This window comes from Pseudomonas sp. GW822-FHT02E03 (assembly GCF_058802325.1).
Genome location: NZ_JBXAOA010000001.1, coordinates 1 through 56,716, shown reverse-complemented (window position 1 = coordinate 56,716; position 56,716 = coordinate 1). Strand labels below are relative to the sequence as shown.

General features: G+C 59.7%; 50 protein-coding genes and 1 pseudogene. 23 read left to right on the top strand and 28 right to left on the bottom strand.

The window, feature by feature from the left end; all coding sequences use genetic code 11:
• Positions 1 to 95: 95 nt before the first annotated feature.
• From AC1RQB_RS00255 to AC1RQB_RS00245, 3 genes are all read right to left on the bottom strand, one after another.
• Positions 96 to 1,091, bottom strand: coding sequence for an MBL fold metallo-hydrolase (locus AC1RQB_RS00255; RefSeq protein WP_063343219.1), 996 nt, complete (start codon positions 1,089 to 1,091; stop codon positions 96 to 98).
• A gap of 115 nt (positions 1,092 to 1,206) precedes the next feature.
• A complete protein-coding gene (locus AC1RQB_RS00250; RefSeq protein WP_063343220.1) occupies positions 1,207 to 1,620 on the bottom strand; it encodes a RidA family protein in 414 nt (137 codons plus the stop codon).
• The gene (locus tag AC1RQB_RS00245; protein WP_063343221.1) at positions 1,610 to 2,746 is read right to left on the bottom strand and encodes a DSD1 family PLP-dependent enzyme; all 1,137 of its coding nucleotides are present in this window, start codon (positions 2,744 to 2,746) and stop codon (positions 1,610 to 1,612) included. Before AC1RQB_RS00245 ends, AC1RQB_RS00250 begins: the two co-directional genes overlap by 11 nt.
• A gap of 95 nt (positions 2,747 to 2,841) precedes the next feature.
• Here AC1RQB_RS00245 and AC1RQB_RS00240 point away from each other — a divergent pair, with 95 nt between their 5' ends.
• Positions 2,842 to 3,756: a LysR family transcriptional regulator gene (locus AC1RQB_RS00240; protein WP_063343222.1), complete on the top strand. Its 915-nt coding sequence runs from the start codon at positions 2,842 to 2,844 to the stop codon at positions 3,754 to 3,756.
• Here AC1RQB_RS00240 and AC1RQB_RS00235 read toward each other — a convergent pair.
• Complete coding sequence (locus tag AC1RQB_RS00235; RefSeq protein ID WP_063343223.1) at positions 3,684 to 4,631, bottom strand: LysR family transcriptional regulator; 948 nt, start codon at positions 4,629 to 4,631, stop codon at positions 3,684 to 3,686. The genes AC1RQB_RS00240 and AC1RQB_RS00235 overlap by 73 nt on opposite strands.
• Before the next feature lie 103 nt (positions 4,632 to 4,734).
• Between AC1RQB_RS00235 and AC1RQB_RS00230 the strand changes: the two genes are divergently transcribed.
• Both AC1RQB_RS00230 and AC1RQB_RS00225 read left to right on the top strand, forming a co-directional pair.
• Positions 4,735 to 5,184: a GFA family protein gene (locus tag AC1RQB_RS00230; protein WP_063343224.1), complete on the top strand. Its 450-nt coding sequence runs from the start codon at positions 4,735 to 4,737 to the stop codon at positions 5,182 to 5,184.
• Between the two features lie 215 nt (positions 5,185 to 5,399).
• Positions 5,400 to 6,098, top strand: coding sequence for an ion channel (locus AC1RQB_RS00225; protein ID WP_063343941.1), 699 nt, complete (start codon positions 5,400 to 5,402; stop codon positions 6,096 to 6,098).
• 106 nt (positions 6,099 to 6,204) lie between these two features.
• Here AC1RQB_RS00225 and arcD read toward each other — a convergent pair whose 3' ends face one another.
• Together arcD and AC1RQB_RS00215 are read right to left on the bottom strand one after the other, a co-directional pair.
• A complete protein-coding gene (gene arcD, locus AC1RQB_RS00220; RefSeq protein ID WP_198537215.1) occupies positions 6,205 to 7,671 on the bottom strand; it encodes an arginine-ornithine antiporter in 1,467 nt (488 codons plus the stop codon).
• Positions 7,672 to 8,127: 456 nt separating this feature from the next.
• The gene (locus tag AC1RQB_RS00215; protein ID WP_063343225.1) at positions 8,128 to 9,717 is read right to left on the bottom strand and encodes a winged helix-turn-helix domain-containing protein; all 1,590 of its coding nucleotides are present in this window, start codon (positions 9,715 to 9,717) and stop codon (positions 8,128 to 8,130) included.
• Positions 9,718 to 9,975: 258 nt separating this feature from the next.
• Between AC1RQB_RS00215 and AC1RQB_RS00210 the strand changes: the two genes are divergently transcribed.
• The 4 genes from AC1RQB_RS00210 (at position 9,976) to AC1RQB_RS00195 (ending at position 13,973) form a co-directional block, all read left to right on the top strand.
• On the top strand, positions 9,976 to 10,728 hold the full coding sequence (locus AC1RQB_RS00210; RefSeq protein WP_063343226.1) for an SDR family oxidoreductase: 753 nt from the start codon (positions 9,976 to 9,978) through the stop codon (positions 10,726 to 10,728).
• Between the two features lie 43 nt (positions 10,729 to 10,771).
• Positions 10,772 to 11,185 (top strand): cupin domain-containing protein, encoded by a 414-nt coding sequence (locus AC1RQB_RS00205; protein WP_063343227.1) that lies wholly within the window; start codon positions 10,772 to 10,774, stop codon positions 11,183 to 11,185.
• 98 nt (positions 11,186 to 11,283) lie between these two features.
• Positions 11,284 to 12,381 (top strand): HlyD family secretion protein, encoded by a 1,098-nt coding sequence (locus AC1RQB_RS00200; protein ID WP_063343228.1) that lies wholly within the window; start codon positions 11,284 to 11,286, stop codon positions 12,379 to 12,381.
• Positions 12,378 to 13,973 (top strand): DHA2 family efflux MFS transporter permease subunit, encoded by a 1,596-nt coding sequence (locus tag AC1RQB_RS00195; RefSeq protein WP_063343229.1) that lies wholly within the window; start codon positions 12,378 to 12,380, stop codon positions 13,971 to 13,973. Before AC1RQB_RS00200 ends, AC1RQB_RS00195 begins: the two co-directional genes overlap by 4 nt.
• A gap of 189 nt (positions 13,974 to 14,162) precedes the next feature.
• Here AC1RQB_RS00195 and AC1RQB_RS00190 read toward each other — a convergent pair whose 3' ends face one another.
• Positions 14,163 to 14,972, bottom strand: coding sequence for an NYN domain-containing protein (locus tag AC1RQB_RS00190; RefSeq protein WP_008070766.1), 810 nt, complete (start codon positions 14,970 to 14,972; stop codon positions 14,163 to 14,165).
• 398 nt (positions 14,973 to 15,370) lie between these two features.
• On the opposite strand from AC1RQB_RS00190, the gene AC1RQB_RS00185 reads away from it, so the two are divergent.
• From AC1RQB_RS00185 to AC1RQB_RS00170, 4 genes and pseudogenes are all read left to right on the top strand, one after another.
• The gene (locus AC1RQB_RS00185) at positions 15,371 to 15,925 is read left to right on the top strand and encodes a YdeI/OmpD-associated family protein (protein WP_008070764.1); all 555 of its coding nucleotides are present in this window, start codon (positions 15,371 to 15,373) and stop codon (positions 15,923 to 15,925) included.
• Between the two features lie 134 nt (positions 15,926 to 16,059).
• Positions 16,060 to 16,200 (top strand): annotated as a pseudogene (locus AC1RQB_RS00180) (transposase domain-containing protein); the annotation flags it as partial.
• 114 nt (positions 16,201 to 16,314) lie between these two features.
• On the top strand, positions 16,315 to 16,779 hold the full coding sequence (locus AC1RQB_RS00175; RefSeq protein WP_063343230.1) for a hypothetical protein: 465 nt from the start codon (positions 16,315 to 16,317) through the stop codon (positions 16,777 to 16,779).
• Positions 16,766 to 17,659 carry a tyrosinase family protein gene (locus AC1RQB_RS00170; RefSeq protein WP_063343231.1) on the top strand — a complete coding sequence of 298 codons (894 nt, stop codon included), beginning with the start codon at positions 16,766 to 16,768 and terminating at the stop codon, positions 17,657 to 17,659. The genes AC1RQB_RS00175 and AC1RQB_RS00170 overlap by 14 nt, the downstream gene beginning before the upstream one ends.
• Before the next feature lie 6 nt (positions 17,660 to 17,665).
• Here AC1RQB_RS00170 and AC1RQB_RS00165 read toward each other — a convergent pair whose 3' ends face one another.
• Positions 17,666 to 18,559 carry a LysR substrate-binding domain-containing protein gene (locus AC1RQB_RS00165; RefSeq protein ID WP_063343232.1) on the bottom strand — a complete coding sequence of 298 codons (894 nt, stop codon included), beginning with the start codon at positions 18,557 to 18,559 and terminating at the stop codon, positions 17,666 to 17,668.
• Positions 18,560 to 18,667: 108 nt separating this feature from the next.
• On the opposite strand from AC1RQB_RS00165, the gene AC1RQB_RS00160 reads away from it, so the two are divergent.
• A complete protein-coding gene (locus AC1RQB_RS00160) occupies positions 18,668 to 19,075 on the top strand; it encodes a tautomerase family protein (protein ID WP_063343233.1) in 408 nt (135 codons plus the stop codon).
• A gap of 149 nt (positions 19,076 to 19,224) precedes the next feature.
• Here AC1RQB_RS00160 and AC1RQB_RS00155 read toward each other — a convergent pair whose 3' ends face one another.
• On the bottom strand, positions 19,225 to 20,187 hold the full coding sequence (locus tag AC1RQB_RS00155; RefSeq protein WP_063343234.1) for an AraC family transcriptional regulator ligand-binding domain-containing protein: 963 nt from the start codon (positions 20,185 to 20,187) through the stop codon (positions 19,225 to 19,227).
• Positions 20,188 to 20,254: 67 nt separating this feature from the next.
• On the opposite strand from AC1RQB_RS00155, the gene AC1RQB_RS00150 reads away from it, so the two are divergent.
• Complete coding sequence (locus AC1RQB_RS00150; protein WP_063343235.1) at positions 20,255 to 21,109, top strand: sterol desaturase family protein; 855 nt, start codon at positions 20,255 to 20,257, stop codon at positions 21,107 to 21,109.
• Positions 21,110 to 21,387: 278 nt separating this feature from the next.
• On the opposite strand, the gene AC1RQB_RS00145 is transcribed toward AC1RQB_RS00150, so the two are convergent.
• Complete coding sequence (locus AC1RQB_RS00145) at positions 21,388 to 22,272, bottom strand: LysR substrate-binding domain-containing protein (protein ID WP_063343236.1); 885 nt, start codon at positions 22,270 to 22,272, stop codon at positions 21,388 to 21,390.
• A 158-nt stretch (positions 22,273 to 22,430) separates the two neighbouring features.
• Here AC1RQB_RS00145 and ydiJ point away from each other — a divergent pair, with 158 nt between their 5' ends.
• The gene (gene ydiJ / locus AC1RQB_RS00140; RefSeq protein ID WP_207267345.1) at positions 22,431 to 25,454 is read left to right on the top strand and encodes a D-2-hydroxyglutarate dehydrogenase YdiJ; all 3,024 of its coding nucleotides are present in this window, start codon (positions 22,431 to 22,433) and stop codon (positions 25,452 to 25,454) included.
• A gap of 148 nt (positions 25,455 to 25,602) precedes the next feature.
• Here the strand turns inward: ydiJ and katG are convergent, their stop codons facing one another.
• Positions 25,603 to 27,891 (bottom strand): catalase/peroxidase HPI, encoded by a 2,289-nt coding sequence (gene katG, locus AC1RQB_RS00135; protein WP_063343237.1) that lies wholly within the window; start codon positions 27,889 to 27,891, stop codon positions 25,603 to 25,605.
• Positions 27,892 to 28,275: 384 nt separating this feature from the next.
• On the opposite strand from katG, the gene AC1RQB_RS00130 reads away from it, so the two are divergent.
• The 3 genes from AC1RQB_RS00130 (at position 28,276) to AC1RQB_RS00120 (ending at position 29,527) form a co-directional block, all read left to right on the top strand.
• The gene (locus AC1RQB_RS00130; RefSeq protein ID WP_063343238.1) at positions 28,276 to 28,767 is read left to right on the top strand and encodes a GNAT family N-acetyltransferase; all 492 of its coding nucleotides are present in this window, start codon (positions 28,276 to 28,278) and stop codon (positions 28,765 to 28,767) included.
• 202 nt (positions 28,768 to 28,969) lie between these two features.
• On the top strand, positions 28,970 to 29,341 hold the full coding sequence (locus tag AC1RQB_RS00125) for a hypothetical protein (RefSeq protein ID WP_063343239.1): 372 nt from the start codon (positions 28,970 to 28,972) through the stop codon (positions 29,339 to 29,341).
• 3 nt (positions 29,342 to 29,344) lie between these two features.
• Complete coding sequence (locus AC1RQB_RS00120; protein WP_081235310.1) at positions 29,345 to 29,527, top strand: DUF1289 domain-containing protein; 183 nt, start codon at positions 29,345 to 29,347, stop codon at positions 29,525 to 29,527.
• A gap of 208 nt (positions 29,528 to 29,735) precedes the next feature.
• Here the strand turns inward: AC1RQB_RS00120 and AC1RQB_RS00115 are convergent, their stop codons facing one another.
• Positions 29,736 to 30,629 (bottom strand): LysR family transcriptional regulator, encoded by an 894-nt coding sequence (locus AC1RQB_RS00115; RefSeq protein ID WP_063343240.1) that lies wholly within the window; start codon positions 30,627 to 30,629, stop codon positions 29,736 to 29,738.
• A gap of 128 nt (positions 30,630 to 30,757) precedes the next feature.
• Between AC1RQB_RS00115 and AC1RQB_RS00110 the strand changes: the two genes are divergently transcribed.
• The 3 genes from AC1RQB_RS00110 to AC1RQB_RS00100 all read left to right on the top strand — a co-directional run bounded on the left by AC1RQB_RS00110 (position 30,758) and on the right by AC1RQB_RS00100 (position 34,196).
• Complete coding sequence (locus tag AC1RQB_RS00110) at positions 30,758 to 32,179, top strand: MFS transporter (protein WP_063343241.1); 1,422 nt, start codon at positions 30,758 to 30,760, stop codon at positions 32,177 to 32,179.
• 83 nt (positions 32,180 to 32,262) lie between these two features.
• The gene (locus AC1RQB_RS00105) at positions 32,263 to 33,237 is read left to right on the top strand and encodes a quinone oxidoreductase family protein (RefSeq protein ID WP_063343242.1); all 975 of its coding nucleotides are present in this window, start codon (positions 32,263 to 32,265) and stop codon (positions 33,235 to 33,237) included.
• 29 nt (positions 33,238 to 33,266) lie between these two features.
• Positions 33,267 to 34,196, top strand: a complete 930-nt coding sequence (locus AC1RQB_RS00100) for a LysR family transcriptional regulator (RefSeq protein ID WP_063343243.1) — start codon at positions 33,267 to 33,269, stop codon at positions 34,194 to 34,196.
• A gap of 149 nt (positions 34,197 to 34,345) precedes the next feature.
• On the opposite strand, the gene AC1RQB_RS00095 is transcribed toward AC1RQB_RS00100, so the two are convergent.
• From AC1RQB_RS00095 to AC1RQB_RS00040, 12 genes are all read right to left on the bottom strand, one after another.
• Positions 34,346 to 35,809, bottom strand: coding sequence for a GDL motif peptide-associated radical SAM/SPASM maturase (locus AC1RQB_RS00095; RefSeq protein WP_063343244.1), 1,464 nt, complete (start codon positions 35,807 to 35,809; stop codon positions 34,346 to 34,348).
• Between the two features lie 260 nt (positions 35,810 to 36,069).
• Positions 36,070 to 36,651, bottom strand: coding sequence for a DUF1842 domain-containing protein (locus tag AC1RQB_RS00090; protein WP_008070738.1), 582 nt, complete (start codon positions 36,649 to 36,651; stop codon positions 36,070 to 36,072).
• A gap of 54 nt (positions 36,652 to 36,705) precedes the next feature.
• Positions 36,706 to 37,353: a DUF1842 domain-containing protein gene (locus tag AC1RQB_RS00085; RefSeq protein WP_063343245.1), complete on the bottom strand. Its 648-nt coding sequence runs from the start codon at positions 37,351 to 37,353 to the stop codon at positions 36,706 to 36,708.
• A 41-nt stretch (positions 37,354 to 37,394) separates the two neighbouring features.
• On the bottom strand, positions 37,395 to 37,583 hold the full coding sequence (locus tag AC1RQB_RS00080; protein WP_008070733.1) for a DUF1843 domain-containing protein: 189 nt from the start codon (positions 37,581 to 37,583) through the stop codon (positions 37,395 to 37,397).
• Between the two features lie 234 nt (positions 37,584 to 37,817).
• Positions 37,818 to 38,705 carry a YghX family hydrolase gene (gene yghX / locus AC1RQB_RS00075; RefSeq protein WP_063343246.1) on the bottom strand — a complete coding sequence of 296 codons (888 nt, stop codon included), beginning with the start codon at positions 38,703 to 38,705 and terminating at the stop codon, positions 37,818 to 37,820.
• A gap of 226 nt (positions 38,706 to 38,931) precedes the next feature.
• Positions 38,932 to 40,497: an amino acid permease gene (locus AC1RQB_RS00070; RefSeq protein WP_063343247.1), complete on the bottom strand. Its 1,566-nt coding sequence runs from the start codon at positions 40,495 to 40,497 to the stop codon at positions 38,932 to 38,934.
• 157 nt (positions 40,498 to 40,654) lie between these two features.
• Positions 40,655 to 41,815 carry an iron-containing alcohol dehydrogenase gene (locus AC1RQB_RS00065; RefSeq protein WP_063343248.1) on the bottom strand — a complete coding sequence of 387 codons (1,161 nt, stop codon included), beginning with the start codon at positions 41,813 to 41,815 and terminating at the stop codon, positions 40,655 to 40,657.
• Positions 41,816 to 41,818: 3 nt separating this feature from the next.
• Positions 41,819 to 43,210 (bottom strand): aldehyde dehydrogenase family protein, encoded by a 1,392-nt coding sequence (locus AC1RQB_RS00060; protein WP_063343249.1) that lies wholly within the window; start codon positions 43,208 to 43,210, stop codon positions 41,819 to 41,821.
• 7 nt (positions 43,211 to 43,217) lie between these two features.
• Positions 43,218 to 44,591: a glutamine synthetase family protein gene (locus tag AC1RQB_RS00055; RefSeq protein ID WP_063343250.1), complete on the bottom strand. Its 1,374-nt coding sequence runs from the start codon at positions 44,589 to 44,591 to the stop codon at positions 43,218 to 43,220.
• 227 nt (positions 44,592 to 44,818) lie between these two features.
• The gene (locus AC1RQB_RS00050; RefSeq protein WP_063343251.1) at positions 44,819 to 46,576 is read right to left on the bottom strand and encodes an L-lactate permease; all 1,758 of its coding nucleotides are present in this window, start codon (positions 46,574 to 46,576) and stop codon (positions 44,819 to 44,821) included.
• Positions 46,577 to 47,098: 522 nt separating this feature from the next.
• Positions 47,099 to 48,220 carry a DmpA family aminopeptidase gene (locus AC1RQB_RS00045; protein ID WP_492571586.1) on the bottom strand — a complete coding sequence of 374 codons (1,122 nt, stop codon included), beginning with the start codon at positions 48,218 to 48,220 and terminating at the stop codon, positions 47,099 to 47,101.
• A gap of 161 nt (positions 48,221 to 48,381) precedes the next feature.
• Positions 48,382 to 49,485, bottom strand: a complete 1,104-nt coding sequence (locus AC1RQB_RS00040) for a polyamine ABC transporter substrate-binding protein (RefSeq protein ID WP_063343253.1) — start codon at positions 49,483 to 49,485, stop codon at positions 48,382 to 48,384.
• 111 nt (positions 49,486 to 49,596) lie between these two features.
• On the opposite strand from AC1RQB_RS00040, the gene AC1RQB_RS00035 reads away from it, so the two are divergent.
• Positions 49,597 to 50,370, top strand: a complete 774-nt coding sequence (locus AC1RQB_RS00035; RefSeq protein WP_063343254.1) for a helix-turn-helix transcriptional regulator — start codon at positions 49,597 to 49,599, stop codon at positions 50,368 to 50,370.
• A gap of 126 nt (positions 50,371 to 50,496) precedes the next feature.
• Here the strand turns inward: AC1RQB_RS00035 and AC1RQB_RS00030 are convergent, their stop codons facing one another.
• The 4 genes from AC1RQB_RS00030 to AC1RQB_RS00015 form a co-directional block, all read right to left on the bottom strand.
• Positions 50,497 to 51,435: a class I SAM-dependent methyltransferase gene (locus tag AC1RQB_RS00030; RefSeq protein ID WP_063343943.1), complete on the bottom strand. Its 939-nt coding sequence runs from the start codon at positions 51,433 to 51,435 to the stop codon at positions 50,497 to 50,499.
• Between the two features lie 74 nt (positions 51,436 to 51,509).
• Entirely contained in the window at positions 51,510 to 53,873 is a 2,364-nt protein-coding gene (locus AC1RQB_RS00025; protein WP_063343255.1) for a TonB-dependent receptor, read from the bottom strand.
• Between the two features lie 138 nt (positions 53,874 to 54,011).
• Positions 54,012 to 54,548 (bottom strand): FecR family protein, encoded by a 537-nt coding sequence (locus tag AC1RQB_RS00020; RefSeq protein WP_008070713.1) that lies wholly within the window; start codon positions 54,546 to 54,548, stop codon positions 54,012 to 54,014.
• Positions 54,541 to 55,074 (bottom strand): sigma-70 family RNA polymerase sigma factor, encoded by a 534-nt coding sequence (locus tag AC1RQB_RS00015; protein WP_008070710.1) that lies wholly within the window; start codon positions 55,072 to 55,074, stop codon positions 54,541 to 54,543. Before AC1RQB_RS00015 ends, AC1RQB_RS00020 begins: the two co-directional genes overlap by 8 nt.
• A gap of 418 nt (positions 55,075 to 55,492) precedes the next feature.
• Here AC1RQB_RS00015 and AC1RQB_RS00010 point away from each other — a divergent pair, with 418 nt between their 5' ends.
• Entirely contained in the window at positions 55,493 to 55,900 is a 408-nt protein-coding gene (locus AC1RQB_RS00010; RefSeq protein ID WP_063343256.1) for a response regulator, read from the top strand.
• Between the two features lie 75 nt (positions 55,901 to 55,975).
• Positions 55,976 to 56,644 carry an HAD-IA family hydrolase gene (locus AC1RQB_RS00005; RefSeq protein ID WP_063343257.1) on the top strand — a complete coding sequence of 223 codons (669 nt, stop codon included), beginning with the start codon at positions 55,976 to 55,978 and terminating at the stop codon, positions 56,642 to 56,644.
• Positions 56,645 to 56,716 lie beyond the last annotated feature (72 nt).

The window sequence follows — 56,716 nt, the reverse complement described above, 5'->3', positions numbered from 1 at the left end:
AAGTACCGAGTTGTATAGCCTCTGGCCCCGCCGTAACCGGGGAGCCATTCGCACTGTATTTCGTCCTGGATCAGTTGCGGCCCAGGCCTGCCGCATTAGTCGCGATTGCGGTATTGGGCGGGTACCCACTCATACCTGCCGGCTTCGCGCCGGATGTGGCCTATCCCCGGAAATGGTAAGTGAGCGACCGCTGACAAACGCTGTTCACTCGCGGCGGTCTCGAATTGTTCTAGCCGCTGGGCGCGAGCAGCGTTCTGGTTGACGTCGAAGGTGATAGTCACCTCTGGGCGCGAGAACTGGATGAGGCCGACATGCATGATGTCGCCCCAGAAATCGATACTCTCGCCTTCGCTTACGACCCGAAAGAAGCTGTGGCCCGGGGTATGTCCCGGCGTGGGAATGGCGGTGATACCCGGAAGGATTTCTGATTGGGTAGCGAAGGGCTTCAGCTTGCGTGCACGCTGGTAGGGGCCAACTGTCTTCAACGCTTCTTCCAGATGCGCCGGTTTCAACCCCTTTTCCAGGTTGGCGCGATCCAGAAAGAAGTCGACATCGGCTTGGCCGACGTGGATGGTCGCATTGGGAAACATCATTTGCCCGCTGCGTGCCAGGCCGCCGGAGTGATCAGTATGGATGTGGGTAATCAGCACATCGCTGATCTGTGCCGGCTGGTAACCCGCGGCAGCCAAGCTTTCGGGTAGCTTTCCGCCAACGCTACCGAACAACTCACCAGCGCCGGTATCGACCAGCACCACGTGTGAGCCCGTATCGACGAGGTAGGCATTGATCGACGTCTCCAGCGGGTTGCGAGCAAACCCGCTTTGCAGCAGTGCGTCGATCTGCTTTGGACTGATGCCTCTAAGCAGCGGATGCAGATCCAGTGGCAGCGTCCCGTCGCTCAGGGCGGTGATGCGGAACTTGCCGAGATTGAAGGCGTAGATTCCTGCGAGTGCGGGTTTATGTGTCGATGCAGCATCTACGGTCGATGTCTGTGGTGCTTGCCCTGCAGTGGAAGACAGCGAATAGGTTGCACCTGTGAACAGGGCGGCTGTCAGTGTGGCCGCGAGATAGAGCCGCGCGTGGTTACGCATGATGAGTACCTATGCTAGTGCGACCATTGGTGATCGCTGGAACAAAGGTAGATAAAGCGCGTTGCGTAATGAACTGTGCTCGCCCTTATACGAGCCATCGCTATGGCTGATGGCTTTAGTTACATGACCCTGGATGTCGAGCAATCGCGTCAACCTCGATCAGGTAGCCATGATGCAGTGCCGGTACCGGCACCACGGCGCGCGCCGGGCGATGCTCGCCCAGGCAGCGGGCATAACGCTTATCCAGTACTGGCCAATGTTCAATGCCGACGATGTACAGGGTCACCTTCAGCAGATCGTCGGGCTGGCAGCCTGCCTGTTTCAGGATCGCCAGTAAATTATCGAGAGCGATTGAGGCCTGAACATCAAAGCTCTGGTCGGCGCTATGGCTGCCATCCGCACGTACCGGCAGTTGCCCGGATATATACAGCAGGCCCTGATAGCTCACTGCCTGAGCGTAATGACCACCAGGTGCTGCTGCGTCAGTGGTGCGTATACGCTCGATGGGCGCTGCGTCTTTACCAGCCATGCAGGCGACTCCAGGTGCGTACCCCGCCGTCGATGTCGCAGGCATGGTAGTGAGGGAACTGCGCACCAGTCGCGCAGGCGTGGTTAGGCAGGATGCGCAGGCGACTGCCGATCGGAAAGTGGGCAACCAGGTCCAGCCCTTGTTCAGGCTCGAAGGTGATAATGCCGTGCTCCTGATTGACACCGCTGAGCAGCGCCCCCTCAATCCAGTTGCCATCGGCCGTGCAAACCTGGCCGTAGGCGAAGTCCCGGTGTTGTTTCTGGGTGCCGCGGTCACGGCTCATGGCCATCCAGCCTGAGTCGGTGAGTAACCAGCCTTTTTCGACCTGATGTCCGATTACCGTGGTAAGTACGCTCAGCGCCAGGTCTTCTGGCTGGCATACGCCAATGTTGTGCATCACCAGATCGAAGAACACGTACACGCCAGCACGCACTTCGGTGACGCCTTCCAGACTGAGTGCCGACAGCGCTGTTGGCGTCGAGCCGACGCTAACCTGCGGGCATGGCAGGCCGGCAGCGCGAATCATTTGCGCAGCGGCGACACAGGTGGCCCGCTCCTGTTCGGCCATGGCCTGCAAGGCTTGCAGGTTATCCAGCTCATAGCTGGACCCCGCGTGGGTCATTACGCCGACGAGTTGCATGCTTGCGGCACACAGCACCTGGGCGACTTGCAGTAATGCCGGATCCCCGACCTTGAGTCCGGAACGATGGCCATCGCTGTCGATTTCAATCCATACGTCGAAGCATTCATCGTGTTGTTGGCCGAAGGCGACGATGGCCTGCGCTCCAGCCACGCTGTCGGTAATGATGCTCAAACGGCAGCCCTTGCGTCTGAGCGTCAGTACCTGGAGCAACTTTCCCGGTGTCATTGCAACGGCGTACAGCACGTCGGCGACGCCGTCGGCGAAGCAGCACTCGGCCTCCTTCAGGGTGGAGACCGTCACCCCGGCAGCGCCTGCGGCTATCTGTGCACGCAGAACCGGCAGACATTTGCTGGTTTTCACGTGGGGGCGCAGGCGCACTTTCAGGCTGTCCATGCGCAACTGCATACGCACTATGTTGCGGTGCATACGGGCCATGTCTATGAGGGCGGCCGGTGTATCGAGGGCAAGCAGGGTGGCTGACATGATCGGTAGTCCGGTGGTGGTTGTGATACTGACTCTACGCAGCAGTCGTAAAGCTGTGGTTCAATCAGGCGTCATCTATCTTTAAGTGAATCTGAATGATCGCTATCGAAGATCTGCGTTTGGCGGTAACCCTGGCGCGCTCTGAATCTCTGAGTGCGGCTGCCAGAACGCTGAATGTGTCGCCACCGGCGCTGTCCATGCGCCTGCGAAAACTTGAGGCACTGCTCGGCATAACCCTGGCCAATCGCGATGCCCGGCGCCTGAGCTTGACCGCTGAAGGCGAACGTTTTGCACGGGAAAGTGCATTGTTGCTGGAGCAACTGGAGGCGCTGCCGGAGTCCTTCAAACAGCACGACGACCAACTGGTCGGCACCCTGCGCCTGGCGGCCCCCTTCGGTTATGGACGGCAGCGATTGGCTCCGTTGCTGGCGCGCTTCGCCAAACTGCATCCGCAGTTGCGCCTGCACCTGGATCTACGTGAAACGCCCTGGCCGGATCGTCACGACAGCGATGCGGTGATCCATATCGGTCGCGTCAACGACAGTTCATGGGTTGCCCGACCTCTGGCCCAGAACGAGCGTTGGTTATGCGCCAGCCCCGATTATCTGAGCCGCCACGGCACGCCACACGCGCCGGATGAGTTGGCAGAGCATCGCTGCGTCTGCATCCGTGAGAACGAGGAAGACGTCACCTTGTGGCACCTGCGCAAGCGTTCGGCGCGGCACACTGTGCGCATCGAACCGGCGCTGCTGAGCAACGATGGTGTTGTTACCCGGCGCTGGGCCGAGCAGGGGTTAGGGTTGGTGCTGCGGTCGCAGTGGGACGTAACGGATGCGATTGCCAAAGGCACTCTGGTGCGTGTGCTGGCGGACTGGCAATTCGACAGCGCACCCATCACCTTGCTGGTGCCCTCGCGGAAAAACCGCAGCAGCCGTATTCAGGCGCTGATCGGTTTTCTGGAAACGTCGCTGATGGCGGCAGCCGGCAACGAAACACGCTCATCCAAATAGGCCTCCAGCGCTGCGGCTAACGCGTCGAAGGCTTGCTGGATGCGTGGTATGCGCCGTAGGTCGCGATGCGTGGCAATCCATACATCCACGGCAAAATCCAGCGCATCGGGCAGCACGCGGGTCAACCCGTCGCGCGCCGCCAGCTGGTTCGGGCACACACCTATACCGATGCCTGCGCGCAGGGCGGCCTGCTGAGCGAGGTGGTTGTCGCTGCGCAGTTGGAAGTGCTGCTGCGCAAAGGGAAAGCCTCGCGCACTGAGGGTCTGGATGTCGGCGAGGTTACGGTCGGGGCCGATCATGGGCAGGCGCGCCAAGCTTTCCAGGCTGGTGGGTGTGCCATACCGATCAAGCAACTCCTGGGTCGCGTACAGCCCAATCTGCAAGGCACCAACACGGCGGGTTATCACGTCTGCCTCTGTAGGGCGGTGAGTGCGAATGGCAATGTCCGCTTCCTGGCGGGCCAGGGCTTCAAGACGGTTGTTGACGCTCAGTTCAAAGGTCAACTGAGGATGGGCACGGCCGATGGGTTGAAGCAACTGCGGCAGCACTTCGATGCCCAGCAAGTCGCTGCTGGTGATTCGCACCGTACCCCCACCGGCTATCGCTTCGGCTGAAGCTGCGCGGTTGAAGGCTTCGGCGGCCAGCGCCATGCTCTCCACATGGGCGATCAGTTCACGGGCTGTTTCCGTGGGAATCAAGCCAGCGGGGGAGCGGGTAAACAGATTGACGCCCACGCTGCTTTCCAGTGCCTCGATGCGACGGCGCGCCGTGGCTTGGGCTATACCCAGCATGCGCGCGGCACCGGACAAGCTTCCAGTGCGCAGAACTGCGAGGAATGCGCGTTGATTTTCCCAATGCAGGGTGAGTGGGCTCATACATTTCCTACTAGCGGCACAGCAACTTTAGGGAGTTGGTTTCACCCTGCGCCAACGTCATGCTGCACGGCAACAGTGGCTAACGCATACAAAAGGGGATTGCATGAAGATTATGGGTGGATGTCATTGTGGCGCGGTTAGCTACGTTGTTGCTACGGATAACCTGCCACCGAGCTATGCCTGCCATTGCCTGGATTGCCAGACAACCAGCGGCAGTGCGTTTGGCCTGCACGCGCTATTGCCCGAGGATGCTCTGCAGATCACTGGCGAGTTAAGCGACTACCGCTACGAAGGCGCGCACCCGGCCAGCCATCATCGGCTCTGCGCCCATTGCCATACGCGTATCTACAACACCACCAGCGCAGCTCCCGGCATGCTGGTATTACGCGCCGGGACCCTGCACAACAGTGCTGCAATCGAGCCCATTGCGCACATTTGGGTGAAGCGAATGCAGCCCTGGCTGCAGCTGGCCGAGGGTACCCCGAGCTGGCCGGAAAGCCCGACACCAGAGGCCTTCGCCCAAGCGCTGCAAGCACGCCAGTGTAGTTCCTGAATCGACTCTGGTTTCATAGACGAATCTGGCCGGCCGCTATGGAAGCAGTCACTGGTGAACGACTGCTTCTGACCGACTGTTGCCTTTCCTTACAGGCAGAATTCGACCCATATCCGCCACTCAAGGATTTCACCCCCGGCTATTCTAAAGCCAAGCCAGATTTCAACGGTGCACGGTCAGACATCGAGCGTTACTTCAGCCTCTGGGAAGCCGATATGACAAATCCGCAAGATAAAGCCGAACCCGACGAGGATTTAGCCCGGTTGATTATGGGGAAAGGTCCCTACACCTATCTATTGCTGCTCTTGCTAGGGTTGATCCTTCTGTTTCCCTTTCTTGAGGAAGGTATATTTGCTCGTACCTTGCTCGGCATTCTTTTTTCGATCGTGCTGCTCGTGGGGGCTTTCGCCACCAGGCAGACTCGGCGGGGGTTCATTCTCAAACTGGGCCTGGCGTTGCTTGGGGTTGGCCTTCAATGGACGGCGTTATGGACTGAGAGTATCGCGATTCTTAGCCTTGCCGGGATAGCGTATACGGCGTCTCTTGCCGTCTCGTTTAGCGGAGTGCTTCTCTACATTCTCAAGCGCGGGCCAATTACAGCCGGCAAGCTGCATGGCGCGCTGGCGGGTTACATCATGCTGGCTTTCGTTTGGTCCTTCGTTTATGCCATGGTGGAGATATCCAGCGCTGGCTCATTCGGTCCTCTGCCCCTCGACTTCGCACAGCCTGGCACGTTCTTCAAATTAATCTATTTCAGCCTCACGACGCTCACAACCACCGGTTACGGAGATGTTATTCCGTTGACCAATCACGCCCGCTCACTGGTAATGGTCGAAGAGTTTTCAGGCGTCTTTTACGTTGGTGTTGTGATCGCTCGGTTTGCCGGTCTTTATCCATCGAATCAGGCTAAGTGATGGACGACCGATTGCTGATGGCCCATGCCATTGAAAAAATCCGCCTCGGTTTTCATTGAAGCCGCATGGCAGACGGAGCGCTCCATCCGCCATGCAAACCCTTGTTTCAGAGGCTGAGGAAACCGCTGTAGAGGCCGTAACCCGCGATCAGCGCACCTATCATCACGACAACGAAAATGACTTTTTCAATGGAGGTGAACACCGGTTGGCCCAGTTCGCGCTTGGCCTTGGCGAACAGGATTGCGCCGGGAGCATAAAGCAGTGCAGACAGCAGCAGGTACTGCGCCCCGGCCGCGTACACCAGCCATACGGCATAGAGCACAGCGATCACCCCGATTACCAGATCCTTGGTCCGCTCGCCTTGAGCCTCCTCATAGGTTTCGTTACGCCAGGCCAATAGCAGAGCGTAGGCGGCGGACCAGAAGTACGGCACCAGGATCATCGAGGTTGCCAGGTACAACAGGCTTAAATAGGTGGAACTGTTGAACAACGTGATAATCAGGAACAGCTGGATAAGCCCGTTGGATAGCCATAGAGCATTGGCGGGAACCTGGTTAGCGTTCTCCTTGCGCAAGAACTCCGGCATGGTGTGGTCGCGGGCACTGGCAAAGAGGATTTCCGCGCAGAGGAGTGTCCAGGACAATAGCGCACCGACCAGCGAGACGATCAGCCCTGCGCTGATCAGTACTGCCCCCCAGTGACCCACCACATGTTCCAGTACGCCCGCCATGGAAGGATTTTTCAGGCCGGCCAGTTGTGCCTGGGCCATGATCCCCTGAGAAAACACGTTAACCAGAACCAGTAAAAGCAGCACCCCGACGAAGCCAACCACGGTCGCCTTGCCGACGTCGCTGCGCTTTTCAGCACGGGCGGAAAAGATGCTGGCCCCTTCAATGCCAATAAACACCCAGACGGTGACCAGCATCATGTTGCGAACCTGATTCATCACCGTGCCCAGGTCACTGTTGCCAGCGCCCCAGAAGTCGCTGGTAAAAACATCCATCTTGAAAGCCACACCGGCAATGACAATGAACAGCGCCAGCGGCACCATCTTGGCGATGGTAGTGATCACGTTAATGAAGGCGGCTTCCTTGATTCCGCGCAGAACCAGAAAATGCAGGAGCCAGAGCAGCACGGAGGCGCAAATGATTGCCGGTAGTGTGTTGCCTTCTCCAAACATCGGGAAGAAGAACCCGAGGGTACTGAACAGCAACACCATGTAGCTGACGTTGCCGATCCAGGCACTGATCCAGTAACCCCAAGCCGATGAGAAGCCCATGTAGTCGCCAAACCCGGCCTTGGCATAGGCGTAAACCCCGCCATCGAGCTTGGGCTTGCGGTTGGCCAGTGTCTGGAAGACGAATGCCAGCATCAGCATGCCGACGCCAGTGATCAGCCAGCCAATCAACGTGGCGCCAGCACTGGCACTTTTAGCAATGTTCTGCGGTAGCGAAAAAATTCCGCCGCCCACCATGGAGCCGACGACCAGAGCGATCAATGCTCCGAACTTCAACTTATCGCTGGAGGCAGAAATCTGGGTATCTTTGTCGATGTTGCTGACGGAGTCGACCATCTGAATCTCCTTACCGAAACGGAATCGTTCAAGAGGTGACGGGCTGACAAGAGATGGTCGCTAATGCACTGCATGACCCCTTCGAGTGACGCATGCCACCGAACAGACTGCTTTTTCGCTGCAGGAATGGATTGATGTCACCGCCCCCGCAGCTGGGCACAAACAACTAAAACGCATTCAAGTCGCAGTTTCGTACCAGCCAAAACTGGCTTCTGCTGCTTTGAACCTGACTCGATCGTTAGATCCACTTGGCTCTCCCGAAAGAGGGGATGCAAGATTCAAGCAACTTCAGTGTAGCTTCCATTCGTATATTGCAATCTGCGAACCTGCGCATTCCTTGGAGCAGTTGGCGAAGCCAGCTACAGATCGCAGTTCGCATTAGCAGCCTTCGGCAGCTCCTTGGAGGGAATTCCCGCGTTGGCTTTAGCAAGCCATTCGCAGTTCACCGTGCCGCAGTCACTCAGGCAACCCAGCTAGCCGCAACCCATCAGCAAACCGTGCAAAATCCTCAGAACGCTGGATTGGCAACCAGTCCTTCAGGTTGGAGACGCGCAAGGATGGATCCAGCTCGTGCAAACGCTGCATCGCCTGCTTCGCTTTGTCCATGCGTCCGCTGAGCGCATGACTGGCCGCCATCAGGGCAACCGACACCAGGAGGCAGGGCAGGTTACCCAGCGCCTTTTCCGCCCAGGCAGAAGCGGGATCGAAGCGCCCGGCGAAGAAGTGTGCGAGTGCCATTCCAACCTGCATCCTGAACATTTCCGGATCCAGCGGACTCAAGCGAACGGCATGGGTTAAATCCGCAATGGCGGCGTCTGCTTCACCGCGCAGTGCGCGCAGGATTCCGCCCAGGTACCAGGCGGGGGCGAGGTTGGGGTTGAGCAGGCGTGCCCTGTCGAGCAGGGCAATGCCGCCATCAATATCGCCGGCGAGATGGCCAAGTGCATGTCCGCCTCGCGTCAGCGCCACCGCATCGTCCCGGCCTAGTTCCACCGCCAAACGCGCAAGTCGTGCGCCCTCGGCGATCTCTTGAGTCCGATCGGTCATCCAGCCATTCAACTTGCGCCAGAAGTGACACCAGGCTGCCATGCCATAGGCCGATGCAAATTCCGGATCGAGCTCGATGGCCTTGTAGAACAACGGCAGCGCTTGCTCGATGGCTTCGCGGGTGCCGTTGTGCAGTTTCGGCATACCGCGCAGGTAATAGTCGTAGGCATCCAGGCTTTCCGTCGGTTTGCGCTTGGCGCGCTCGATTTCCGCCCGTTCCAGCTGCGGCGCTATGGCGCCGACGACGCTTTCGGCGATTTGATCCTGCAGCTCGAAAATGTCGTGGAGCATGCCTTCGAAGCGCTCCGCCCAGATATGCATCCCGGTCGTCGCGTCGATGAGCTGCCCGGTGATGCGTACCTTGTTCCCGGACTTGCGCACGCTACCTTCCAGCACGTAGCGCACGCCGAGCGTCTGGCCGACGCCCTGGACGTCCACGGCCCGGCCCTTATAGGTGAAGCTTGAATTGTGTGCGATGACGAACAGCCAGCGGATACGCGACAGGGCGGTGATGATGTCCTCTACCATGCCGTCGGCGAAATACTCCTGCTCCGGATCGCCGCTCAGGTTATGGAAGGGCAGGACAGTAATGGAGGGTTTGTCCGGCAGGACGAGCGTGGGCGCAGGCGTTTGCTTCAGGTCCACGGGCGTGGGTTCTTCGATGTCAGGCTGTCGCGTTTCCCTGAACTCATCCACCTTGATCTCGCCGACGAAGCGGTATCCCTTACGGGCAACCGTACGCACCAGGCGCTGCTCTTCGCCGGTATCGCCGATGGCCTTGCGCACCGCATTGATGTGGCTGGTGATGGTCGACTCAGAGACGATCCGACCGCTCCACACGGCCTTGAGCAGGTCGTCCTTGCTCATGACGCGATCGCGGTTGCTGACGAGTTGCAGCAGTAGATCGAAGACCTGCGGCCCGACAGCCACGACTTGCCCGCGCAAGGTCAGTTCCCGGCGCTGCTGATCGAGCACGTAGTCTTCAAACACGAATTGCAAGGTGAGGATCCCCTGGTCGAGCGCCCTCGACTCCGTGTCTGAGCTGGCGGTGGGTAAGTGGTATCGATAATACGGCAGCGCCTGACCCGCTGCACCGTTTGCGGCAAGGGAGACCCGTCGAATAACTGTTTTTCTGGACGAAAAACCAAGCTTCCCTGAAGGCAAACTCAAGGCCGGTACAAGGACGTTCCTGACGCGCGCTGGCACTCTCGATCTACATCGACAGCAATGGTTGCAGTCGAGAAGCGGAGAGAAACCATGAAGATCGTCGTCATTGGAGGCACCGGCCTCATCGGATCGAAACTTGTGCAGAACCTCCGCGAGCGCGGCCATGACGTGCTCGCAGCCGCCCCCAGCACGGGCGTGAATAGCATTACCCGCGAGGGCCTGGCCCAGGCGATGGATGGCGCCGATATTGTCGTCGACGTGGCGAACGCGCCTTCGTGGGAAGACCAGGCCGTTCTCGATTTCTTCGAAACGTCGAGCCGTAACCTGCTGGCTGCCGAGGCGGCCGCTGGCGTTCGCCATCACGTGGCCCTGTCGATCGTCGGCAGTGAACGGCTTCCCGAGAATGGCTATTTCCGGGCCAAGGTCGCGCAGGAAAACCTGATCAAGGCATCCGGCATTCCTTACACCATCCTGCGGGCCACACAGTTCTTCGAGTTTGTCGGCGGCATCGCGCAAGCGGCCACCGTCGGCGAGGAGATTTGCCTGTCGCCGGCGCTGATCCAGCCGATGGCGTCCGACGACGTGGTGGCGGCGCTCACCGAGGTCACGCTGGCAACACCGGTCAATGGCACGGTCGAAGTCGCCGGTCCCGAGGCCATGCCACTCGACGAACTGGTCAGGCGCTTCCTGCGTGCCACTCAGGACACGCGCAAGGTCGTGCCGGACGTGCACGCGCGCTACTTCGGTTCGGTGCTCGACGATCAATCGCTGACGCCCGGCAAGAACCCACGCCTTGGCGCAATCCGCTTCGAGGACTGGCTCGGTCAGTCGACGGCTCGGTAACGGGCCGCGCGCTCACACCACCTACGCATCAAGGAGCATTGCCATGGTTACCCGATTTCTCTTGGCCGCTGCCTTCGCAGCGCTGTCGATCAGCGCAGCGTCGGCCGCCGAGCCGCCCGCAGGCAAGGTGTCGGTCGTATTCGATCGGCCCATTCCCAACCTCCCAGGCAAGAGCATGAAGGGCGTGCTGGTCGAGTATGGGCCGGGCGCCGCGTCGCCGTCCCACACCCATCCGAAAACGGCTTTCATCTATGCAACGGTCCTGGAGGGCTCGTTTCGCATCAAAGTCAAAGGCGAGCCGGAAAAGATCTACAACGTCGGCGAAAACTTCGTAGAGGAGCCGGGCTCCGTGCACGAAGTCAGCGCCAACGCCAGCGACACGAAGCCAGCTCGCCTGCTGGCCGTGTTCGTCCTCGACACCAACGAAAAGGAGCTCGTCACCCCCATCAAAAAGTGAGCCGATCAACGCGCTCATCGACGCTCGACAGCCGGGCGGCAGGTCTATGCCGTCCTGTGGCTGCTGTGGATCCTTGGCATTGAACAGGAAACAAGAACATGAACTCGCTTCAGGACAAGGCCGCCATTGCCACCGGCGCAAGCGCCGAGATCCCTGTCGTGGTGGCGCGGCAAAGCAAGAGAAAGATGATTGGCATCCTGCTGTGCATCGGCGCCGTGGTGGTCGTGGCCGGCGGATGGGCCATGGCGTTTTCGAGCGGTTCGACCTCCACCGATAACGCTTATGTGCGCGGCGACCTCACCTCGCTCGCCGCCAAGGTTGCCGGCTATGTCACGGCGGTAGAGGTCGAGGACAACCAGACCGTCCGGGCGGGTGACGTCCTGTTTCGGATTGACGATCGGGACTATCGCGCACGGCTTGCACAGGCAGTGGCCAATGTCAGCGCTGCTGAGGCTCGCCTGACCCATGTCGATGCCGAAACCCAGCTTCAGCGTGCCCTGATTCGACAGGCCGAAGCCCAGCGCCGCTCGGCCTCCGCCGAGATGAATCTGGCGACCAAGACCCATGATCGCAGCCAAAAACTGATCGTCAGCAATGCGGTCAGCCAGGCTCTGGTCGATGAAACCGGCACGGCACGCTCCAGAGCCGAGGCGACGGTCTCGGCAGCTTCGGCAACGGTCGAGGCTCAACAGCAACGCATCACCGTCCTTGTGGCCCAGCGAGAAGCTGCCATTGCTGCCGTGGCGCAGGCACAGGCCGCGCGCGATCTGGCCCAGATCGATCTCGACAGCACCGTGGTACACGCGCCTGTTGATGGCGTTATCGGTAACCGTCAGGTTCGGGTCGGCCGGTTCGTTACGCCGGGTGTTTCGTTGCTCGATATCGTGCCGGTCAATGATGTGTGGGTCGTGGCGAACTTCAAGGAAACCCAGCTCGAACATATCCGTCCCGGTCAGCGCGTGCGCATCACGGTCGACGGCTATCCCGACGGGGCACTTGAAGGCGTGGTCGACAGCTTTGCGCCGGGTAGCGGGTCGGCGTTCAGCTTGCTGCCCACAGACAACGCAACAGGAAACTTTGTGCGTGTCGTGCAGCGGGTTCCGGTAAAGATCCGGCTTGCCCACAACCCATTGCCGGGCCGCATCGTCCCTGGCCTGTCCGCGCGTGTCGAGGTTGCGCAAGGGGACGGCTCATGAGCACGATTGCCAGCGCCACGCGGAGCAACGCCAGCGCTACGACCGGTGTCCTGCTCATGGCGGGCATCGTGCTCGCCACGCTAACGGAAGCGATCGCCAGCACCGTTCTGTCGCTCGGACGCAGCGACATCATCGGCGACACCTATGCGACGCCTGATGAGTTTGCCTGGCTGGATATCGGCTACATCGCGCTCAAGCTGATCGGGTTCATGACCGCCCCTTGGCTGATGAACCGTTTCGCTGCGCGTCATGTGATCATCAGCTCAACCCTGGTCATGGGCCTGGCGTGTGGCATTGCCGCGATCACCGCTCGGCTGGATTTGCTGGTTGCACTTCGAGTTATCCAGGGCTTCGCCGGTGGCACTCTGCTGGTCGGGGGCCAGGCGATCATATTTCGCTCTTTTCCACGGTCCCATCAACCCATCCTTCAAGCGCTGTTTGCCATGGGCTCCGTTGTCGCGCCCGCGACGCTCGCCCCGGCGCTTCAAGGGTGGTTGATCGATAGCCAATCCTGGGCATGGATCTTCTTCAGCGTTGTCCCGATTGCCTTGGCGGCTAGCGGGCTTGTGCTGATCGCAGACGGCCCAATGCCCGCCAAGGTCCGGCAGCGTCCGTTTGACTGGATCGGCTTCTCGCTGATCTCTACCACGCTGTTGTGTTTCACCTACGTTCTCAGCCAGGGCAGCCGATGGGACTGGTTCGAGGAGCCACGCATCCTTTGGCTAACGGTGATCGGCGCAGCCGCTCTGCTGGCATTTCTGGGGCAACAAGTGTTGGCCAAAGGGCAGGGCCTGCTCGACTTCAGCCTGTTCAAAACGAGCGATTTTTCCTTCGCCTTTATCGTCAGTTTTGTCGCCGGCGCCGCCTTGTTCGGCAGCGCGTTCCTGATTCCGGCGTTCGCCCTGTCGGTCCTCGGGTTCACGCCTACCGATGCCGGTCAGCTGCTGTTGCCCAGTGGCGCGTTTTTTGTCGGCGCGCTTCTCATATCTGCTTATCTGATGCAGGCCCACCGCGTTGCGCCGTTCGCCACCGTGCCCTTTGGAATCCTGATGATCATGGTGGCGATGTGGATGCTGTCCGGTTCGACCAGCGAAAGTGGCGCGGACGACATGATGGCGGCTATCCTGTTGCGCGGGTTGGGGCTTGGCTTCCTGTTTCTATCGATCACGCTGATCGCTTTCAGCCACCTCAACAGCCGAAACCTCGCTGGCGGAATAGGCCTTTTCAATACGGGTCGCCAGTTGGGTGGCCTTATTGGGGTCGCAGGGCTCCAGACACTGATCGACCATAACGTCGTCACCAATGCCGTGGTCCTCGGCGCCAACGTCACCCCAGGCGGCGCCGCGCTCATCGAGCGGATGACGAACACGACAGCCATGCTGGCCGTGAAAGGCATGGATGCAGCGGCCGCTGGCCGGGCAGCGACGAGCCTTCTGGGCCGGTTGGTGACAAGTCAGTCTACGGTGATTGCCTTCGACACAGCGTTCGTCGCCGTGGCCCTGCTTTTTGTAATCGCCGCCCCCATTCTGGTCGGCATCAAGATCGGATTCGCGCGATACGAGAAAGTGCGCGCTTCACGAGCAGTTGCGTGAGACAGCCCCGGCCCGAGCCTTCGACAGCGCCTACAGTCACCAGCTACCGTAGGGAATTCCGTACTTTTCAATGTAGTGCTTGGATGCTTCAGACTGCGATCGGCTATTGCTCATGAATTACATTGATCGCCCCTGCCAACTGTTTGGCAACCGACAGAATCGGCCAAGAGCGGTCGTTGGTTACGGGGGCTACGAACTCGGCTGCCGGTGCCGGGCATAGAGTATTGAACCACCCACTCCCGACGTTCCTCTAGTTTGCAGTTCAAACATATCCGGATACCCCTTGATCAATTCACTAAGCTTTTTATAACCATGGGTGCGAGGGTCGAACTCAGGTCTCAATTTGCTGATGTTGGTGCCCAGCGCACCCAAGTGAGCCCAGCCGTCCTCGTCGGCAATGTCATCCAAGATCTTTGCGATGAAACTTACTGGTGCCTTGGGTAGCTTTTTTACTTCGGGTGTACAGGCGACTTTGACGGCCTCGATTTCGACGGGTGGCTCAGGTTCGGGTCGACCATGTCCATTGCTTGCAGCAACAAGCACTTCACCGCGCAGCAATTCGGTATAGATGAACTTGTCGCAGGCCGACACGAACGGTCTCGGGGTTTTTTCTTCACCAAACCCGTAGACCGTCAAACCCTCTTCTCGTAATCGCGAAGCGAGGCGGGTGAAATCACTGTCGCTCGAAACCAGGCAGAAACCGTCGAAGCGTCGGGTGTACAGCAAGTCCATTGCGTCGATGATCAAGGCACTGTCTGTTGCGTTCTTACCTTTGGTGTACGCGAACTGTTGGATAGGTTGAATCGAATGGTCGAGTAGCACCTTTTTCCATCCACCCAACTGAGGGCCAGTCCAGTCGCCATAGATCCGCTTGACGTTGGCGACACCGTACTTGGCGATTTCTTCGAATAAACCTTCAACAATTGCTGCGGGGGCATTGTCGGCGTCGATTAACACTGCCAAGTGTTTTTGCGTGGGGGTGGGTGCGTGGATGGCCATGGGTCGTCCTTGAGTTGAGGACTTCAACATACCGTTAAATAACGGATGAACAAAGGGATCACCGTTTCGCGCTAGAGAGCGTGTTTTGCCAACGGCTACGGGTTTTGCGGTGATGTGCAAAGCGGAACGATTAGCCAATGACTTTTAATCGACCAGCCGCTGGACAGACTAGTGGCAAATAGTTAGCGTCGACCTTCTGCACTGAATCTTTACCGCAGCTGAGCTTGGCGTCATCCATGTCTCGTTTCTCCCTGGGCTATGTCGCGTTGCTGCAATTCCTCCAGGCTAGATAAGGGCTTGCAGGACGACAAGGAACGTTATACGACATCACTGTCGCTTTTAAACGCGACAGTGATGTCGCCAAATAGTAGTTAGGCGTATTAGTTGGAGGAGTTGCAATGACAACAATCGATGTGAAATCCCGATTCGAAGCAAAGCTTCTTCGTCCGGCAAAGCCTGGTAATGATACGTCGTGGGCGTTCGTAGTACTGCCAAGAGACGCGAGTGAACAGCTTCCGAGGCGAGGAAGGACGACAGTTGAAGGCACAATCAATGGGCACCATTTCCAGGCAACCCTTGAACCGGATGGTCAGCTGAGCCATTGGCTGCAGGTAAGTAGAGAGTTACACGAAGCCGCAGGCGCGGCCGTTGGGGATATCGTTACACTAGAGCTAACCCCTGTGAAGAAGGAACCCGAGCCTGACATCCCACCAGATTTTCAGGAGGCACTGGCAGCCACTCCTGAGGCTCGTAAAGTTTGGAACAATACGACGACCATCGCACGAGTAGACTGGATACACTGGATTACTTCAGCCAAGCAACTTAAGACGCGCGCAAAACGAATTGGTGATGCCTGCGATATGCTTGCATCCGGCAAGAAGCAGGTTTGCTGTTTCGACCCGTCTGGCTACTACAGTAAGGCCTTCCGTGCGCCCGAGGCAGAAAATTTTTAAATGGAACATTCCGTTGAATACGTCTAACAAGGCGCTCACTGGAACTCGCAAAAGCTACGCTTTTGCTCGCCTGTTAGCTTAATCGTTAGGGTGCACTCAATGGTCACGAGATGGGAATGCGTCTGTAAAAGTGAATCATGAGCCTGATCCAATAAGCGAAGCTCAATGGGCATGATCCGTACGCTTACTTAAAGGACATCCTCACGCGCCTGCCGACACAACGGGCGAGTGAGATTACCGACATGCTGCCGCATCGCTGGGTGCCCGTAGGGTGAATCCACAGTAAGTCCGCCCGGCGGATGGGTTCAGCGGCATGCCTGCCAGCGACCAACTACACTTTCTCCAGCCAGTCTGGGCAACCGTCCGGGGGGCACACTCCAGGAGGAATCATGACACGGAAAAATGTCTCCAGCCCCGAACCAACGGGTACGAAACCCAATGCGCTATTGAGCCTGCCTGACATAGGTGCTCTCGCAGAGATATCCATCACTGATCCTGACAAAGCTCACCCTGCGTGGATCAAGGAGCAGTTCCCTGAGTACGTGGACCCGCATGCAGGACATGAAGCCAGGACGGTTCGCGAGATTAACCACAAAGGGCATGTTGTGCGGATCGTGACCACTTACCAGGTGGAGGTTGATGGGGCTCCGGTCCAGGCGCATCTGTTTGTGGACGATGCGGGCCAGGTCCATACGCACGCCACCCCATTCGTCACTTACGGATCGGCTCTCGACTTGATGACGGCGGTGATCGATGCCTATCCGGAATCCTTCGCCAAGGGCGATGGCGACGGGGGAGAGCACCCAGACCACCCCGTCCACCATGAGCACGGAGCACATCATGATCAGGTCTAATGCGGTCAAAGATCTCCCGGTGCTTAAGAAATACGTCGAAGGGGTAAAGCGACTCAAGGACCCCGCGCAGAATCCCTGGCCCGGGCAGGCCAACCTCTCGATTTACGACTCCTTCGTGGCCTGGCACCACCGGGCCATGATGATTTCAACGCCGGCCGGGCAGATGGCCAGGAACGCCGCGCATGGCGGGCCATCATTCTTGCCGTGGCATCGCTACTTCCTCGTGCGCCTGGAAACCTTGATTCGCAAGGCGATAAACGACCCACACTTTCGAATCCCGTACTGGGATTGGAACACTGACGCAGAACTTCAGGACCCGAGAACCTCACTCATCTGGTCCGATGAGTACCTTGGGCAGTTCGTGAATGGGCAGTGGCGGGTGCGATTGACGGGTAATGGCCGCACCATGGACCTGGACGGGGTAAACCGCCCCCTGGTGCGTTATTTGGGTGGCGGTGGGTCGCTGCCCAGCCGAGCCAATGTGCGCAAGGTCATCCATGAAAACACGGTGTATGACAAAGCACCCTACAACGCGGCGCAGTCCACCGGCGGTGCGCGCAACAGCATCGAGGGATGGGCGGGCGAAGAACGCATTCATAACAACGTCCATGTGTGGGTCGGTGGTGACATGGGATTGTCGTCCTCGCCGAATGATCCAGTGTTCTTTCTGCATCATTGCAATGTCGACCGGCTCTGGGCGGCATGGCAAGCGAAGCATTCCGCCGCAGCCTACGTACCTGGGGGAAATGCCCCGGATACCCTCAAGTTCCATCGGATTGATGACCCGATGTACAGCCCTTTCCCGGAAAAGGTGACACCTCGAGATGTGCTGAATTACAGCCAGTATTACAAGTACGACACCTTGGGCGATTTGCTTTAGACAGCATCAAACGGAGGCGCCCGCAGTGATACTGAACGCCTGCTCTTCCAGACTGGTTTGTATCAACGCAGCCAGTTGTCGGGTGGCAGGCGCCAGGTGTTCTGCGCCACGATAAAGCACATAGCCGAGGGTCGGCAGCGTGGGTAGGCCGGCAATGACGGCGAGATGTCCTGGCAGTCCAATGCGGGTTCGCAACGTGAGGCCCAAACCGGCAGCAACGGCCGCCCAGATTCCACCCACGCTGGGGCTGGTCAGCGCGATTCGCCAGGGAATCCGCGCCTCATCCAGTGCCTGGGTTGCTGCGCTACGCAACACGCAAGGGGCGTCGAACATGATCAATGGCAAGGGGGAATCTACAGAGCAGTTGAGCGGTTGCGTATCACGAGGCCCGATCCAGTGCATCTGTGTTTCACCCAGGCGTGTGGCATAGGGGGACATGTGCCCTGTGTCCCAAGACAGGGCCAGGTCCAGGCCACCGCTGTCGATCAATGCAAGCAGTTCGGTATTACGCGCGATCCTGACTTCGAGGCTCACCTTCGGGTACATCTTGACGTAGCGTCGCAGGATGTCGCTGAGAAAGTGTTCGCCAAAGTCTTCCTGAAGCCCCAGGCGTACCGTTGCGGCGGTCTGGCTTTCGTGCAGCGTCTGGAAAATGCTGTCGTTCAGTTCAAGCAGTCGGCGAGCATGGCTGAGCAGGGTTTCACCCACCGGCGTCAGCACCAGCCCTCGACCGGATTTGGACAGCACTGGCGTGCCTATCTGTTCCTCAAGCTTCTTGAGTTGTGCGCTCACGGCAGACGTCGAGCGATTGAGCCGATCCGCCGCCTTGGCAAAGCTGTTGAACTCCACACCGGTTACGAAAGTACGCAGCACATCAAGATCGAAGGTTGGACGGCGCATCGAATCATCCACTGATTCAGGACTATGGTCGCCATTAAATCGGATATTCGAAATTATCGCGACTTGATAGTTTTCTCCTGTCAGTGGGTTTTTCAGGAGTAGACCGTTATGCCATTTGCACGTATTTCATTGCACCGGGGAAAGTCGGCCGAGTATTTACAGGCCCTCTCACAGGGGCTGCACGACGCATTGGTAGAAAGCTTCGAAGTGCCCATGGCCGACCGGTTCCAGGTCATTCACCAGCATGAAGTGGGCGAACTGATATTTGATCCCGGCTACCTGGGCGGTCCGCGCAGCCATGACTTTGTGCTGATCGCGATTACTGCCGGCCGCCCTCGAGACATCGAGACGAAACAGCGTTTCTATCGCAACCTGGTCGAGAGATTGAGTCGAGCACCAGGCATCGACGCTGAAGACGTCATGGTGGTGATTACCACTACCGCGGCAGATGAATGGTCGTTTGGTGGCGGGCGGGGTAATGATGGCCTACCTCAGGGGTGCATGCGGTCGGCGTAGGAGCTGGCGAAGCCTGCGATCTTTTGATTTTCAGCGGTTTTGGAAAAGTCAAAGATCAAAAGATCAGGGGGGATGCGGTCGGTGTAGGAGTTGGCTTGGGGGCAGGATTGAGTAAGCAAAAGACAGGCTCGAAATAATCTGGCGCCACCTTATTTCCTGTCACGCCATCGACTTCGGGCATGGAGATAAGCCGTCAAATCGCTGTAGCCCAATTGAGCTGCAATCTCTGTCAACGACTCGCCTTGCAATTCAAGATGCAGTTCCAGTTCTGCACGAACCTGATCAAGTAATTGCCTGAAGGTCGTGCCTTGTTCTTCCAGGCGTCTGCGTAATGTCCTGGGCGTCTGGTGTAGCGCCTTTGCCAGATCGTCCAGATTTGGAGTTTCACCTCTCGCCAGAGATCGTCGCGCACCTTCGGCAACTTTGGCTGACCAACCGCTGAAATTGCGATGCGTGGCAATCCGTCGATCCAGCTCCTGAGTCAATAACTCCAACATCCCGTGATGACGGGTTTGCATTGGCAGGCTCAAGCTCTGCGCATGGAAATAGAAGCGGTTAACCGGGCAGTCAAACTCGATGCGGTCTCCAAACCACTGGGTGTATTGCTTGTAATACGACGGACGCGAATGCCTGAATTTTGCCAGAATCGGCTGCACATCCTGCCCCGTTCCACGTCGCAATTGCGCGATGGACATCACGCCGTAGTGTTCGATGACATACCGCGCCAACTCTCCAGGCGCATCGACGCACAGCTCGATCCCGACGCCGTTTTCGTCATTCACCAACCTCACATTGTCGGTGTCCGACGCAAGCGGTGCGTACCGGGCCCAAAGGTGCATGGACGACAAAACGTCGGGGCTATAGAGGCAAAGATAAGCCAGGACGTGCCAGTCCTGAGGCGTGAACAGCGCGAACAGTTTTAACCCGATCGCCGGATCAATGCGCGCCGCCTCGCGCCAAAGCTGATCCAGTTCGATAAGGCTGTAATCCGTGCTTTTTCGGGAAACCTGGCTGTCAAGGAAGCGTTCCAGGACTTGGCCCAGCCTGCCTCGATGAAAGCGCTGGGGCGGGCGATTGGCCGGTTCTAGCTCAATTCTGTCCATTTCGCGCATTGGGAGGGCTGGCTCCTGGGTTTCTAATCACATGGCATTGCCCGCAAGGGCCTGAATCGAGAGTGCCATGAATATAACAATGCTCGCCAATAACCCTGCTGTAATAGTGGCCGGGATTTTCCTTGCCTTCATTTTGCTGGAGCTTGCCTGTTCCTCGTTTCGTCAGTCGTCAGGCGGTAAACGTGACGTACTCATTGAAGTCGTCGGCTCCGGCATCCTGGTGGCGATCACGTTCCCTTTAGTCATGTGGCTAAGCGGCAAAATATCAAGTCAGGTTGTACCGGAGATGAAGGACGCATTGGCTGGAATTCCGTGGATTGCAGGATTTGTCTTGTTTTTACTGTTCGATGACATGACCCAATACTGGTGGCATCGCCTGACTCACCGGGTTCCCGCACTTTATGCATTGCACCGTGCGCATCATTCCGCACCCTATATGAGTGTGCGCATCGTCTATCGCAACAACAGTATTTACTATCTTCTGATGCCCGGCATCTGGTTATCCGGGGTGTTGATCTATCTTGGGCTTGCACCGGTTTATTATGGTTATCTGATTCTGAAAATGACCGTGATCTTCGCTGCACACAGCAGCGTTGCGTGGGACGACAAACTTTATCGCATCCGCGCATTACGCCCGGTTGTCTGGGTTTTGGAACGAACCTTCTCCACACCCTCCACTCACTCTGCGCATCACGGTTTGACGGCCGAGGATGGCGTTACCCATTACAAAGGCAATTTTGGCAACCTGTTGTTTTTTTGGGACGTGCTGTTCGGAACCGCCAAAATTACCCGTCGACGTCCGCCAGCCTACGGAATCGAACACTTGTCACCGATAAGCTGGAAAGAAGAATTATTCTGGCCCATCGTGCGTTCCCGCCGTACCGCACCCAAGGTAAACGCTAACCAGAAGGTGGCGCGATGAGTCGTCATATTGTTCAGGTCAATCAGTCAAGGTCGGGGCTGATACGGTTTTTCCTTCGCCATCTGCATCTGTAATGGGATCAGCCTGCGGCTCACAATGACAGCACGGTCAGCAGCGGCGGTAGCCGCTGCACCGCAAACTCATAACGTAGGAGGCCCAATGGGCAAAATGGCATTTTTCCTGGGTGGATTTCTGGTGTTGACCATTTTGATTGGTGCGCTTGCCACGATCTCTCCGGTGTAGGGAGAGGGCGTCTCTCGCCTTGAGATCCAGGGCGCTCATATCTGTTCCAGCAACCAGGTACGGAACGCGATGAGTGATGGCAGCATTTCGTTGCGCGGCGGGTAGGTCAGGTAGTAACTGCGCTGACTGGCGAAGGGCAGGTCCAGGCCGATCAGCTCTGCATTGGCCAATTCATCAGCCACCAGAATACGAGGCACCAGACCTATTCCGATGCCGGCTCTGACGGCCTGGATCAAGTGTGAGGTGAGTTCGAAACTTGGCCCCAGACGCATCATCCGATGGGGCAAGCCGTGGTGGCTGAACCACTCGCCCCAGACGTTGGAATTACTCACGACATTGAGCAGCGTCTGCCCGCCAATGAGCTCCGGGGGCCAGGCGTCATGGGCCTTGGCCGCTTGCGGAGACATGATCACCATCAGTTCTTCCGTGTGCAGTCGATGGCTGATCAGGCCTGGTAAATCAGCGTTGCCGACGACAATCGCGGCATCGATGCCGCTGGTTTCAAAGTCGATGGTGTCGATCCGGGAGTTGATGTGCACCAGCATGCCAGGATGGCTTTTGTAAAAGTCATGAAGGCGCGGCAATAACCACTTCGAGCCGAAGGTCGGCAATGTGGCCAGGCGCAACGTGCCGCTGCCGGATTGATAAGCCATGGCCTGCAACGTGGCGCTGCGGATGCGCCCGAGCGCTTCACTCATTTCCCGCTGATAAAGACGACCGACATCGGTCAACTTCACCTGGCGGCCTTCACGGCGAAACAGTGTCAGGCCCAGTTGCTGCTCCAGCGCCTGGACCTGGCGGCTGACTGCGCTTTGGGTCAGCGAGAGTTCCAGAGCAGCGTGGGTGTAGCTTTCGTGTCGGGCGGCGGCTTCAAAGGCCAGCAGCAACGACATCGAGGGGGTGAGGTGACGGTAATTCATTCGTAAAAGTCATCGATAGCGGCAGGATTATCCGTTTGTCCGGTGCCCGAGCCTGCAGGATCATTGGCACAGCCGACGACCTGAGGCTGACCCATTAATGCTCAGGCGACAAGTGTTTTGATTTTTCCGTGATTAGACCTACAAGAGACCATCCTGCGATGATCGCCCAGTTGACGACCGTTGAATCCGCGGCACAGTACCCGGAATTTCTGCAAGCCCTGCGCGCCAGCGGCTTCCGCGGTCAGCTCAGTACGGACTATGCCACTCGGACCGTGCTGGCGACCGACAACTCGATTTACCAGCGTCTGCCGCAAGCGGCGGTGTTCCCCCAGGACGCGGACGACATCGTGCGCATCGCGACCTTGATGGCTGAATCCCGCTTTCGCCAGATCAAGCTGACCCCCCGAGGGGGCGGCACCGGGACCAACGGCCAGTCATTGACCGATGGCGTCGTGGTCGACTTGTCGCGGCACATGAACGCTGTCCTCGAAATCAACGTCGCCGAGCGTTGGGTGCGGGTGCAGGCGGGCGTGGTCAAGGACCAGCTCAATGCCGCGCTCAAGCCTCATGGATTGTTTTTCGCCCCGGAGCTCTCGACCTCCAACCGCGCCACGGTGGGTGGCATGATCAACACCGACGCCAGCGGCCAGGGCAGCTGCACCTATGGCAAGACCCGAGATCATGTGCTGGAACTGCACAGCGTACTGCTCGGCGGTGAACGCCTGCACAGCCAGCCTTTGTCCGACGCGGAGCTGGAGGTGGTGTGCGCGCAATCCGGCCGCATCGGCGAGGTGTACCGCACTGCGCGGCTTATTCAGGAAACCCAGGCCGACCTGATCGAGTCGGTGTTCCCCAAACTCAATCGCTGCCTGACGGGTTACGACCTGGCCCACCTGCGTGATGAGCACGGACGCTTCAACCTCAACAGCGTGCTGTGCGGTGCGGAAGGCTCGTTGGGCTACATCGTCGAAGCCAAGCTCAATGTGCTGCCGATTCCCAAGTACTCGGTGTTGGTGAACGTACGCTACGCCAGCTTCATGGATGCGCTGCGCGACGCCAATGCGCTGTTGGCGCACAAGCCGCTGTCCATCGAAACCGTGGACTCCAAAGTGTTGATGCTGGCGATGAAAGACATTGTCTGGCACAGCGTCGCCGAGTATTTCCCGACGGACGCCGAGCGCGCGACGCTGGGTATCAATCTGGTGGAGTTCAGCGGGGAAGACCTGACGCAAGTGAAGGCTCGCGTGGCGTCGTTCGTGGCGCATCTGCAGGCCGACACCACGATCGAGCGGTTGGGCCACACGTTGGCCGAAGGTGGCGAAGCAGTGACCCGCGTATACGCCATGCGTAAACGCTCGGTCGGGCTACTGGGCAACGTTGAAGGCGAGATTCGCCCGCAGCCTTTCGTTGAAGACACCGCCGTGCCGCCGGAGAAACTGGCCGACTACATCGCGCAGTTCCGCGCCTTGCTCGACAGCCATGGCCTGGCCTATGGCATGTTCGGGCATGTCGACGCGGGTGTGTTGCATGTGCGCCCGGCGCTGGACATGAAAGACCCGGCCCAGGCCGCGCTGGTCAAGCCGATTTCCGATGCCGTGGCCGAGTTGACCCGGCGCTATGGTGGTTTGCTGTGGGGCGAGCACGGCAAGGGATTGCGCTCCGAATATGTCCCTGATTTTTTTGGCGAGCTGTACCCGGCGCTGCAATTGCTCAAGGGCGCGTTCGATCCACACAATCAGCTCAACCCCGGCAAAATCTGCACTCCGCCGGATGCCGCCCAAGGCTTGCTCAAGGTTAACGAAGTGACGCTGCGCGGTGAGCTGGATCGGCAAATCGACGAGCGTGTCTGGCAAAGTTTCGGCACCGCTGTGCACTGCAACGGTAACGGCGCCTGTTACAACTACGACCCCGACGATGCGATGTGCCCATCATGGAAAGCCACCCGTGAACGCCAGCATTCGCCAAAGGGCAGGGCGTCATTGATTCGCGAATGGTTGCGTTTGCAAGGCGCGGCCAATATCGATGTATTGGAAGCGGCGCGGGGCAAGTTGTCGTGGTTGCGCGGCTTGCCAACGAGGATGCGCAATAACCTGGCACGCTCGCGCGGCGAGGCGGATTTCTCCCACGAAGTCTACGACGCGATGGCGGGCTGTCTGGCCTGTAAATCCTGCGCCGGACAATGCCCGGTCAAGGTCAATGTCCCGGATTTCCGATCGCGTTTTCTGGAGCTCTATCACGGTCGCTATCAACGTCCGCTTCGCGATTACCTGATCGGCTCGCTGGAGTTCACCATTCCTTATATGGCCTATGCGCCGGGCCTGTACAACGCGGTAATGGGCTCAACATGGATGAGCCGCTTGCTTGCGCGACACGTCGGCATGCTCGACAGCCCGCTGATCAACCGTTACGACTTGCAGGCCACGTTGACCCGCTGCAAAGTCGTTGTCGCCAGCGTGCCAGCCCTGCGCGAGCTCACCATCGCGCAACGTCAGCGCAGCGTGGTGTTGGTGCAGGACGCTTTCACCCGTTACTTCGAAACACCGTTGCTGGCGAGCTTTATCCAGTTGGCGCATCAGTTGGGCTATCGCGTGTTTCTGGCGCCCTATAGCGCCAACGGCAAGCCGTTGCATGTGCAAGGCTTCCTCGGCGCATTCGCCAAAGCGGCGATCCGCAACGCCAGCCAACTCAAGGCGCTAGCCGATTGCGAAGTACCGCTGGTGGGGCTGGATCCGGCGATGACGCTGGTCTACCGCCAGGAATACCAGAAAGTGCCGGGACTCAATGATTGCCCAAAGGTCTTGCTACCCCAGGAGTGGCTCTTCGATGTGTTGCCTGAAAACCCGCATCCGGCTACTCAGACATTCCGTTTGCTGGCGCACTGCACCGAGAAGACCAATGTGCCGGCCAGTACTTCGCAATGGGAAGCAGTGTTTGCCCGGCTTGGACTCAAGTTGGTGACGGAGGCGACGGGCTGTTGCGGCATGTCCGGAACCTACGGCCATGAAGCACGCAACCAGGACACCTCGCGGACCATTTTCGAGCAGTCATGGGCCGGCAAGCTGGACAAGACGGGAGAAGCACTGGCAACGGGTTACTCCTGCCGCAGTCAGGTAAAGCGTCGCGCCAACAGGCAACTACGCCACCCACTGGAAGTGGTGTTGGAGCATGCGCGCGCAGAGTAGGCTAGCTTGAGAATCTTGTGGATCGCCAACGTGCAGGTGAGAGGAGTGACCGCTGTCGATGGTCGACTCGATCAGGTCCACAGATCAGCAAAAACCACAACGCCTCCACACGGGGAGGCGTTGCGGGTTTTCAGCAGTATTGCTCAGATCATCTCAGATCAAACCGGTCCAGATTCATCACCTTGTCCCAGGCCGCAACGAAGTCTTTCACAAACTTCTCCTTCGCATCGTCGCAGGCATAGACCTCAGCCAAGGCCCTCAACTGCGCATTCGAGCCAAACACCAGATCGACCCGCGTACCCGTCCATTTAAGGTCACCGGTTTTCCGGTCGCGCCCTTCAAACTCCTCGTTGTCGTCCGAGACCGGTTTCCATTCCACGCTCATGTCCAGCAGGTTTCTGAAGAAGTCGTTGGTCAACGCTTCTGGCTGCTTCGTGAACACCCCGTGCTGAGTTTGTCCGACGTTGGTGTTCAGCACCCGCAGGCCACCGATGAGCACGGTCATTTCTGGCGCGGTGAGTGTCAGCAGTTGCGCCTTGTCGATCAGCAAGGCCTCGGCCGGTACGCTGTAGCGGGTTTTGAGGTAGTTACGGAAGCCATCGGCGGCGGGTTCGAGGTATCCGAAGGATTCAACATCCGTTTGTTCTTGCGAGGCGTCCATCCGTCCCGGCGTGAAAGGCACCGTGACGGTGTGGCCGGCATTTTTCGCCGCTTGTTCGACGCCGGCACAACCGGCCAGCACGATCAGGTCTGCCAGCGAGATTTTCTTGCCGCCACTGTTGAACTCGTTCTGGATGCTCTCGAGTTTCGCCAATACGCTCGCCAGTTGCTCAGGCTGGTTGGCCTGCCAGAATTTCTGCGGAGCCAGGCGCAGGCGTCCACCGTTGGCGCCGCCGCGTTTGTCGGAGCCACGGAAGGTGGAGGCTGCCGCCCAGGCGGTCGACACGAGTTGCGAGACCGACAGGCCGCAGGACTGGAGCTTGCCTTTCAGTGCAGCGATGTCGCTGTCGTTGACCAGGGCATGGTCGACCTCCGGAATCGGGTCTTGCCACAGGAGTTCTTCGTTGGGCATTTCCGGGCCGAGGTAGCGGGAGAGGGGCCCCATGTCGCGGTGGAGCAGCTTGAACCAGGCGCGGGCGAACGCGTCGGCCAACTGGTCCGGGTTTGCCAGGAACCGCCGTGAAATCGGCTCATAGATCAGGTCGAATCGCAGGGACAGGTCCGTGGTCAGCATGGTCGGATTACGCCGTTTCGACGGGTCGTGAGCATCCGGAATAATGCCCGCGCCAGCGCCGCCTTTCGCCGTCCACTGGTTGGCGCCCGCCGGGCTCTTGGTCAGTTCCCACTCGAAACCGAACAGGTTTTCCAGGTAGTTGTTGCTCCACTTGGTGGGTGTGGTGGTCCAAGTCACTTCCAGGCCGCTGGTGATGGTGTCGCCGCCCTTGCCGCTGCCGAAGGTGCTCTTCCAGCCCAGGCCTTGAGCTTCGAGGCCAGCGGCTTCGGGCTCGGCGCCGACGTTGTCGGCAGGGCCGGCGCCGTGGGTCTTGCCGAAGGCGTGGCCACCGGCGATCAGTGCCACGGTTTCTTCGTCATTCATCGCCATGCGCCCGAAGGTCTCGCGGATGTCCACCGCAGCAGCGACCGGATCCGGGTTGCCTTCCGGGCCTTCCGGGTTGACGTAAATCAGGCCCATTTGCACCGCGGCGAGCGGGTTTTCCAGGTTGCGTCCTCCTTCGGTACGGCTGTCCTCATTTTCCCCCGGCTCAGCAACGAGTGGGCCTTCGCCGGGTTCTTGCATGGGTTCCTTTTTGTCTTTTTCGTAGCGGGTGTCGCCGCCCAGCCACTTGTTTTCCGAGCCCCAGTAGACGGCCTCATCCGGTTCCCAGACGTCTGGCCGGCCACCGGAAAAGCCGAAGGTCTTGAAGCCCATGGATTCCAGCGCGACGTTACCGGTGAGGACGATCAGGTCGGCCCAGGAGATGTTGCGACCGTATTTTTGCTTGATCGGCCAGAGCAGCCGGCGCGCCTTGTCGAGGCTGACGTTGTCCGGCCAACTGTTGAGCGGTGCGAAGCGCTGCTGACCGGAGCCGGCACCGCCACGACCGTCACCGACGCGGTACGTGCCGGCGGCGTGCCAGGACATGCGAATAAACAGCGGCCCATAGTGACCGAAGTCTGCCGGCCACCAGTCTTGCGAATCGGTCATCAGCGCGTGCAGGTCTTGCTTGAGCGCCTGAAAATCCAGATTTTTGAACGCTTCGGCGTAGTTGTAACCCTCGTCCATGGGGTCGGACAGCCGCGAATTCTGGTGCAGGATCTTCAGGTTCAGTTGGTTCGGCCACCAATCGCGGTTCGTCGTGCCACCGCCCGCGGCGGCGTGATTGAACGGGCATTTCGATTCATTTGCCATGTGTGCGCTACCTTTGGTCGTAATCATCCGGCTATCCGGCCCGGGGTGGGCGCGCAATAGCGACGAGCGAAATCAATGACATAGGCTGCAGCCGTTCGATCAACCGTTCATCGTGGTCACAGGGGAATCTGGATAGCGGCAAATCGAGTTGCCTATACGGTGGCCCACGGCAAGCCTAGTACGCTTCTGATTCATTCGTATCTTTTATCAAGTCTCAACCGGCCGGCTCACGCCAGCGCTGCATTAAGGTTAGACGCCTATAAAGCAGTCAGCTAATAGGTGGGGTATTCACGCTTGATAGGCAGAATCTTTTACCTGAGCCATCGAGATGGAACCGCTGATACGAGTCTCTTTTATCCAGCATCGGCAAAACGTAATCTGTCGCACCGACCTTTGGATGGAACCCAACCAATGCTACTCACCCACCGCCCCGTCGATGCTGAAGATGTGTTGACTGTTTGCGACTTTCCGCAAAACGCCCAAGAACTGTTTTACATGTTCCCGAAGGCGCACTACCCGCTGACGGAAGATCAACTGCGTGCATCGATTGCTCTACGTTCAGACTCGACGGTGGTTGAGGGGGACGGTTCTGTTGTTGGCTTTGCGAACTTTTATGCGTTTGAGCGCGATGGTGTTTGCGCGATCGGCAATGTGATCGTGTCGCCCAGGGCGCGGGGGAAAGGTGTCGCGAAGTTTTTGGTGGAGACGATGGTGAAGCTGGCCTTTGAGCGTCATCGGGCAAGCGAGGTGCAGATTTCGTGCTTCAACGAGAATACGGCGGGGCTGCTTCTGTATCCGCAGCTAGGATTTGTGCCGTTTGGGGTTGAGGAGCGAGTGTCGCCGGATGGGCGCCGTGTAGCGCTCATACAAATGAGAAAGGCCGGGAGCCATGGGCGCCTCTGAGTATTTTTCGGGTCGGGATTTTGGCTGTTTAATCGGGCCTCTTCGCGAGCAAGCCCGCTCCCACAGGGGATTTGTGTCATGCACATGAAAACGTTCCTTCCATACAAGCTGGGGCGTGGGCGGGTAATGATGCAGAGAGGAGACGAGCGACCGAAGGTATGATGGGCTCTTTCCATCGACGCCCTCCAAGGATCCTTCCCCGATGTCTTTAAGCAAACGCGATCAGGCCCACATCGAACGTCGCCTGGTCGCCACCCTGACCGAGGCGTGTGAAACCGCCAAGGCGGAAATAGTCGGGTTCTGCTGGCTGACCCACGAAGTCGATTACGCGGTCTTTCCTTCCAGCCTGCGGGTGATCTGGGTCTTCGATACACAGGCCAACAAGGATCAAGCGCTGGCGAGTGGGCAGGGCGAGCGTATGGTCGAACTGACGGCCGTGGCGCTAAGTGAAGCGGATGTACTCATCAGCCCGGTAGCGGCCCATGTGCAGTTCGATTCTGAAGAACAATGTCAGCGCACCCATGCCGGCAACTGGCAGCAACGCCTGGCGCCCAAGCGCTCGACGCGGGGTTGAAGCGTGGCCAAGGATATCGAAAATCCGTGTATTTCCATTTGCCAGCTCAGTGGTGAGCTGTGTGTCAGTTGTGGCCGCACCAAGGACGACATCAGAAAATGGAAGCGTATGAAGCGTCCGGAAAAAATGGCGGCGGCGCAGCGGGCGAGTTTGCGGTTGAAGGGGCTGAAGAAAAAGAGTGTTTGAGGGTAATGCCCGTCAGCAAGCCGTAATGCGATCTGTAGCATTTGGCGAAGGCTGCACTACTGTGGCGAGGGAGCTTGCTCCCGCTGGACAGCGCAGCTGTCCCAAAACCAATTTACGACTGCTTCGCAGCCGAACGGGAGCAAGCTCCCTCGCCACAGTAGCGCAGCTACAAAGCGTGCGTCGTGGCTGAAATTGACTTCACCGGCTCTTAGGGCTGCGCACAAACCTCCCGCACACATTCACGCAGCCACCGATGCGCTGAGTCGGCATCCATGCGTGGGTGCCAGAGCATCGAAATGGTAATCGGCGGCAGGTCGAACGGAAGATCAAAACTGTGCAGGCCGGCACGCAGGTTTCGGGTGTGTTGTGCAGGCACGGTGGCGATCAGGTCCGAGGCGCGAGCCAGCGCCAGCGCGGCCGAAAAGCCGCCGACGATGGTGGTGATCTCGCGCTCCAGCCCCAGCACTTCCAGGGCTTCATCCATCGGCCCCTTATCGAGCCCGCGTCGCGAGACCAGGATGTGCTTGCCAGCGGCATAACGGGAGGCGGTGACTTCGCCTTGGGTCAGCGGATGCCCTGTGCGCACGACGCCGATGAAATGATCTTCGAACAACGCCCGGGTGCGCACTTCCGGGCTCGTCGTGCCGCCGACCACACCGGTTTCCAGGTCGACGGAACCGTCGCGAAGCGCGGCGCTGTCCTTGCTCAGCTTCTGCACGAAGTGCAAGCGCACGCCGGGTGCTTGTGCACTGACGCGGGCAATCAGCGCCGGGCCGAAGTTTTCGACGAAACCGTCGCTGGTGCGTAGCGTGAACGTCCGGACCAGTTGTTTGAGGTCGAGCTGTTCGGCGGGGCGTAACACGGCTTCTGCGTCTTGCACCAATCGACTGACCTGTTCGCGCAGTTCGAGTGCCCGGGGCGTCGGCACCAGCCCGCGTCCGGCCCGGACCAGCAGCGGGTCGCCCGTCGTTTCGCGCAATCGCGCCAGTGCCCGGCTCATGGCCGAAGGGCTCAGGCGCAGTCGTTGGGCGGCGCGTGCGACGCTGCCTGCGGCGAGCAGCACATCCAGGGTAATCAGCAAATTCAGGTCGGGAGTCGTCATGACTCAACGTTAGCACGGCGTGCGGGTGACATGGCGTCAAACGCAACTATCAAGTGCAAGTCATGCGTCTTCCGCCATATCACGCTCGGGCATACGCTGCTGATCTACCTTTCAGATGTGGCCAGACAATGAAACTCATCACCCAATCAGGCTCCGTCCGCTGGGCGCTCGCGAGCCTTTCGCTATCGATGTTGATGCCCTCACTCGATACCAGCATCGCCAATGCGGGTTTGCCGACATTGGCCGAGGCGTTCGAGGCTTCCTTTCAGCAAGTGCAGTGGATCGTTCTGGCGTATCTGCTGGCGATCACCACGCTGATTGTCAGCGTTGGACGACTCGGTGACCTCGTCGGTCGTCGGCGCTTGCTGCTGACGGGCATCGGCATTTTTACCCTGTCATCGCTTGCCTGTGGTGTCGCGCCATCGCTTGGGTGGCTGGTCGGCGCCCGGGCAGTGCAAGGGCTCGGGGCGGCGATCATGTTGGCGCTGACCGTGGCGTTTGTCGGTGAGACGGTGCCGAAAGCGCAGGCCGGCAGCGCCATGGGGCTGCTCGGCACGATGTCGGCGATCGGTACCACGCTGGGGCCGTCGCTCGGTGGGATGTTGATCGCAGGCGCAGGTTGGCAGTCGATTTTTCTGATCAACGTGCCGCTGGGTGTTCTGAACATCTGGCTCGCGTATCGCTATTTGCCGACGGATGCACTGCGGGAGAAAGCAGGGCGGACGGGGTTCGACAAGGCAGGCACGTTGCTGCTGGCGTTGACGCTCGGGGCGTATGCGCTGGCCATGACGATCGGGCAGGGTGATTTTGGGCCGGTCAACATCGCGCTGCTGCTGACGGCTGTTTTCGGCGTTGGGCTTTTCATCTTCGTTGAGACCACGGTTGCATCACCCCTGATTAAACTGGCGCTGTTCCGCGAGCCAGGATTGAGCGCGAGCCTGGCCATGAGCACGCTGGTTTCGACGGTGATGATGGCGACGTTGGTGGTCGGGCCGTTTTATCTTTCGGGGGCGCTTGGGCTCGGCACGGCACTTGTCGGTTTCGCCTTGTCGGTAGGGCCGTTGGTGGCGGCGCTGACCGGTATACCGGCCGGTCGCCTGGTGGATCGTTTTGGCACTCGGCGCATGACCCTTCTCGGGCTTGTGGCAATGGCACTCGGCACGGGTGCTTTATCGATGATGCCGGCGGGTTTCGGCCTCCTCGGTTACCTCGCCCCCATCGCGGTAATCACTGCCAGCTATGCGTTATTTCAAGCGGCCAACAACACCGCGATCATGACCGACATCCGTGCGGATCAGCGCGGCGTAATTTCCGGCCTGCTCAGCCTGTCGCGCAATCTCGGACTGATCACCGGGGCCTCGGTCATGGGCGCGGTGTTCGCCTTTGCGTCGGCGACGGCAGACATCACCACGGCATCTCCCGCCGCCATCGCCAGCGGTATGCAGGTAACGTTTGCCGTCGCCATGGTGTTGATCGTCCTGGCCCTTGTTATCGCGCTGGCGCTGCGAGTTTCACACTGCTGCACTGCATGCATTAATGAACTGCAGTGAGGCTGTATTGTTCACGTTAAATCGAATACCGATACTTCCCCACATGGCGCAGATGGGCTGCGCTGAAGTGAAGGAGTCAGGCAATGGTTTCTATCGTTCGTATCGCACACACCGGCGCACCTGAGGTGATGACCATCGAGCAGGTGACGGCGCGTGAGCCGGGGCCGGGTGAAGTCTGGCTGGAGCAGGAGGCGATTGGCGTCAACTTCCTCGATGTGAGCCAGCGCAAGGGCGCCGTACCGCTGCCATTGCCGTCGGGTCTGGGCCTTGAAGGGGCGGGCCGGGTTGCCGCCATCGGCGCGGGAGTGAGCAACGTCAAGGTGGGTGATCGGGTGGCCTACGCAACAGGGCCTGTTGGCGCTTACGCCAGTGCGCGCCTGTTTCCGGCCGAGCGGCTGGTGCCGATTCCCGACGCGTTGACGGCTGAGGAGGCCGCCGCGGTGTTGTTCAAAGGCATTACCGCGCAGTACCTGCTGAAGACGACGTATCCGGTCGGCCCCGGCACCACCCTGGTGCTGTATGGCGTGGCGGGCGGCCTCGGGCAGATCATGGCGACGTGGGCCAAACACCTGGGAGCCTTTGTCATCGGCATTGTGTCCCGGGCCGAGAGTGTCGAGACAGCCAAGGCGCTGGGTTGCGATGCGGTGCTGGTGTTCAATGCCCAGACACTCGCCGCGGATGTGGCGCAGATCACCCACGGCAAGAAAGCCGATGTGGTCTACGATCCCATCGGGCGGGTGTCGTTCGAAGCGTCGCTCGACTGCTTGCGACCGCGTGGGTTGATGGTGTCTTTCGGGGCATCCTCCGGGGCGCCGACGGCGGTCGAAGTGGCCACGCTCAATGCCAAGGGTTCGCTGTTCCTGACCCGTCCTTCACTCGCCGCGCACACCACGGACATCGCCGAATACCGGCAACGGGCCGATGATGTACTGGCGGCAGTCGAGGCGGGCATAATCAAGCCCGGCATCTGGGGCCGCTATGCATTGGCCGACGTGGCCAAGGCCCATGCTGATCTGGAAGGCGGCCAATCTCGCGGAGCGATCGTCCTCAAGCCGTGATTGTTTTTACCTGAACAAAAGAGTGTTTTGTGAACCCACTGGACAGCCGCCACATCGATGAAATTGCAGCGCTGCTTGCGGTCGCCTCGGCGCATTCGTTCGTCGCCGCCGGACGCCTGTTGCAACGCCATCCGACGGTGATTTCAAAGCGCCTGGCGGCCATGGAAAAGCGCTTGGGCGTGCGGCTGATGGAGCGCACGACGCGACAAGTGCGGTTGACCGATGCCGGCAACCGTCTCGTCGAACGCCTGCGCTCCGCCACGGGGTTGATCATCGAGGCCGAGCAGGAAGCGTCACTGGGCGCGGCGCAAGTTCGTGGCGTCCTGCGCCTGGCTTTTCCCGCCGCGATGGGGCGCTTGTGGCTGGCGTCGATGTTGCCGGAATTTATGGCGGCTCATCCGCTGGTCTCCGTCGAGGTGGATTACAGCGATCGCGTCGTCGACATCATTGGTGAAGGATTCGATGCGGCGATTCGTATTGGCGAATTGAACGACAACCGCCTCGTCGCGAAGAAGCTCAGCGATCATCGCCGCATTCTCTGCGCTTCACCGAGTTACATAGAACAGCACGGCATGCCGACCTGTCCGAAGGAACTCACTGATCATAATTGCCTTGGCTTCACCGGTCTGGCGGCATTCCCAGAATGGCGTTTGTCGAAGGGTGATCGGCAGGAGAAAGTCATCACCAGGGGAACCTTGACCTCGAACGACGGCGAGGCGTTGCTCGCCGCGGCCAAGGCTGGCGTTGGTATTTTGGGCGCTGGCGAGTGGCTGATGAGCCGGGAGATCGCCAACGGCCAGATGGTGCGCGTTCTGCCGGAGTGGGACCTGGATGCCCAGGGCGGGATTTATCTGGTGCGAGCATCAGCCGCTTTTACGCCGGCAACGCTCATGGCCTTCAAGGAATGGCTGGAGGGCAGATTTGCGCAAGAGCCGCCTTGGCAAATGCCCGTCAGTTAAGCGCAGTCCATGTGGGAGCGGCGGTGCGACGATTCGACTTGCTCGCGAAAGCGGTGTGTCAGACGACATCAATGTTGACTGTGCCGCCGTCTTCGCGAGCAAGCCCGCTCCCACAGGTATCGCATTTTGACTGACTGGCCATTACTCCCTTACATCAAGGTATTTCGCGGCATCCCCAGCAGGCCGGTCAGGGTGTTGATAATCGCTTGTTGCCGCGCACGGTCTGTCTGGTGCACGGCTTCTGCGGCGGCGACATCGGCGTCGCAGTGAGGGCAGGTCACTTCGTGCGCATGGATGTACTGCAAGCAACCGCGACACAGCGCCAGTTGCGGTGGAATACGTCCTTCGTCCGGCGATTTCTGGCCCTGGTTTGCCCAGGCCAGTTTGATCACCTGGCCGCTGTCGCTGACGCTGCTGACCGTCTCGCCGGTATCGATGCGCTCGGTGATCAGGTCAAAACGTCCGACAGCGAAGGACGTCTTGGCCGCGTCTTCGAGTTTGACGATGCGCTCGCGCAGCCCGCGCTTTTGCAGGTCCAGCGCGCGGTAATGGCAGTAGGGGTTGTTGCCGGGTTTGCCGAGCAGGGAGTGCGACGTCCAGGTGCAGCCGCCACGGCAGACGTCGTTGTAGTAACAGCTTCGGCAGTAACCCCATAGGTCTTCGACGCCGCGCAGTCGGCCAAAGTGCATGCCTTCGCTGTAGTGCCAGATATCGTGCAGGCTCATGGTGCGTACGTTGCCGCCGGAAAACCCCACCGTTGCCAATGACGGGCAGCCCTTGACAGTGCCGTCGGCTTCCAGCGCCAGTACGGTCTGGCCGGCGGCGCAGCCACTCCAGTGCACGCGTTCGTCGCCGAAACCACGCCACATGTGTTCGTAAGGGCCGTAGTAACCAATGTTATTGCCCACGTTCATCAGCAGGCCACGATCAACCCCTTCGCGATACAGACGCGCCAGCAACGGCATCACTTCCAGCAGTTGATAAGGCTGCAATAACAGCTCCGGGTGATCGACAGCATTGCCCATCGCGACCGTCAGCTGGATCTGCCAGTGAGTGGCGCCGAGGCCGATGATCAGGTCCATCAACTCGGGCAAGTCGGGCAACGTGGCCGCGCCGATTTGGGTGTTGACGCTCACCGCAAGCCCGGACTGTTTGGCGCGTCGCAAGGTGTCTACCGCCTTGTCGAACGAGCCCGGAACATTGCGCACCGCGTCATGCAGCGGAGCCAATCCATCCAGTGAAACACCGACGCCATTGAGCCCGGCATCCACCGCTGCCTGCATTTTCGCCGGTGTCAGGTTACGTCCACCGGTTTGTATGGCGCAGTACATGCCGTGATCGTGGATGGCCTGGATCAGTTGCGTCCAGTCCTTGCGCAAATAGGCTTCACCACCGATCAGGGTGATCTCGCGGGTGCCGAGGGCGGCCAGGGAATCGATGACGTCCAGGCATTCCCGGGTGTTCAATTCATCGGGTCGTCTGTGGCCGGCGCGTGAGCCGCAATGCAGGCATTTGAGATCGCAGGCCAGGGTGATTTCCCAGACCACATGCACCGGCACGTAGCGTTTGAGGTCGGTTTCACTGAGGTAGCGGGCAGGGCGACTGTCTGACATGGAAAATCCTTGCGCACAACGCGTGCGCGGCACGAATCCATCGAAGTGTTCGCGCCTTCCTTGGTGCAGTGGCGCGACCGGATTTACCTTTTGTTGTTGAAGTGAGCCGGGCCAGTCAGTTAAGCGCGGAACCCTGTGGGAGCGGGCTTGCTCGCGAAAGCGGTGTGTCAGGCGACATCAATATTGACTGTGCTGCCGCCTTCGCGAGCAAGCCCGCTCCCACATGGATTGTGCTTGCCTGACTGGCATTGGCCGACGGGTTAGCGAGCCTCCAGCCGGGCGATTTCAACGTTCAATTGATCCAGTGCGTTACGCAGCGCACCGCTGTGGGCCAGTTGCTGTTCACCCTGGCTGACCACGGCCTTCAGTTGCGCCAGGTCACCGCTGGCTTGCGCTTGCTGTACCGCGACGGCGTAGAGCGGCACCGCATGGTGCGGATGCTCCGGGCGCACAATAACGGGAGCCTGGCTGACCGCCGCGTGTTTCACGTAATGCCAGACGCCCTGTTCCTGATATTTGTAGTCGACATAACCACTCGCCCAATCGCCGCCTAAAATGCCCTTTAAACCGAAGGTCTGGGCGATCTGGCTGAGAGGGCCGCTCGGGCTGCCCGCCAGGGTGAGGATGATGTGGTTCTCCGCCGTCGGCACCAGTTTGGCCTCGGAATACTCACCCCAGACACGGGCACGGAAGTTGAGGGTCGGGTAGGTGCTTTGGAAAATACTGGCAATCCCGCTGACTTTTTTCTTTGTGGTATCCACCAGCAGATCGAGGGTTAAAACCGGTGCGCCCAGCAGGTGATTGCTGACATTGAGGCGGGTATGAAAAAGACCGATTGACATGGTGCTACTCCCTTATTTGTATTCAAGACAAGTCGGGCATGTTTCGTGGTCGAGTCAGCGGCGTTCCTGCCGGCTGATTTCTTCCTTGGCCGTTTCAAGCGCCGTCTGCAGTTGGGGTTGCTGATCCAGTTGCTGCTGGGCCAGGCGCGACAGGCTTTTCATCTGGGCCAGGTCACCGCTGGCCATTGCACTTTGGATCGGTGCGGCGTACAGCGGCATGATGGGCGGATAAGATGATTCCGGCGGAATCACCGGGCCGGGCTCCAACGGCAGCGGGGAGACGTGGGACGGCACCGCCTCAATGAGATGGGCGGGAACATTGTTGACCTCGACCCACTGCTGCTGACCATTCAAGTACGAATAGTTGGCGACACCTTCTTTCCAGTCGGTGCCCACCACCAGTCGCAACTTGAAATTCACGATGGAGTTCGAGCCGGAGCCGCCATGATTGCCTTGTGCGGTGATCAGGATTTTGCTGACGCCGGGTGACATGACCGTCAGGTAGGTGTACTCGCCCCAGACATCGGAATGCACATCCAGCGGCGGGTTGGTTGCCTGAGTGATTGCGGCGGTGCCGTTTACAGTCTCATCAGGGGTAAAGACCAAAAGATTAAGTGCCAGACTTTGTGCACCCGGTGCCGAAGTACCAATTCGGTAGCCGAGCGGGAACAAGCCGACAGATTGCTGAGTAGAACCAGACATGGTTATTGCCTCCATTGCAATAAGGGGAGCGGAAATAGCTGTTAGTGCTTTTCCAGGCGTGCGACTTCCTTGGCCAATTGCTCGTAAGCGGTAGTTAGCTCTTTGTTTTCTGGTGTGGATGCATCGCGTTGTTTCAATAGCGTCTTCATTTGCGGCAGGTCGCCGGTCTTGATCGCGCTTTGGATGGCCACCCCATAGGGGGGCATGCTATGGCGAGTTGAATTGCTCATAACGGTTCCTTCCGTGGTGTTTACGGGCACTGCTGTCATCAGCAGTTTTTGCAGTTAAGCAGGCGCGGATAAATATGCAATGAATAATGGGAGCGTAATTTTTAATATTATTTTATTAATCGCGATGGGTTAGCAGGCGCTAGGTTCAATATTAAGAATGGCGATGAAGGATGATCTATTCAGTAACTTCTTCATAAGTGTTATTCCGTATCGCCATTATGTTTATTTGATTAATCAAGCCAAGTAACGCCGAAACCAGGCCAGTGTCCGGTCCCAGGCAAGCCTGGCGGCGGCATCATCGTATCGGGGGGTGGAGTCGTTGTGAAAGCCATGGTTAACGCCCGGATAGATATAGGCTTCATACGTCTTGCCGGCCGCTTTCAACGCCTGTTCGTAGGCGGGCCAGCCTTCATTGATGCGCGTATCCAGTTCGCCATAGTGAAGCAACAGTGGGGCTTTGATTCTGGGGACATCTTCAGCCTTTGGCTGACGGCCATAAAAGGGTACGGCGGCCCCTAACTCCGGATAGGCCACGGCTGCGGCATTGGCGACTCCACCGCCATAACAGAAGCCGGTGATGCCGACTTTCCCGCGGGTGGCGTCATGTTTCATCAGCCACTCGATGGCGGCGAAAAAGTCATTCATGAGCTTTTCCGGGTCGACGGTCTGCTGCAATTCCCGGCCTTTGTCATCGTTGCCGGGATAACCGCCGACCGACGTCAGGCCGTCAGGGGCGAGGGCGATGAATCCCGCTTTGGCGAGACGCCGGGCGACGTCCTCGATGTAAGGATTAAGCCCACGGTTTTCATGCACGACCACCACCGCCGGCACCTTGCCGCTGGCTTTCGCTGGGCGCACCCAATAGCCACGAACCTGCCCGTGACCCTTGGGCGAGGGGTAGGTGATGTACTCGGCGATGACGTCGGGGTCGGTAAATTGCACCTGCTCGGCCAGCGCATAATTCGGGCTCAGGGCGGCGAGGAGGGCTGTGGCGGTCAAACCGCCAAAGGTGAACAGCGCCGCACGATCAAGAAACTCTCGACGGTTGATTTTGCCATGGGCGTAGTAGTCGTAGAGTTCGAGCAGTTCAGGGGCAAAGTCTTTCGCCGTGAGACGGTCCATCTGCTTGCTTCCTGTTGGTTGATTCATAAAAAACGGAGGGGCAGCGCCTAATGCCAGTCAGTTAAGCATGCGAAACCTGTGGGAGCGGGCTTGCTCGCGAAAGCGGTGTGCCAGGCGACATTAATGTCGACTGACACGCCCTCTTCGCGAGCAAGCCCGCTCCCACATGGATTGCTTAACTGACTGGCATTGGCGCTCAGCCCCCCGCTGTTCATGGCTATGGCAATCAGCTCCCAGCCTGTTTGTTCAACGCCTCTTCAGCCGCTGCAATTTCTGCCTGACGCTTGATGATCATGTCGCCCACGGGTGGGCCCTGGAAGCGCCGGGCTTCAAAGGCGAACCAGACAATCGCCGTCAGAATCAGAAAACCGAGCGTGATGTACAGCGCCCAATCGTTCGGTGGCTGGATGCCGATGACAAAGATCAGCACCATCGAAAGGACCGAGAGGATGGCGAACAACGAGTAAAACCCGCGCCCCATGTTCCACGGCCCCATGGTCGGCCACTTCGCAGTCCCGTAGGTAAACAGGCCCAGCACGATGGGAATGATGAAAGAGAAGAACAGGAAGATCACCGTGCAGGAGACCACGATCGTGTAAACCGGCGTTTCGCCGATCGATACCAGGGACGATCCCCACACGAACAACACCGCGAGCGTGGCACCGGTCCAGATCGCTGGCACGGGGCTGCGATGGGTCGGTGAGACTGAGGCCAATGCTTTGGAGAAGGGCAGGCCGCCGTCACGGGAAAACGCGAAGATCATGCGTGAGACCGAGGTCACGGTCGCCAGCCCGCAGAGAACCTGCGAGATGAAAATGGCCAGGTAAAGCGCCATCTTGATCGCCGGGTTCACCTGAGTGTCCATCGCCCAAAAGAACACATTCCAACCCTGCTTCGCCGCTTCGTTCATGCTTGGCAGCATCAGTACAAACGAGCAGAGCATCACCCAGCCGAACAGCAGCGACCAGGCCACCGAGCTGACCATCCCGACCGGTACCGACACGGATGCCCGATGGGTTTCTTCGGAAGTATGCGCCGAGGCGTCATAGCCGGTGATGGTGTAGATCGGCAAGAGCAGGCCGAGCATGAAAATCCAGCCGTTCGACACCTGTGGCCAGACGTTGCCGCCGGCTTCGCCGGAGTAGTTGCCGAAGGTCACCAACCGGGCGAACTCAAAGCTGGGGGCGGCGATCAGGCAGACGATGGTCAGCGCGAGCGCCGTGGCGAAGATCAGGTAGCCCGAGAAGTCAGTGAGCTTTGCGGTCAGGCCGATGCCAAAGTGGTTACACAAGGCCTGGAGGCCAGTCAGGATCGCCAGAAAAGTGATTCGTGTGGTGATGGTGTCTTCCATTCCCAGGGCCGGTCCGAAGGCGCCGAAAAAGAAGTAATAGGTACCGACGTTGATCGCGCCGAGCACCGTGATCAGCCCCAACAGGTTGAACCAGGCCGTCAGCCAGCCGGTGAAGCGGTTACCGAGAATCGAGCCCCAGTGATAAAGGCCGCCAGCCGTTGGGTAGGCCGAGGAAATCTGTGCCATGGCCATGGCGAAAACCCCGGAGATCAGGCAGCCCAGTGGCCAACCGATACCGATGGCTGCACCGCCTGCACCCGAGGTGCCCTGTGCCAGCGAGTTGATGCCACCCGAGAGGATGCAAATGATCGAAAAGGAAATGGCAAAGTTGGAGAAAACGCCCATGCGTCGCGAGAGTTGCTGGGCATAGCCCATGTTGTGCAACACCTTGAGGTCGTCGTCTTGTGGCGCGGTGGCGCCGGGTTGGCTTACTGGACTCATAGCGTGTGCTCTTGTTCAGGTTTTGATCCACATCCATCCGCGTGGTGCGTTGCCGAATGGGTTTGTCTTCAACCCCCTGTTGTACTGCTCCTGCCTCTAACGGTTGAAATCCATCCAGGTTGCGTGCTCACACGTTGGCCATGGACAGACGATTGCTCTAGAGACGGCCGTGAAACGCCGCGTCGAAAATTTCTGCCGCGCCAGTTCGTGTCAACGGCAGCGGGTTGCCGCCGGCGCAGGGGTCGACAATCGCCATGTCCGCGATCAAATCGACCTGCTTGTCATCCACCCCCAGTTCAAACAGCGTATGCGGCACGCCGATGTCTTTGCGCAGCTTGAGAACGAAGGCCAGAAAGCTGTCGAAGCCTGGGGAGGGCAGGCGCAAATAAGCCGCCAGGCGGGTGATGCGTTCTTCGATGGTCGGGCGATTGAACTTGAGTACATAGGGCATGAACGTGGCATTGGTCATGCCGTGGTGGGTGTCGTACAGGGCGCCCACTGGATGGGCGAGTGCGTGCATGCCACCCAGGCCTTTCTGGAAAGCGGTGGCGCCCATCGCCGCAGCCGCCAGCATTTGCGCACGCGCGTCGAGGTCGGAGGGGGTGTGTACGGCGCGTACCAGGGCATTGGCCACCAGGCGCATGCCTTCCACCGCAATACCTTCGGCCATCGGATGAAAGCCGGGAGCGCAGTACGATTCCAGGCAATGGGCAAAGGCGTCCATGCCGGTGCCGGCGGTGACTTTTGCCGGCATGCCGACGGTGAGGGCCGGGTCGCTGATGACTACGCGCGGCATCATTTTTGGGTGAAAGATGATGCGTTTGGTGTGCGTACGCTCGTCGATGATCACCGCCGCACGGCCCACCTCTGAACCGGTCCCTGCGGTGGTCGGCACCGCAATGACCGGGGCGATGCTGCTTTCGTCGGCGCGTGTCCAGTAGTCGCCGATGTCTTCGAAATCCCAAACTGGTCGGGTCTGGCCGCTCATGAACGCGATGAGCTTGCCCATGTCCAGCCCGCTACCACCGCCGAAGGCGACCACGCCATCGTGTTTGCCGGCGCGCCAGGCATCGAGTCCTCCCGCCAGATTGGCTTCAATCGGATTGGGCTTGAGGTCGCAAAACAGCGCGACGCCAAGGCCGGCGGCGCGCAAGGATTCCACTGCCGCGGTGGTGATCGGGGCACGCGCCAGGCCACTGTCGGTGACCAGCAACGGTCGCTGGATCCCTTGGCTGCGGCAGACTTCGGCCAGTTCGGCGATGCGGCCAACGCCGAAGCGGATGCTCGTGGGGTAGTTCCAGTTCGCGGTCAGGCTCATGGCTCAGATCTCATGGCGCAGATGGAAGGATTTCGCGCGGGTCAGGTGTTCATAGCCAAGGCGCGACAGCGTGACGCCGCGCCCGCTGTTTTTCACCCCGGTCCAGGCCAGTGCCGGGTCCAGATAATCGCAGCGGTTCATGAATACGGTGCCGGTGGCGATCTCGTCGCCGATGCGTTCGGCGGCGGCGAGGTCTTGCGTCCAGATAGAAGCGCTGAGCCCGAACTCACTGTCGTTCATCAAGGCGATGGCTTCGTCGTCGCTGGCCACCGGCATGATGCCGACCACCGGGCCAAAGCTTTCCTCACGCATCACCGACATTTTATGAGTGACGTCCACCAGTACCTGCGGCGCTAGATAGGCGCTGCCGGGTGCATCGGCGGGAAAGTCCTTTGGATCGATCAATGCCCTGGCCCCTTGTGCCAGCGCATCGACGATCTGCCCGCGAACGAATTCAGCGGCGCTCGGCGTAATCAGCGGGCCGAGGGTGGTGGCTTCGTCCAGCGGATTGCCCAGCACGTATTGGCGGGTCAAGGCGACGAAGCGCTCGACAAAGGCCGGGTAAATTTTTTCATCGACATAGATACGCTCGACGGCGCAGCAGCTTTGCCCTGAGTTGAAGAAACTGCCGTCCACCAGGTTTTCCACCGCATGCTCAAGGTTGGCGTCTGCCCGAACGTAGGCCGGGTCTTTGCCGCCGAGCTCCAGGCCCACGCCGAGGAAGCATCCAGTGGCGGCGCTTTCCATGGCCTTGCCGGCGTCGACTGAGCCGGTGAAGTTCACCTGCTGCACGCGTCCTGAAGCGATGATCGCGGCGGTCTGCTGATGATCGAGCAGCACGTTGTGGAACAGGCCTTCGGGCAGATGGGCGCGGCGAAAGGCCTCGGCGAAACGCTCGCCCACCAGCAACGTTTGTGTGGCGTGTTTGAGGATCACGCTGTTGCCCGCCATCAGCGCCGGGATGATCGTATTCACCGCCGTCAGATAGGGGTAATTCCACGGTGCAACGACCAGCACCGTACCCAACGGTTCGCGTTTGATACAGCGCCGAAAACCGGCGACAGGCGCAGGTTCAATTGCTGCCAACGCTTCAGGCGCAATGGCGATCATGTGTCGCGCACGTTCTTCGAAGCCGCGCAGTTCGCCGGCGCCGAAGCGTACCGGGCGACCCATCTGCCAGGCCAGCTCCGGCACGATCTCGGCCTTCATCGCCAGCATCGCGTTCACGGCGGCGCTGCAAAACGCGGCGCGTTCGCTCAGAGGTCGGCGCTGCCATTGCGCCTGGGCGGCTGCGGCCGCCACCAGAGCTTGGTCGAGCTGCGCCGCATCGACACGGCGGCGTTCGGCGTAGACCCGGCCATCGACCGGGGAGATGAGTTGAACGATCTCAGTCATGGCGTGCTCAATAGCGCTCGAAGCCGCGCTGCAGTTCCCAGTCGGTGATGCGCCGGTCGTACTCTTTCTGTTCCCACTCGGCGGTGTGCACGTAGTGGTCGATCACTTCATCACCGAATGCCTCGCGCAACATGCTCGACGCCTTGAGTGCGGCGCAGGCCTCGCGCAGGGTTTTCGACACTTCAGGCAAGTGCTCGTCGACGTAGGCATCGCCCTCGAAGGGCGGCGTGAGGCTGAGTTTTTCGTCGATACCGGCCAGCCCCGCGGCGATCAAGGCAGCGAAGGCCAGATAGGGGTTGAGGTCGGCGCCACCGATGCGGCATTCGATGCGGATGGCCTTGCTGCCTTCCGCGCACAAACGAAAGCCTGCGGTGCGATTGTCTCGACTCCATACGGCCCGCGTAGGCGCGAAAGTGCCGGCCTGGAAGCGCTTGTACGAATTGATGTAGGGCGCCAGAAAACAGGTGATGTCGTTGGCGTATTTGAGCTGCCCGGCCACCCAGGAACGCATCAGTTTCGACATGCCAAACTCAGCCTTGGGGTCGAAGAACAGCGATTTTTTGCCATTCTTGTCCCACAGCGAATTGTGCACATGGCTGCTGGAACCGGCGGCGTCATAGCGCCACTTGGCCATGAACGTGATCGCCTTGCCCTGCAGTTGCGCAATCTCCTTGCAGGCGTGCTTGATGATCACGTGGTGGTCGGCCATGGTCAGGGCATCGGCATAACGGATGTTGATCTCTTCCTGCCCCGGCCCCCATTCACCCTTGGAGTTTTCCACGGGAATGCCGCAGGCCTGCAGATGCTTGCGAATCGCCCGCAGTACCGGCTCTTCGCGGGTGGTCTGCAGGATGTTGTAATCCTCGATGTAATGGCCGGCGGTCTTCGGCTTGTGGTAGTTGCGCTCGTGGATCGCCTCATAGCTCTCGTCGAACAGATAGAACTCCAGCTCCGAGGCGAACATGCCGGTATAGCCACGCTCGCGCAGGCGCTCGACCTGCTTTTTCAGAATCGCCCGCGGGCTGTGCGGCAGATCGCGCCGGTGGTGATGATCGAGCACGTCGCAGAGCACCAGCGCCGTACATTCCAGCCAGGGCACGCGACGCAAGGTGGCCATGTCGGGTTTCAGGACAAAGTCGCCATAGCCTTTGCTCCAGCTGGCCGCGGCGTAACCCGGCACCGGTTCCATGTCGATGTCGTCAGCCAGCAGGTAATTGCAGCAGTGGGTTTCTTCATGGCCGCTGTCGATGAAAAACTCGACCTGGAATCGTTTGCCGACCAGTCGTCCTTGCATGTCGACCATGCAGACCAACACGGTATCGATCTCGCCGGAGGCAGCGGCGCGCTTGAGTGCATCAAAGCTGAGGAGGGGCTCGGTCATCACGTCAGTCCTGCGTGAAAAGTTTCGGCCTGTCTGAAGTAGCTGTTGCAGACGCTCTCCAGAAAAAACCAAAACCTGCAGAATCGAGCATCGTGAGCAATGAGCTGCTGAAAGCTTAGCCTACTGTTGCCATGCGCAAGTTTCGGCCTGATGTAAACGGCGGTGATCTGGCTTGAGCCATGGCCCGGGTTGCGATACCGGGCCATGGTCAACAGCGGTCGCCTCGGTTAATTCCCGCCCACCACCATATGGCTGAACGGCGCCACATACGCCTGCAACGTCACCAGCCCGCCGACCAGAATCGCCAGCACCACGGAGTGGAAAAACACGTAGCGCAGGATTTCCCCTTCATGGCCGTACCAGCGGGTGGCGGTGGACGCGACCACGATCGACTGGGCGTCGACCATCTTGCCCATGACCCCGCCGGAGCTGTTGGCCGCGGCCATCAATACCGGGCTCAGGCCCAGTTGCTCGGCCGTTACCCGTTGCAAGCCGCCGAACAGCACGTTGGAGGCCGTGTCCGAACCGGTCAGGGCAACGCCCAGCCAGCCGAGCAACGTGCCGAACATGGGGTAGAAAATGCCCGTTGCGGCGAAGGCCAGCCCCATCGTGGCGTCGAGGCCCGAGTAGCGGGTCAGGAAGCCCAGGGCAAGCATGGCCACTATGGTGATGAGCGAGTAACGCACCACCCACAGCGTTCGCAGGTAATGGTGCAGCAGCTGCGGGATGGAATAGCCCATCAGCAGCCCGCCAAGGAGTGCCGCCAGCAAGATGCCGCTGCCGGTGCTGGTGAACCAGTTGAACTTGTAGATAGCGTCCTCGGTTTTAGCCACGGGCACCACGGGCGGGACCTTCTCGATCTGTTGGTGAATGGTGGTGAAGGTCAAGGTAGGGGCAAAGATCGGGTTCGCCTCGCGCATCGGCTTGCCTTGGGGATCGAGCTTGGCCGAGTGGGTTTGCGGATCCATGACCGGGCGGGTATCGAACAGGTTTTTGAAGCTCTGGGTGCCCCAGGCAAACACGAAGACCGTGAGGATGATCCATGGCATCCACGCCCGCATTACGGCAGGTTTGGCGTCGCTGGCAAAGGTCGCGCTGGGTTCCTCGTCCGGGTCAACATCCACCCTGGAGTTGTCGGCGCGCCCCGACAAAGCGGCGGAGGTGTGCACAGTGGCTGGCTTCCAGACCTTGAGGAAACCGGTCAGGCAGGCCATGGAAATCAGCGCGGCGATCACATCCACCAGCATCGGCCCGTGGTAGTTGGACACGAGGAATTGCGGTACAGCGAAGCTGACCCCGGCGATCAGGATCGCCGGCCAGATTTCCAGCATCTTGCGCCAGCCGGCGAAGGCCCAGATCAGCCAGAACGGCACGATCACCGAGAAAAATGGCAGTTGCCGGCCGACCATCATCGACAACTCCATTTCATCCAGCCCGGTCACTTTGGCCAGGGTGATGATGGGCGTGCCCAGAGCGCCGAATGCCACGGGTGCAGTATTGGCGATCAATGCCAGGCCAGACGCGGCCAGGGGCGAAAAGCCCAACCCGATCAGAATGGCCCCGGTCACCGCCACGGGGGTGCCGAAACCGGCGGCTCCTTCGAAGAAAGCGCCGAAGCAGAAGGCAATCAGCAGCAGTTGCAGACGTCGATCGTCAGTGATGCGCGCCAGGGAGTCCTGCAGCACTTTGAACGAACCGTTCTCGGTCGTCAGCCGGTGCAGGAAGATGATGTTGAGCACGATCCAGCCAATCGGCAGCAGACCGTTGGCGGCGCCGTAAAGCGCGGCCGAGCCCGCCATGTTCGCCGGCATGCCGAAGGCAAAAATCGCAATCAACAAGGCCGAGCCCAGGGCCAACAACGCCGCCAGGTGCGCCTTGATGTGGAAAAACGCCAGGGAGGCCAGCATCACCACCACCGGCACCGCCGCCATGATGGTTGATAGCATCGGGTTATCGAAAGGGTCGTAGATTTGCTGCCAGACCATGTTCCACCTCTGCTTTTATTGTTGGTAGCGCAGACCCCCGTGGGGGAAGGTGGTTTGGAGTATAGGTGGCATTACGCTGCTGTCCTGGCGGGGGGGCAGTCTGAACGGGCTGTTTTGCAGTCGGCTTGAGTCAGAGAAATCTGTGGCGAGGGAGCTTGCTCCCGCTTGAGTGCGTAGCACTCACAAAAATCGGCGATTGTTATCAGATTTTGGGACCGCTACGCAGCCCAACGCGAGCAAGCTCGCTCGCCACAAAGGTAGGCATGACTGATGAGCGAGCTTTAAGTGAGCAGCATTGCGGTCAGATGCCGGGCTTTAGGGGGGCTGGAGTTTTTACAGACAAAAAAAAGAGCCTCAAAGCTCTTTGATGGGGAGGAAGTAGAGCCCAGAGGCTCAAGATGCGCATGAAACAAGTGGTGAGCTTATTGGGGTTCAGTTCACTCACCACCTACGCAACGGCTTAAACCTCCAACCGCTACGTATCAACATCGTAAGAAGCCGGGGGCTGGCACTCAAGTACCATTAGTCTAATCCCCCCGGCCAGCCTGCCTGACGCAGTGCTTTGAGCAAGGTGTTGGCATCCAGGCCCGGCACCGTATGGCCGTTGCCTTCGGTGGTGTTCGCGGCCAGCAGGGCGTTGATGATGGCTTCTTCCACGGCTTCGGTGGCGGCCAGGAACAGCTCGCTGATGTGGTCGTTGTTGACCATTCTCAGGTGGTCGCAGGTGGGCGCGCCTTTGCCTTCATAGGCGGCCGGCGGCACGTGCTGATTGCCGGTGGCGAAGGCGACGAAAATGTCGCCGCTGTGGTCTTCATTGCCGCCACCGGTGCGGGCCAGGCCGAGGCTGGCACGTTGCGCGAGGCGCGTGCATTGGTGTGGCAAAAGAGGCGCGTCGGTGGCCAGGCAGACGACGATGGAGCCCATGCCCGGATGGGGCAGGGAGGCTTTGAGGAAGGGCGAGTCGACCTGCTCCATGTAACGCCCCACGGGGTAGCCGTCGACGCGTAATTCGTGACGAATGCCGTGGTTGGCCTGGACGATTGCGCCGACGGTCCAGCCTCCTTGAGCGCTATTCAGCCGTCGCGAGGCGGTGCCGATCCCGCCCTTGAATTCATGACAGATCATCCCGCTGCCACCGCCCACCGCGCCTTCGATGACCGGGCCGCCGACGGCTGCGCGCAGAGCTTCGGCCACATGTTCCGGACGTACATGAAAACCGTTGATGTCATTGAGCAAGCCGTCGAACGTTTCCAGCACCACGGGCATGTTCCAGTAAAGGCGCCCATCGTCGGGTTGCTCCTGACGATCCAAAACGATCAGCGCGTCGCGCACGATGCCCAGGCTATGGGTGTTGGTGAAGGCAATCGGGCTGGTCAGCAGGCCGGCCTCGCGCATCCACTCAAGCCCCGTGGCATCGCCGTTACCGTTGAGCACATGGACGCCGGCAAAGCATGGTTGTTGATTGGCGGAACCGGCACGGGGCTCGATCAGCGTGACACCGGTGTAGATGTCGCGGCCGCTGGCGGTTTGTCCTCGCACATTGCTGTGGCCGACCCGTACACCGGGCACATCGGTGATGGCGTTGAGGGGGCCGGGTTGCAGTTGGCCGAACTGAATGTTCAGGTCGCGGGCTCGTGGTTTCATCGTTTCTCTCATCTTCAATTTAAAAAAGGGGGCTTATTGGCCCGAAGGTAAGAATCCTGTGGGGGCGGGCTTGCTCGCGAAAGCGGTGTGTCAGACGACATCAATGTTGACTGTGCCGCCGCCTTCGCGAGCAAGCCCGCTCCCACATGGATTGCGTAGGATCACTGACCGTTTTTCACGGCGCTCCAGACGCGAGTGCGGACGCGCTCGGTCGCCTTGGGCAGCGGTTCAAGGGTGAACAGCTTGGCCAAGGCCTCGGTCGGCGGGTAAATGGCAGGGTTGTTGCGAGTCGCCTCGGCCACCAGGCGGGTCGCGCTGCGATTGCCGTTGGGGTAGGACAGATGGTCCGTGACCGGGGCGATGACTTCGGGGCGCATCAAGTAGTCGATGAACGCCAGGCCTTGCTGCGGATGCGGCGCGTCCTTGAGCAGCACCAAGGTGTCGAACCACACCGGCGCCCCTTCCTTCGGCAGGCTGTAGGCGATCTTCACGCCATTGCCTGCCTGCTCGGCGTTGGTCTTGGCTTCCAGCATCGCGCCGGACCAACCCACCGCCACGCAGATGTTGCCGTTGGCCAGGTCGCTGATGAATTTTGAAGAATTGAAGTAGGCAATGTGCGGGCGCAGCTTGAGCAGTAGCGCCTGGACTTTCTTGTAGTCCTCGGGGTTGGTGCTATTGGGTGGCAGGCCCAGGTAATGCAGCGCGACCGGCAGCATCTCCGAAGGCGAGTCGAGCATCGCCACGCCGCACTCGCCGAGCTTGGCCAGGTTCGCTTCGTTGAACACCAGCTCCCAGGAGTCCACCGGCGCCTTGTCGCCCAACGCGGAGCGGACCTTGTCGACGTTGTAGCCGATGCCGTTGGTGCCCCACAGATACGGCACAGCGTACTGGTTACCCGGATCGTTGTTGGCCAGTTTCGCCAGCAGCGCGGTATCCATGTTTTTGTAGTCAGGCATTTGCGCGCGGGGCAGTGGTGCAAGTGCCCCGGCCTTGATTAGCGTCGGCAGACTGAAGTTGCTGGCCACCACCACGTCGTAGCCGCTGCGGCTGGTCAGCAGTTTGCCTTCCAGGACTTCGGCGCTGTCGAAGGTGTCGTAAACCGGCTGGATCCCGGTGTCGCGCTTGAAATCCTGCAAGGTGTTGGGGCCGATGTAGTCGTACCAGTTGTAGACGTTCACGGTGGGGGCGTCAGCGGCGACCGCCGAGAGCGAAGCGCACAAACAGGCGCCCAGTCCCAGGTTGATATGCGAGCGATGACAACTCATGATGCGGCACTCCTGGCCTGCTGCAGGCCGGTGATGATCAGGTGCTTGCAGCGTATCGGCAGGCGGGGGACTCACCCATTCCCATCATGGGTTACTCGAAAGGGGTAGGGCGTGGACACGTTGCTCAAAGAATTGCCGGTGCACCAAGGGTTGGCGCGGGTCTTTGCGGCGCTGGGTCAGGACGGGTTCTGGCGTGCGCTGGTGGACACGCTACGGCTATTGGTGCCACTGGATAACGCGTTGGTCGCGGTAATGCGATCGGGGCGAGTGCCACGGCTGCTGATTGATTTTGACTCCAAGGGCGGCGCCGACGAGCATGAAGAACTGGCGGACTACAGCGCCGGCATGTACCTGCTCGACCCGTTCTACCAGGCCGCTTGCGCCGGTATTGCCGATGGCTTGCACAGCCTGGCCGCCGTGGCTCCCGACCAGTTTCAGCAGAGCGAGTATTACCTGAGCTACTTCCGCTCGGTGGTGGGTCGCGACGAGTTGCAGTTCATGGTCAACGTCGACGGCGCGGTGCTCGGTTTATCGTTGGGCCGCTCGACGACGTTCACCCTTGAAGAGCAGGGCCGTCTGCTGTGTGTGCGCGATTGGGTGCTGGCGGCCATGCGCCGTCACCTGCAACTGATGCCCCCGGAAGGGCCGACCGCCGAGGCCGTGGCCGGCGATCTGGCGACCCTGCTGGATCGCTTCGATGCGCGTTTGTCGGTGCGCGAAGTCGAGACGGCGCGGCTGATTCTCCAGGGCTTCTCCAGCAAAGCCATCGCCCAGCAACTGGGTATTTCCCCGGAAACGGTGAAGGTGCATCGGCGCAATCTCTATCACAAGCTTAATGTGAATGGGCATGGGGAGCTGTTTGCGCTGGTGTTGCAGCCGCGTTGAATCAACATCAAAAGATCGCAGGCTTCGCCAGCTCCTACATTGACCGTATGCAACCTCAATGTAATGGGTGTACCCAACCCCCGTAGGAGCTGGCGAAGGCTGCGATCTTTTGATCTTTTGATCGAACTACCCCTGCCTGAACACCAACGCCTTCAACCCGCATTCGACATCGGCATCCGGAAACTCCGGCGGATTCTCCAGCCGCTGCTCAAACCGCAAGCTCGGCGCTTCGCGGGTGACGCCATCGATGAGAAAGTCCGCACCGAACGCCGGATCGTTCATACAAGCCAGCACCGTGCCCTGAGGGCTGAGCAATTCTGGCAGGCGGCGCAGCACGCGCTGGTAATCCTTGGTCAGCAGAAAACTGCCTTTCTGAAAGGACGGCGGGTCGATGATCACCAGGTCATATGGGCCCTTGCCGATCACCTTGCCCCAGGATTTGAACAGATCGTGGCCGAGAAAACTCACCTTGCTCAGGTCATGCCCGTTGAGCCGGTGATTGTCGCGGCCACGGCTCAGGGCCGGGCTGGACATGTCCAGATTGACCACATGCGTAGCGCCCCCCTCGATGGCGGCTACCGAGAAGCCGCAGGTGTAGGCGAACAGATTCAACACGCGTTTGCCCTGAGCATTGGCCCGCACCCAATCGCGGCCGTAGCGCATGTCGAGGAACAGGCCGGTGTTCTGTTTGCGGCCCAGGTCCACGCGATAATGCAGGCCGCCCTCGGTGATTGTCATCTCGTCGATCGGCTCCCCGAGCAGCCATTCGGTGGTGCTTTGCAGCAAATAGCGATGTTGCAGCAGCAAGGTGTGCGCGCCGGATTGTTTCCACTCCGGCACCTGAGTGATCTCCATCAGCAAGCGCTTCAGCTCCTCCAGTTGCGCAGGGTCTGGTTCCTTGAACAGCGAGACCAGCACCACGCCCTGCAGCCAGTCGACAGTCAATTGCTCCAGCCCCGGCCAGCAACGGCCACGGCCGTGGAACAGCCGACGGGTTTCTGCGGGCGCAGCCGCAAGCGCTGTCAGCAAATGGTCGTGGAGGACGGAGAGGGCATCTGGGTTCATCGGGAAAAGTCGGCCGTGCATAGGGGGGCGGCATTTTAACCACAATTCGCCCCCCACGAACGAACAGCGCGCGTTTACCAATCCACCGAATAACTGACCGCCAATCGACGCCCTTCGGCATGAGGGTAAGGCGCGGCCGCATTGGCCTGCATGTAGAGCGTTTCGTAGTTGCGATCGCTCAAGTTATAGACGCCCATGTCCAGTTTGCCCACCGGCAATTCCACGCCGGCCAGCAGGTCGACCGTGGTATAGCCTTCGATTTTACGGCCGTTTCCATCCTTGAAGCCGGCGTCGTAGCTGTCCAGACGCATAGCCTGCAACCGCAGGTTGTAGTCTTCTTGCTCATAGGCAACGAAGGCGGTGGTTTTAGCCGGTGAGATGCGCGTGGCCGGCAGGTCGAGCCATTCGCCGTTCTGACGGGTTTCACCTTTGGTCCAGGCGTAGGTTCCACCCAGCGACCAGGCTTGATCGAGGTGATAAGTCAGGCTGGTCTCGACACCGCGCACGCGTTCTTTCTGATCGATCAGCCGTTGCGCACGGGTGACGGAGTCGTAGTATTGCGTCACGTCCGAGCGGTTCTCGAACAGGGTGACGTTGGCCTGCAACGATTCCCAGTCACCGCGCCAGCCGAGTTCGTAACTGTCGACCTTGATCGCCTGAGCGTTGAGATCCTGGATGTTGTAACTGCCGCGCACATCACGCAAGAAGCGCTGCACATCGGGCAGCGAGAAACCCTGGCTGAAGTTGACAAACACATCCTGCTCACTGCTGATGTGGTAGACCGCACCGAGGTTGTAGAGGGTGTCTTCGTACTTCAGCGTGCCGCCGGGCAACACCTCGGTCACGCCTGCTTGCCAGATGCCACCGAAGGCGATGCTGTCGGCAACATCGCTGTGAATCCACTCGTGCCGCGCACCGCCGCGCAGGGTCCAGTCGCCGATGTCCCAGCTCGATTGAGCGAAGAGCGCCGTGGTGTTGGTTTCAATGTCCGGGCCGAAGGCGTAGCGCTGGCCTGTCGGCGTGTAGGCCAAGCCGTCGACGCGATAACGGTCGCCCTGCTGGCTGATTTGTTCGTTCTCGAAGTCGGCGCCCCAGACCAGGTTGCCGGTGGCGCTGCCAATCGAGGGCAGGGTGCTTTCCACGGCGGTACGCAGGCCATAGACCTCGGCTTCGCTCTCGGAAGCCACGACCCCGGCGTTGGCACCCCAGTTGTAGGGGAAGAACCGCGCCTGCTGTTTGCGCCAGTAGCTTTCCACCATCAAGTGCTGGCCGAACAGATCGCGATCGCTGTAATTGAAGTTCACCGCCTGGTTATGGGTGAACGGCTGGTCGCTCAACTGCAACCCTTTGATCGCCACCGACTCGCCATTGCGAGAGCCGGCCACATAGCCGGTGTCCTGTTTGTCCTCATACTCCTGCAGGGACAGGCTCAGGCGTCGATCGTCATCCAGATCGAAGCCGAATTTGGCGTGCAGGTCATGGCTCTCGGTGTCCATGTTGCTGCCCTGAAACGCTTCCTGGGCGATGCGGTTGCCGTTGCCGTCGAACTGGTCGTTGCGTTGCAACAGGTCGGCGGATACGTACCAGTCGAAGGCGTTCTGGCGTCCGGTCACGCTCTGGAACACTTCGTAGGCAAAACCTTTGCGATTGAGGTTGTCGGCGGTGCTGAGCCCTACGCGGCTGCTCATCGCCAGGGATTGCCCCTCGTTACGCTTGGTGATGACGTTGATGATGCCGCCCGAGGCGCCTGCGCCGTAGAGGCTGCTGGCACCGGAGACCACCTCGATGCGTTCGATACTCGACGGCGCGATGCTGTTGAGCTGGCGTGAAACGTCGCGACTGGCGTTCTGCGACACACCATCGATCAGCACCAGCACGTTACGCCCGCGAATGGTCTGGCCGTAGTTGCTCATGGTGCCGGAGGAGGGCGCCAGACCGGGCACCAGCGTGCCGAGAATATCGGCCACCTTGCGCCCGGCAGCGGATTGTTGCGCGATCTCCTTTGCCTGAATCAACTGCACGGTGCCGGGAATCGAGGCGATGCTGGCCTCGCTGCGTGTGGCGGATACCACGGTGTCGGACAGTGACAGCGAGCCGCTGCCCAGTTCCAGCGGTGCCGGAGCCGGTTGTAGCGTGACGCTGTTTTTTCCGCTGAAGCGCCATTGCAGGCCACTGTCGCGCAGCAGGCTATTGAGTGCCTGTTCGGTGCTGTAATCGCCCTTGAGCGACGGCGCCGTTTTGCCACGCAACAGCGCCGCGTCGACGCCGATGGATAGCCCGGTCTGCGTGGCCAGTGCCGTCAGTGCCGTGTCCAGCGGCTGGCTCCCCAGTTCGAAGTGATAAGTGTCTGTCGCAGAGTCGGCTAAGGCTGGTACAGCGCAGCTCAAGGCAAGTGCCAGAGCGCTCAGGCGAAAGAGGGAGAAGGTCTGGTGGGTCATTGTTGTTGCTCATGGAATCGACTGTATTAACTCCAATGACCGGGCTGAAATGAAATCGGGCAGTTGTCTTGAAGATTTTTTTTGGGAGCGCCGCCGTTTGCTCGGGTGTCCCCCTACAAAAGACGATCGTGCTCAGGGTCAGCGCCGCCGCACCTGCACCACGTATTTGCTGTAAGTCTCGATATGAATCGGCAACGCCGCCTGCAACAAGGCCAGTGCGGCATCGCTGTCTTGCGCGGGCAGCACGCCGGTAAAGCGCAGGGTTTGCAGTTGCGCATCCGACGCCCAGATAACTCCCCGACGATGCTGATCAATTTCGGCCAGTACTTCGGGCAGTGGCCTGTCGTGGAAAATCAGCCGGGCGGGGGTCGAAGCGATCGTCTGCGTGGAGGGCGCCATCCAGTTTTGCACGGGCAGCCACTGGCCGACGGCGATCGCCACCGGTAACACCAGAGCTGCGCCCATCAGGCGGGCACGACGGGGCCGGGCTTTCGGTGGTGGAGAGAAGGATTGCCAAAGCTGCTGAAGTTGTTCGAACAGTTGCGCATGGCGCACATCTGCAGCGTGCCAGGCGTTGAATTCGGCCAGAACTTCAGGTGAGGGCACCTCGTCCAGACGCACCAGCCAATGGGCCGCCTGCTCGCGGATCTGATCCTGGGTGAGGATTTCAGTCATCGCTCAACCCCTCGGGCAAGGCGTCGAACAAACGGGCATGGCAGTGTGCGAGCGACTTCGCCAGGTACTGCTTGACGCTGCTTTCGGAGACCTGAAGGTGTCTGGCAATTTCGGCATAGGAACAGCCATCGACACGCGCCATCAGAAAAGCCTTGCGCGGTTTCTCGTCCAGCTCTTCGAGCAATAGCAACAGCACTTTGCCGAGCAATTGGCGCACGGCAATGATCTGTTCCGGGCCTTGTTGGGCCTGCTGATCGAGCAGAACGACCATACTGCGCAGGGTCTCTTCCTCGACCCGGCGCCGATGATACTGATTGATCAGCAGACGATTGGCTGCCACCAGCAAATAGGCCCGTGGTTCCTGCAATGTCGGCAAAGTGTCCAGGCCCAGCAGTTTGACGAAGGTGTCATGGGCCATGTCGGCCGCATTGTCAGGACAGCCGAGCTTTTTGCGCAGCCAGCCGAACAGCCAGCCGTGATGCCCACGGTAAAGCTCGGAAAGGGACGAAGCGGACTGACCCGACACGACGAAACCTCGAACGAAGATAATTCGCAAATGGGAAGCTGTTGCAATTGCGAATGCTGTCATGTTGCTGCGCGACGTTCAAGTCTGATGCGAGAACATGAGCCAGACGCGATGAAACCGGCATCAAAACCGACTCATTCTGTCTGGCAAAGCCTGCGTTCGGCTGTAGCAGCTGTCGAGCCTGCGAAGCCTGCGTTCGGCTGCGCAGCAGTCGTCAAACCAGAGGACCGCATCAGCCGGCCTGACGACTGCTTCGCAGCCGAACGCAGGCTTCGCCAGCTGCTACAAAGAATGCGCTCCAGCTGATTTCGTCGTCCGGCTGTATCAAAAATGAATTTCCACGAAGTCCGCTGCTCATACCTGTAGGTGGCGGATTTGAACCTGCGAACTTTTTACACAATCAGGGAGTGGCACAATCATGGGTCCAGTATCAACGGCGGGCGCACACTTGTCTGACGGTTTGATTCTTGTGGTGGAGGACGACCCGTTGATTCTGGAGTTTCTTTGCGAAATTCTTCAGGAGGAGGGCTTTGCGGTTGAACCACAGATCAGCGCGGACGCCGCGTCGCAGTTTCTGGAGCAGCACGCGCCGGAGGTAGGACTGTTGCTGACGGACATCACCATGCCGGGCAAACTCAATGGCGCGGACCTGGCCAATCAGTTCGGCGACCGTTGGCCAGACAAGCCAATCATGATCATGTCCGGCTTCGAAACCCCGAAAAGTTCGGGGGTCAAGCATCGGGTTGCGTTCATCAAGAAACCTTGGGCGGTGGGGCAGTTGCTCGATTGTGTGCAAAACGCCTTGCATTCGAACCGGACCGTGTAGGCGCAGCCTGCGGCAGCTCCTGCGTGGGTGATGTACATTGCCTGACAACATTCGCCTGGTTCTGGAAATCGCCCTTTGTCCGTTCAAGCATCCGTGTTCAACACGTCGTACCGCGCCTTTCTGTTCGATATGGACGGAACTGTCCTCAATTCCATCGCTGCCGCCGAGCGGATCTGGACCACTTGGGCCCTGCGCCACGGGGTCGATGTCGATACCTTCCTGCCAACCATCCACGGCGTACGCGCCATCGACACTATCACTCGTCTGGCCTTGCCCGGGGTGGATGCTGAAGCTGAAGCCGCGTGGATCACCGAAGCGGAAATCGAGGATGTGGAAGGGATTGTCGAGGTGGCTGGCGCAGCGAGTTTCCTCAAGTCGCTGCCCGCCAATCAATGGGCCATCGTCACCTCCGCACCACGGGCGCTGGCCCTGCGCCGAATGGCGGCGGCAGGCATTCCCGAGCCTTTGGTAATGGTCACCGCCGAAGATGTCAGCGCCGGCAAACCCGACCCTGCGGGCTATCGATTGGCCGCTCGTCGGCTAGGGGTCGAGCCCACCGAGTGCCTGATCTTCGAAGATGCCGCCGTGGGGATTCGTGCGGGCGAAGCGGCGGGTGCCCACGTCATGGTCATCACCGCGACACACGTTCATCCGCTCCAGACCCCGCATGCCACTTTGGCCGGTTATGACTCGGTCGAGGCGCGAGTGGATCTCCACAGCCAGATCAGCCTGTACACACTTTAATGTGGGAGCGGGGGGGGGGGGGGGGGGGGGGGGGGGGGGGGGGGGGGGGGGGGGGGGGGGGGGGGGGGGGGG

Bases quoted from the DNA above. Each gene is read 5' to 3' on its own strand.
- AC1RQB_RS00255 (WP_063343219.1), bottom strand. From the start codon at position 1,091: ATGCGTAACCACGCGCGGCTCTATCTCGCGGCCACACTGACAGCCGCC.
- AC1RQB_RS00250 (WP_063343220.1), bottom strand. From the start codon at position 1,620: ATGGCTGGTAAAGACGCAGCGCCCATCGAGCGTATACGCACCACTGAC.
- AC1RQB_RS00245 (WP_063343221.1), bottom strand. From the start codon at position 2,746: ATGTCAGCCACCCTGCTTGCCCTCGATACACCGGCCGCCCTCATAGAC.
- AC1RQB_RS00240 (WP_063343222.1), top strand. From the start codon at position 2,842: ATGATCGCTATCGAAGATCTGCGTTTGGCGGTAACCCTGGCGCGCTCT.
- AC1RQB_RS00235 (WP_063343223.1), bottom strand. From the start codon at position 4,631: ATGAGCCCACTCACCCTGCATTGGGAAAATCAACGCGCATTCCTCGCA.
- AC1RQB_RS00230 (WP_063343224.1), top strand. From the start codon at position 4,735: ATGAAGATTATGGGTGGATGTCATTGTGGCGCGGTTAGCTACGTTGTT.
- AC1RQB_RS00225 (WP_063343941.1), top strand. From the start codon at position 5,400: ATGACAAATCCGCAAGATAAAGCCGAACCCGACGAGGATTTAGCCCGG.
- arcD (WP_198537215.1), bottom strand. From the start codon at position 7,671: ATGGTCGACTCCGTCAGCAACATCGACAAAGATACCCAGATTTCTGCC.
- AC1RQB_RS00210 (WP_063343226.1), top strand. From the start codon at position 9,976: ATGAAGATCGTCGTCATTGGAGGCACCGGCCTCATCGGATCGAAACTT.
- AC1RQB_RS00205 (WP_063343227.1), top strand. From the start codon at position 10,772: ATGGTTACCCGATTTCTCTTGGCCGCTGCCTTCGCAGCGCTGTCGATC.
- AC1RQB_RS00200 (WP_063343228.1), top strand. From the start codon at position 11,284: ATGAACTCGCTTCAGGACAAGGCCGCCATTGCCACCGGCGCAAGCGCC.
- AC1RQB_RS00195 (WP_063343229.1), top strand. From the start codon at position 12,378: ATGAGCACGATTGCCAGCGCCACGCGGAGCAACGCCAGCGCTACGACC.
- AC1RQB_RS00190 (WP_008070766.1), bottom strand. From the start codon at position 14,972: ATGGCCATCCACGCACCCACCCCCACGCAAAAACACTTGGCAGTGTTA.
- AC1RQB_RS00185 (WP_008070764.1), top strand. From the start codon at position 15,371: ATGACAACAATCGATGTGAAATCCCGATTCGAAGCAAAGCTTCTTCGT.
- AC1RQB_RS00175 (WP_063343230.1), top strand. From the start codon at position 16,315: ATGACACGGAAAAATGTCTCCAGCCCCGAACCAACGGGTACGAAACCC.
- AC1RQB_RS00170 (WP_063343231.1), top strand. From the start codon at position 16,766: ATGATCAGGTCTAATGCGGTCAAAGATCTCCCGGTGCTTAAGAAATAC.
- AC1RQB_RS00165 (WP_063343232.1), bottom strand. From the start codon at position 18,559: ATGCGCCGTCCAACCTTCGATCTTGATGTGCTGCGTACTTTCGTAACC.
- AC1RQB_RS00160 (WP_063343233.1), top strand. From the start codon at position 18,668: ATGCCATTTGCACGTATTTCATTGCACCGGGGAAAGTCGGCCGAGTAT.
- AC1RQB_RS00155 (WP_063343234.1), bottom strand. From the start codon at position 20,187: ATGCGCGAAATGGACAGAATTGAGCTAGAACCGGCCAATCGCCCGCCC.
- AC1RQB_RS00150 (WP_063343235.1), top strand. From the start codon at position 20,255: ATGAATATAACAATGCTCGCCAATAACCCTGCTGTAATAGTGGCCGGG.
- AC1RQB_RS00145 (WP_063343236.1), bottom strand. From the start codon at position 22,272: ATGAATTACCGTCACCTCACCCCCTCGATGTCGTTGCTGCTGGCCTTT.
- ydiJ (WP_207267345.1), top strand. From the start codon at position 22,431: ATGATCGCCCAGTTGACGACCGTTGAATCCGCGGCACAGTACCCGGAA.
- katG (WP_063343237.1), bottom strand. From the start codon at position 27,891: ATGATTACGACCAAAGGTAGCGCACACATGGCAAATGAATCGAAATGC.
- AC1RQB_RS00130 (WP_063343238.1), top strand. From the start codon at position 28,276: ATGCTACTCACCCACCGCCCCGTCGATGCTGAAGATGTGTTGACTGTT.
- AC1RQB_RS00125 (WP_063343239.1), top strand. From the start codon at position 28,970: ATGTCTTTAAGCAAACGCGATCAGGCCCACATCGAACGTCGCCTGGTC.
- AC1RQB_RS00115 (WP_063343240.1), bottom strand. From the start codon at position 30,629: ATGACGACTCCCGACCTGAATTTGCTGATTACCCTGGATGTGCTGCTC.
- AC1RQB_RS00110 (WP_063343241.1), top strand. From the start codon at position 30,758: ATGAAACTCATCACCCAATCAGGCTCCGTCCGCTGGGCGCTCGCGAGC.
- AC1RQB_RS00105 (WP_063343242.1), top strand. From the start codon at position 32,263: ATGGTTTCTATCGTTCGTATCGCACACACCGGCGCACCTGAGGTGATG.
- AC1RQB_RS00095 (WP_063343244.1), bottom strand. From the start codon at position 35,809: ATGTCAGACAGTCGCCCTGCCCGCTACCTCAGTGAAACCGACCTCAAA.
- AC1RQB_RS00090 (WP_008070738.1), bottom strand. From the start codon at position 36,651: ATGTCAATCGGTCTTTTTCATACCCGCCTCAATGTCAGCAATCACCTG.
- AC1RQB_RS00085 (WP_063343245.1), bottom strand. From the start codon at position 37,353: ATGTCTGGTTCTACTCAGCAATCTGTCGGCTTGTTCCCGCTCGGCTAC.
- AC1RQB_RS00080 (WP_008070733.1), bottom strand. From the start codon at position 37,583: ATGAGCAATTCAACTCGCCATAGCATGCCCCCCTATGGGGTGGCCATC.
- yghX (WP_063343246.1), bottom strand. From the start codon at position 38,705: ATGGACCGTCTCACGGCGAAAGACTTTGCCCCTGAACTGCTCGAACTC.
- AC1RQB_RS00070 (WP_063343247.1), bottom strand. From the start codon at position 40,497: ATGAGTCCAGTAAGCCAACCCGGCGCCACCGCGCCACAAGACGACGAC.
- AC1RQB_RS00065 (WP_063343248.1), bottom strand. From the start codon at position 41,815: ATGAGCCTGACCGCGAACTGGAACTACCCCACGAGCATCCGCTTCGGC.
- AC1RQB_RS00060 (WP_063343249.1), bottom strand. From the start codon at position 43,210: ATGACTGAGATCGTTCAACTCATCTCCCCGGTCGATGGCCGGGTCTAC.
- AC1RQB_RS00055 (WP_063343250.1), bottom strand. From the start codon at position 44,591: ATGACCGAGCCCCTCCTCAGCTTTGATGCACTCAAGCGCGCCGCTGCC.
- AC1RQB_RS00050 (WP_063343251.1), bottom strand. From the start codon at position 46,576: ATGGTCTGGCAGCAAATCTACGACCCTTTCGATAACCCGATGCTATCA.
- AC1RQB_RS00045 (WP_492571586.1), bottom strand. From the start codon at position 48,220: ATGAAACCACGAGCCCGCGACCTGAACATTCAGTTCGGCCAACTGCAA.
- AC1RQB_RS00040 (WP_063343253.1), bottom strand. From the start codon at position 49,485: ATGAGTTGTCATCGCTCGCATATCAACCTGGGACTGGGCGCCTGTTTG.
- AC1RQB_RS00030 (WP_063343943.1), bottom strand. From the start codon at position 51,435: ATGAACCCAGATGCCCTCTCCGTCCTCCACGACCATTTGCTGACAGCG.
- AC1RQB_RS00025 (WP_063343255.1), bottom strand. From the start codon at position 53,873: ATGACCCACCAGACCTTCTCCCTCTTTCGCCTGAGCGCTCTGGCACTT.
- AC1RQB_RS00020 (WP_008070713.1), bottom strand. From the start codon at position 54,548: ATGACTGAAATCCTCACCCAGGATCAGATCCGCGAGCAGGCGGCCCAT.
- AC1RQB_RS00010 (WP_063343256.1), top strand. From the start codon at position 55,493: ATGGGTCCAGTATCAACGGCGGGCGCACACTTGTCTGACGGTTTGATT.